The 57,671-nt window shown below is 30.9% G+C and carries 44 protein-coding genes and 1 tRNA gene (2 of these 45 only partly in view); 23 read left to right on the top strand and 22 right to left on the bottom strand.

The window, feature by feature from the left end; genetic code table 11:
* From IPK88_07570 to IPK88_07550, 5 genes are all read left to right on the top strand, one after another.
* Nucleotides 1-901: the 3' portion of a DUF3987 domain-containing protein gene (locus IPK88_07570; protein ID MBK8243267.1), read on the top strand. 587 nt of this gene lie to the left of the window's left edge; 901 of the gene's 1,488 nt are visible here — the last part of the coding sequence; its start codon lies off the left edge, out of view; it ends in the stop codon at nucleotides 899-901.
* 79 nt (nucleotides 902-980) lie between these two features.
* A complete protein-coding gene (locus IPK88_07565; GenBank protein MBK8243266.1) occupies nucleotides 981-2,384 on the top strand; it encodes a hypothetical protein in 1,404 nt (467 codons plus the stop codon).
* A 116-nt stretch (nucleotides 2,385-2,500) separates the two neighbouring features.
* A complete protein-coding gene (locus IPK88_07560) occupies nucleotides 2,501-3,193 on the top strand; it encodes a hypothetical protein (GenBank protein MBK8243265.1) in 693 nt (230 codons plus the stop codon).
* Nucleotides 3,194-3,522: 329 nt separating this feature from the next.
* Nucleotides 3,523-4,014: a DUF4065 domain-containing protein gene (locus IPK88_07555; protein MBK8243264.1), complete on the top strand. Its 492-nt coding sequence runs from the start codon at nucleotides 3,523-3,525 to the stop codon at nucleotides 4,012-4,014.
* Nucleotides 4,001-4,504 carry a hypothetical protein gene (locus IPK88_07550; GenBank protein ID MBK8243263.1) on the top strand — a complete coding sequence of 168 codons (504 nt, stop codon included), beginning with the start codon at nucleotides 4,001-4,003 and terminating at the stop codon, nucleotides 4,502-4,504. Before IPK88_07555 ends, IPK88_07550 begins: the two co-directional genes overlap by 14 nt.
* Before the next feature lie 195 nt (nucleotides 4,505-4,699).
* Here the strand turns inward: IPK88_07550 and IPK88_07545 are convergent, their stop codons facing one another.
* From IPK88_07545 to IPK88_07520, 6 genes are all read right to left on the bottom strand, one after another.
* The gene (locus IPK88_07545; protein ID MBK8243262.1) at nucleotides 4,700-5,446 is read right to left on the bottom strand and encodes an ABC transporter permease subunit; all 747 of its coding nucleotides are present in this window, start codon (nucleotides 5,444-5,446) and stop codon (nucleotides 4,700-4,702) included.
* Entirely contained in the window at nucleotides 5,433-6,248 is an 816-nt protein-coding gene (locus IPK88_07540; protein ID MBK8243261.1) for a hypothetical protein, read from the bottom strand. The genes IPK88_07545 and IPK88_07540 overlap by 14 nt, the downstream gene beginning before the upstream one ends.
* 10 nt (nucleotides 6,249-6,258) lie before the next feature.
* Nucleotides 6,259-7,410 (bottom strand): extracellular solute-binding protein, encoded by a 1,152-nt coding sequence (locus IPK88_07535; protein MBK8243260.1) that lies wholly within the window; start codon nucleotides 7,408-7,410, stop codon nucleotides 6,259-6,261.
* 10 nt (nucleotides 7,411-7,420) lie between these two features.
* Nucleotides 7,421-8,029, bottom strand: coding sequence for an amino acid ABC transporter ATP-binding protein (locus IPK88_07530; protein MBK8243259.1), 609 nt, complete (start codon nucleotides 8,027-8,029; stop codon nucleotides 7,421-7,423).
* 95 nt (nucleotides 8,030-8,124) lie between these two features.
* Entirely contained in the window at nucleotides 8,125-8,733 is a 609-nt protein-coding gene (locus tag IPK88_07525) for a hypothetical protein (protein ID MBK8243258.1), read from the bottom strand.
* Nucleotides 8,730-10,103 carry a hypothetical protein gene (locus IPK88_07520; protein MBK8243257.1) on the bottom strand — a complete coding sequence of 458 codons (1,374 nt, stop codon included), beginning with the start codon at nucleotides 10,101-10,103 and terminating at the stop codon, nucleotides 8,730-8,732. The genes IPK88_07525 and IPK88_07520 overlap by 4 nt, the downstream gene beginning before the upstream one ends.
* 252 nt (nucleotides 10,104-10,355) lie before the next feature.
* Here IPK88_07520 and IPK88_07515 point away from each other — a divergent pair, with 252 nt between their 5' ends.
* From IPK88_07515 to IPK88_07500, 4 genes are all read left to right on the top strand, one after another.
* Nucleotides 10,356-10,769, top strand: coding sequence for a hypothetical protein (locus tag IPK88_07515; protein ID MBK8243256.1), 414 nt, complete (start codon nucleotides 10,356-10,358; stop codon nucleotides 10,767-10,769).
* Nucleotides 10,770-10,821: 52 nt separating this feature from the next.
* The gene (locus IPK88_07510) at nucleotides 10,822-11,100 is read left to right on the top strand and encodes a hypothetical protein (protein ID MBK8243255.1); all 279 of its coding nucleotides are present in this window, start codon (nucleotides 10,822-10,824) and stop codon (nucleotides 11,098-11,100) included.
* A gap of 563 nt (nucleotides 11,101-11,663) precedes the next feature.
* Entirely contained in the window at nucleotides 11,664-11,960 is a 297-nt protein-coding gene (locus tag IPK88_07505) for a hypothetical protein (GenBank protein MBK8243254.1), read from the top strand.
* 267 nt (nucleotides 11,961-12,227) lie between these two features.
* Complete coding sequence (locus IPK88_07500) at nucleotides 12,228-12,527, top strand: hypothetical protein (GenBank protein MBK8243253.1); 300 nt, start codon at nucleotides 12,228-12,230, stop codon at nucleotides 12,525-12,527.
* An 856-nt stretch (nucleotides 12,528-13,383) separates the two neighbouring features.
* On the opposite strand, the gene IPK88_07495 is transcribed toward IPK88_07500, so the two are convergent.
* The 5 genes from IPK88_07495 to IPK88_07475 form a co-directional block, all read right to left on the bottom strand.
* Complete coding sequence (locus tag IPK88_07495) at nucleotides 13,384-14,739, bottom strand: hypothetical protein (protein ID MBK8243252.1); 1,356 nt, start codon at nucleotides 14,737-14,739, stop codon at nucleotides 13,384-13,386.
* A gap of 19 nt (nucleotides 14,740-14,758) precedes the next feature.
* A complete protein-coding gene (locus IPK88_07490; GenBank protein ID MBK8243251.1) occupies nucleotides 14,759-15,730 on the bottom strand; it encodes a hypothetical protein in 972 nt (323 codons plus the stop codon).
* Between the two features lie 366 nt (nucleotides 15,731-16,096).
* On the bottom strand, nucleotides 16,097-16,777 hold the full coding sequence (locus IPK88_07485; GenBank protein ID MBK8243250.1) for a hypothetical protein: 681 nt from the start codon (nucleotides 16,775-16,777) through the stop codon (nucleotides 16,097-16,099).
* Between the two features lie 7 nt (nucleotides 16,778-16,784).
* Nucleotides 16,785-18,683: a hypothetical protein gene (locus IPK88_07480; protein ID MBK8243249.1), complete on the bottom strand. Its 1,899-nt coding sequence runs from the start codon at nucleotides 18,681-18,683 to the stop codon at nucleotides 16,785-16,787.
* A gap of 24 nt (nucleotides 18,684-18,707) precedes the next feature.
* Nucleotides 18,708-24,977 (bottom strand): fibronectin type III domain-containing protein, encoded by a 6,270-nt coding sequence (locus IPK88_07475; GenBank protein ID MBK8243248.1) that lies wholly within the window; start codon nucleotides 24,975-24,977, stop codon nucleotides 18,708-18,710.
* 100 nt (nucleotides 24,978-25,077) lie between these two features.
* On the opposite strand from IPK88_07475, the gene IPK88_07470 reads away from it, so the two are divergent.
* On the top strand, nucleotides 25,078-26,193 hold the full coding sequence (locus tag IPK88_07470) for a T9SS type A sorting domain-containing protein (protein ID MBK8243247.1): 1,116 nt from the start codon (nucleotides 25,078-25,080) through the stop codon (nucleotides 26,191-26,193).
* A gap of 11 nt (nucleotides 26,194-26,204) precedes the next feature.
* Nucleotides 26,205-27,845, top strand: coding sequence for a T9SS type A sorting domain-containing protein (locus tag IPK88_07465; GenBank protein MBK8243246.1), 1,641 nt, complete (start codon nucleotides 26,205-26,207; stop codon nucleotides 27,843-27,845).
* Between the two features lie 43 nt (nucleotides 27,846-27,888).
* Here IPK88_07465 and IPK88_07460 read toward each other — a convergent pair whose 3' ends face one another.
* From IPK88_07460 to IPK88_07445, 4 genes are all read right to left on the bottom strand, one after another.
* Entirely contained in the window at nucleotides 27,889-28,212 is a 324-nt protein-coding gene (locus IPK88_07460) for a hypothetical protein (GenBank protein ID MBK8243245.1), read from the bottom strand.
* 800 nt (nucleotides 28,213-29,012) lie between these two features.
* Nucleotides 29,013-30,698: a hypothetical protein gene (locus tag IPK88_07455; protein ID MBK8243244.1), complete on the bottom strand. Its 1,686-nt coding sequence runs from the start codon at nucleotides 30,696-30,698 to the stop codon at nucleotides 29,013-29,015.
* Nucleotides 30,691-33,594: an ATP-binding protein gene (locus tag IPK88_07450; protein MBK8243243.1), complete on the bottom strand. Its 2,904-nt coding sequence runs from the start codon at nucleotides 33,592-33,594 to the stop codon at nucleotides 30,691-30,693. Before IPK88_07450 ends, IPK88_07455 begins: the two co-directional genes overlap by 8 nt.
* Complete coding sequence (locus IPK88_07445) at nucleotides 33,584-34,663, bottom strand: DNA cytosine methyltransferase (protein ID MBK8243242.1); 1,080 nt, start codon at nucleotides 34,661-34,663, stop codon at nucleotides 33,584-33,586. Before IPK88_07445 ends, IPK88_07450 begins: the two co-directional genes overlap by 11 nt.
* A 747-nt stretch (nucleotides 34,664-35,410) precedes the next feature.
* Between IPK88_07445 and IPK88_07440 the strand changes: the two genes are divergently transcribed.
* The gene (locus tag IPK88_07440; protein ID MBK8243241.1) at nucleotides 35,411-36,832 is read left to right on the top strand and encodes a tetratricopeptide repeat protein; all 1,422 of its coding nucleotides are present in this window, start codon (nucleotides 35,411-35,413) and stop codon (nucleotides 36,830-36,832) included.
* 583 nt (nucleotides 36,833-37,415) lie between these two features.
* Here IPK88_07440 and IPK88_07435 read toward each other — a convergent pair.
* Both IPK88_07435 and IPK88_07430 read right to left on the bottom strand, forming a co-directional pair.
* A tRNA-Val gene (locus tag IPK88_07435) sits at nucleotides 37,416-37,490 on the bottom strand.
* Nucleotides 37,491-37,609: 119 nt separating this feature from the next.
* Nucleotides 37,610-39,094 carry a hypothetical protein gene (locus IPK88_07430; protein ID MBK8243240.1) on the bottom strand — a complete coding sequence of 495 codons (1,485 nt, stop codon included), beginning with the start codon at nucleotides 39,092-39,094 and terminating at the stop codon, nucleotides 37,610-37,612.
* On the opposite strand from IPK88_07430, the gene ftcD reads away from it, so the two are divergent.
* The 10 genes from ftcD (at nucleotide 39,075) to IPK88_07380 (ending at nucleotide 49,870) form a co-directional block, all read left to right on the top strand.
* Complete coding sequence (gene ftcD / locus IPK88_07425; protein MBK8243239.1) at nucleotides 39,075-40,763, top strand: glutamate formimidoyltransferase; 1,689 nt, start codon at nucleotides 39,075-39,077, stop codon at nucleotides 40,761-40,763. The genes IPK88_07430 and ftcD overlap by 20 nt on opposite strands.
* 124 nt (nucleotides 40,764-40,887) lie before the next feature.
* Entirely contained in the window at nucleotides 40,888-41,829 is a 942-nt protein-coding gene (locus IPK88_07420; protein MBK8243238.1) for a glycosyltransferase family 2 protein, read from the top strand.
* A gap of 5 nt (nucleotides 41,830-41,834) precedes the next feature.
* Nucleotides 41,835-42,965 carry a glycosyltransferase gene (locus IPK88_07415; GenBank protein ID MBK8243237.1) on the top strand — a complete coding sequence of 377 codons (1,131 nt, stop codon included), beginning with the start codon at nucleotides 41,835-41,837 and terminating at the stop codon, nucleotides 42,963-42,965.
* Nucleotides 42,949-43,977: a dehydrogenase gene (locus IPK88_07410; GenBank protein MBK8243236.1), complete on the top strand. Its 1,029-nt coding sequence runs from the start codon at nucleotides 42,949-42,951 to the stop codon at nucleotides 43,975-43,977. Before IPK88_07415 ends, IPK88_07410 begins: the two co-directional genes overlap by 17 nt.
* Nucleotide 43,978: 1 nt before the next feature.
* Nucleotides 43,979-44,554: a D-sedoheptulose 7-phosphate isomerase gene (locus tag IPK88_07405; GenBank protein MBK8243235.1), complete on the top strand. Its 576-nt coding sequence runs from the start codon at nucleotides 43,979-43,981 to the stop codon at nucleotides 44,552-44,554.
* A 10-nt stretch (nucleotides 44,555-44,564) separates the two neighbouring features.
* Nucleotides 44,565-45,851: an HAD-IIIA family hydrolase gene (locus tag IPK88_07400; protein ID MBK8243234.1), complete on the top strand. Its 1,287-nt coding sequence runs from the start codon at nucleotides 44,565-44,567 to the stop codon at nucleotides 45,849-45,851.
* Nucleotides 45,852-45,916: 65 nt separating this feature from the next.
* Nucleotides 45,917-46,555: a 7-carboxy-7-deazaguanine synthase gene (gene queE / locus IPK88_07395; GenBank protein MBK8243233.1), complete on the top strand. Its 639-nt coding sequence runs from the start codon at nucleotides 45,917-45,919 to the stop codon at nucleotides 46,553-46,555.
* 96 nt (nucleotides 46,556-46,651) lie between these two features.
* Nucleotides 46,652-47,341 carry a hypothetical protein gene (locus IPK88_07390; protein MBK8243232.1) on the top strand — a complete coding sequence of 230 codons (690 nt, stop codon included), beginning with the start codon at nucleotides 46,652-46,654 and terminating at the stop codon, nucleotides 47,339-47,341.
* 111 nt (nucleotides 47,342-47,452) lie between these two features.
* Entirely contained in the window at nucleotides 47,453-48,742 is a 1,290-nt protein-coding gene (locus IPK88_07385) for a methionine adenosyltransferase (GenBank protein ID MBK8243231.1), read from the top strand.
* A gap of 120 nt (nucleotides 48,743-48,862) precedes the next feature.
* Nucleotides 48,863-49,870 carry a DUF3667 domain-containing protein gene (locus IPK88_07380; protein MBK8243230.1) on the top strand — a complete coding sequence of 336 codons (1,008 nt, stop codon included), beginning with the start codon at nucleotides 48,863-48,865 and terminating at the stop codon, nucleotides 49,868-49,870.
* Nucleotides 49,871-50,184: 314 nt separating this feature from the next.
* On the opposite strand, the gene IPK88_07375 is transcribed toward IPK88_07380, so the two are convergent.
* The 4 genes from IPK88_07375 to IPK88_07360 all read right to left on the bottom strand — a co-directional run bounded on the left by IPK88_07375 (nucleotide 50,185) and on the right by IPK88_07360 (nucleotide 55,745).
* Nucleotides 50,185-50,946: an OmpA family protein gene (locus IPK88_07375; protein ID MBK8243229.1), complete on the bottom strand. Its 762-nt coding sequence runs from the start codon at nucleotides 50,944-50,946 to the stop codon at nucleotides 50,185-50,187.
* A gap of 78 nt (nucleotides 50,947-51,024) precedes the next feature.
* Nucleotides 51,025-51,573 carry a UbiX family flavin prenyltransferase gene (locus IPK88_07370; GenBank protein MBK8243228.1) on the bottom strand — a complete coding sequence of 183 codons (549 nt, stop codon included), beginning with the start codon at nucleotides 51,571-51,573 and terminating at the stop codon, nucleotides 51,025-51,027.
* A gap of 9 nt (nucleotides 51,574-51,582) precedes the next feature.
* Complete coding sequence (locus tag IPK88_07365) at nucleotides 51,583-52,857, bottom strand: bifunctional folylpolyglutamate synthase/dihydrofolate synthase (GenBank protein ID MBK8243227.1); 1,275 nt, start codon at nucleotides 52,855-52,857, stop codon at nucleotides 51,583-51,585.
* Between the two features lie 32 nt (nucleotides 52,858-52,889).
* The gene (locus tag IPK88_07360) at nucleotides 52,890-55,745 is read right to left on the bottom strand and encodes an FAD-binding protein (protein MBK8243226.1); all 2,856 of its coding nucleotides are present in this window, start codon (nucleotides 55,743-55,745) and stop codon (nucleotides 52,890-52,892) included.
* Between the two features lie 254 nt (nucleotides 55,746-55,999).
* On the opposite strand from IPK88_07360, the gene IPK88_07355 reads away from it, so the two are divergent.
* Complete coding sequence (locus IPK88_07355; protein ID MBK8243225.1) at nucleotides 56,000-56,950, top strand: hypothetical protein; 951 nt, start codon at nucleotides 56,000-56,002, stop codon at nucleotides 56,948-56,950.
* 172 nt (nucleotides 56,951-57,122) lie between these two features.
* On the opposite strand, the gene IPK88_07350 is transcribed toward IPK88_07355, so the two are convergent.
* Nucleotides 57,123-57,671 carry the end of a T9SS type A sorting domain-containing protein gene (locus IPK88_07350; GenBank protein MBK8243224.1) on the bottom strand. 2,868 nt of this gene lie beyond the right edge of the window, so 549 of the gene's 3,417 nt are visible here — the last part of the coding sequence; the start codon falls outside the window, past its right edge; it ends in the stop codon at nucleotides 57,123-57,125.

The raw sequence follows: 57,671 nt of genomic DNA, 5'->3' as shown, positions 1-57,671 counted from the left end.
ATTGGCAGATAATGATCGTGGTTGTGTAGTTGTAAGTGATGAATTAGCAACATTTCTTGAGGGTATGAACAATTATTCCAAAGGAGACCAGACTACTATTTATCTTTCTTTTTGGAGTAGTAAGCCGACATCAATTGACCGAGTTAAAAGTCCAATACCTTTGTGGTTGCCGCAACCATTTATTAATATTATAGGAGGTTTACAACCAAGAGTTTTACCAAAACTTTTTCCAGCTGGTAAATCTGATAATGGGTTTATTCAAAGATTCCTTTTTGCTTTTCCTGAATTTTCAGACAAGCAGCCCATTAATGATATTGAATTAAATGAAACTTTGTTAAAAGATTACAGCGAATGGATATATAATTATAGGCACTCAAATCCAATAATTGTCGATGATGAATCAGGGCATTCGAAGCCGATGATTTGTTTTTGGAGTCCAGAGGCTAAGATTTTTTTTTATGATTGGCATAAAGAGCATATTAAGCTAGTAAATGATAATGCGGATAGTCTAAAAGGCGAAGTTTTGAGCAAGTTTGATATTCATTTTGTCCGATTGGCTTTGACATTACAGATAATGAATGACAATAAAACAAACCAAATTTCATTAACAGCGGTACAAGGTGCGGCAAAGCTTTGTACCTATTTTCAAAGAAATGTAATGAAGGTTTTGGACATATTGCAAAGTAGTAATCCGTCTATTATGCTAACAATTGATAAACAGAATTTATATAATGCTATACCTGATAGATTTACCACTGCCGAAGCTATAGCAATAGGTAAGGAAGTTGAAAGTCGAAACGGAAATTGTTTTGATGAAAAAGCAGTTGATAGGTTTTTATTGAATCAAAACTTGTTTAAAAAACTTGCTCACGGGAATTATGAAAAAAAATTCAAAAGCTAAATGTCCCTTTTGTCCCTTTTGTCCTCTGTTTTATATTTAGGGACATTAAGGACAAAAGGGACAATAATGAAAACAAAGTATGAAAATATCGGAACAATTAATACATGCTGCTAAAGAGGTCCCATTGTTAGAAATTGTCGAGCTTTATGTTCAATTAAAACCATATAGGAACGGATACCAGGGACTTTGTCCATTCCATAAAGAGCGAACTCCATCATTTTTTGTAACCCCAGGTCGTGGGTATAAATGTTTTGGATGTGGCGCAAAAGGTAGAAATGCAATTGATTTTATTATAATGCATAATGGAACAACATTCATTGAAGCAGTCAATGAAGTTTTAAATTTAGCAGGAATTCAAGTCTTGGAATCAGAGAACTTTTATCAGAATAAGATTCTAGGTCTTAAAAAAACTACCACGGACAAAGAGCCATTAACTTTTTCCCATATCCCAAACGAACTTGTCAATAAGTCTATTCAAATAGACCAAAATGGTTTTCAAATATCAAAGTCAAACAATTTTGTGGAATTCCTCATTCATTACTTTGGTTCAGAAGTTGCCAGTCAATTAGTAAGCAAATATTGCATCGGTAGTTCAAAACATAGATTTAAACACAAAGATTATCCAAATTATGAAAGCCAAGCAGGAGCAACAATATTTTGGCAAAAGGATATTAATGGAAAAGTTAGAACTGGGAAAATAATGCTTTACAATACCACGACAGGTAAAAGAATAAAAGAACCATTCAGTCATATTTCAATGGTTCACTCCAGTTTGAAACTTCCAGATTTTGAATTAAGGCAGTGTTTGTTTGGAGAATATTTGTTATTTGATAAATCAAAACCGGTCGCAATAGTTGAAAGTGAAAAGACCGCAATAATTGCCAGTGTTTATTTTCCGCAATTTATTTGGTTAGCGACTGGTGGTCTTGAGAATTTGACTTATGGTAGGTGTAAGGTTTTAAAGGGAAGGAAGGTGATTTTGTTTCCTGATCTTAACGGGTATGAAAATTGGACTAGGAAAGCAAAAGAATTTTCAGATATTGGAAATTTCGAGGTAAACGACTATCTTGAAAAAAAAGCCATTGAGTTTGCAAATGAACACAATATTGAATTGGCAGAATTACGAAAAGAAGGATTTGACCTTACAGATGTTTTAATGAGAATTAATTACAAAGAATTTAACCGTGAAACTTCAAAGCCACCATTGATTATAGAAACATTTCCAGAATCAGTAACATCGGAAGTCGACAACATAATACAAATTCGAACAATTCCAGCTTATGTAAGTGGGACAGGAGAGCTTTATATCGAAACACCCATCGGGACAACATATACTATTTACCCAAGTATTGATCATTACAATAATAGGCTTTGCTTACCTGAATTCATAGACAAAGACAAAATCTCAATTGATGAATTTAAAGTGGTACAAATTAATTTGGATTTGTTAAAAATAATTATTAGAGAAGATTGTAATGAATAATAAGAAATTTGGAGTAGTAGAAAAAGTATTCAAATACTTTGAATTAGTAACAATACCAACCCTAGATTAATGAAAAATCATTCATGAATTTTAGTGCAATATGTATTTAATTTTCGTTGGGCACAAGTTGGAAACTTGACCGCCAACAGAGGGATGCCAAAAAGCTAAAATGCACTATCAATAATTATTTCAAGATTTTAAACCTTATTGAATTTGTAATTGAGTTGGATACAAAGCACAGCGAAGCTTTGTTTTTAGACTTTTTGGGTAAGTACAATAATGAGAATAACAACATCTACAAACCAACCGACATAATAGACGATGTTGAAATATACTTTGATAATAAAATAGGCATTGTAGCACCATTAGAGCCTCAGGCCAAGGACAAAACCATAGGAGGTGTAAAGGGAGGAACAACCGGCACAGACGATAATAAATTCAAATACAACATCCTTAAAGTAATTGAGAAGCGAAACAAAGAGGAAGAAGTAATTGCCGAAATGATAAAAGTCTTTGAAGCAAAAATTGAAACCTTCTTTGAGTTCATAAAAACAGACGATTTAGGGAAAAGGTTAATTGCAAAAATTACAGATGATGGTACAGCATTTAGCCAAAATGAAATATACAGAGACTTCTCAACGATTTGCAGGAAATACATAATCATCAATAAAGATTTGGGCGAGTTTTTCAAACGAGAAACCAACGACAGTTTAACCCAGCTTTGCGATGATTTTGAAAGGTCAATAAAGGGCAATGATATTATAGACGGCTTAGAATTACCAATACAACCTAAACCACCTAAGAAGTAATGGCAAAGGATAAAAACACTTATTTAGAACAGCTTAATAAAGCACACTAAAAGAGTATATAAATACTTAAAAAGAAAGTTGTGTTTGTTGTTCCAGTTGCATATTCGAATTTTATTGACATTTAATAAAAGATTGAGAAATTTGATATTTATAGAGGTATTAAAGTTTTTATTGAATGTTTGCTGTTTAAATTCATAACAACTTATAAAAACTCACTTCATTGGTTTTGAATTGGTTACAAACTTTACTTTACAGATTTATATTATATTATTAAACTTTATTAAGTTTTTTACAGTTTAATTGATAATGTTTGTAATTTTGCACCCGAAATGAAAGCTTTAGAAGTATCAAATATTATTCTTACTCACTTTGATTACATAGGTGATCTGATCACAAATAAGAAGTTACAAAAACTTCTTTATTATGTGGAAGCTTGGTCATTGGTGTATCATTCTTCTTTAATTGAAGAAGATTTTGAAGCTTGGGTTCATGGTCCAGTAATTCCTGAAGTTTACCAACAGTTTAAAAGTTTTGGATATTCAGCGATAAAAAATGAATATTCTGATGGACAAACTGCATCAGATAAAATGCGTAATCTTTTAAAATCATCAAATCTCGAAAAAGAGCAAAAAGATCTTATTTTTGCAGTACTTCATAAATACAGTTCTCTTACTTCATTTCAATTAGAATCTTTGAGCCATTCTGAACAACCGTGGTTAGAAGCTAGAAAAGGGTTAATGGACTTTGATCATAGTTCTGTTCTTATTGACAAAAGATTGATGAAGTCTTACTATTCATCTTTAGTCAATGTCCAAGAATAAGAACAAAGCGAAATTTGACATACCAAATCCATTAGCAGCCGTCAATAATCTTGATATTTCTAAAAAATACGTTTTCGGGGAAGCTGCAAATCGACTGCATGATATAAAGCAACACAAACCAGTATTTGCCTTTGACTTTATTTCTTTAGACAATTCTGACTATTGTTTTAACTCCAATCTAATTAATACAAAAAAGGATTACAACAGATTATTTCATAGTTTTAAAAGCATTTCTAACAAATCATACTTGGAGTTATCAACTGAGAATTCATTTCATTTCCATGAAGTAGAATTCAAAGACACAAAAATATCTCAATCGGACTTCTTAAAATGCCTAGTATTGGATCCAAGCAAAATTAATCCTGACCATTGCCCAACAGTGTATCAATTTAAAACTTTCGAGGAAGCAAGAGTTTTTGGGTTTGTTGCTAAAATGATATTTTATTTGGTTTTCTTTGATCGTAATCATAGAGTTTACAAAAGAAAATGAACAACGTCTAAATATTTTGGGTTTCTATTAAGGCTAAATTTTCACTTCAGTCATTTATTGTAATAAATGAATTGACGATGAAATTCCTAATTCTACTAAATTTAAATGAAAATTTTATCTCTCATAATTTTTCAATAAACACTTTGTAAATTTCAAATTAAATTCTATAATAATACAATTTTTACATCATATTATTTAAATATTTCTTTTAATCAAATTATGATAAAGACCATAAAATAATATTACTAATACTGTTATTACAATGGATATAGTTGCCCCAGCATAAATTGAATTATCTGTACCAGAACTTAATTTTCCATTTAGAAATTCACTTAAATATTCCATTGAACCACTTAAGTAATATGTTCTTGTGTATTCGTTAAAAGATAGTAAAAAAGTGAAAAGCAAAACATTAATTAAAGCAAATTTTGATATTGGTATTATAACTTTAAAAATGATAGATTTCTTACTTAAACCTAAATCTTCACTAGCAACAAATATGCCTTTTTCTATAAAATAATATCTAGTCCATAATAATATTATACCAAACGGTAAGCAATAAAGTATTAATCCCAAATAAAGAAATAGGGAATTAGAACTGGTGAATCCAATTAATTGTGCTAACTTATTTATTGTTACAGAACTTATGTCTGGAGGCATTAAGCCCAAAAGTAATATAATAAATATTACTAAAATTCTTGTCTTCTCATCAAAATAAGCTAGAGAGATTAAAAAACAAATTAAAGATGAAATAATAGAAACAATTAGAGATGTAGTAAATGAATTTACAAAGGCTGTCACAAAGCTTTGGTTGTTTAATATTACATAATACCATCTCAAACTTTGTCCACCTGTGGAGTTAAAAGACAATACAAATAAAGAAAATATAGGTATTGTTAATACACCAATAATTAGTATTAAAATTATTTTAATCAACTTCAAAATTTATTGTTTTTTTTACTCTCAAATAGAAAAGCAATGACAAATAAAACAATGTAATTAGAGCTAGAATAATAAATCCAAATGCAAAGATAGCATCAAATCTATTTGCGCTCATTAAACTTAATATAAAACCTCTTGTACTAATCTTCGTTGCTCCGCCCAAAAAATTAACTTCAGATGAAAGTGCAAATGAAATAAAAAAAGTAATTATTACACTTGCCAAAATTGATGTTATCGACATTGGTAAACCTACTTTTATAAACTTACATACTTGATTTAATCGTAAGTCATTGCTAACTTTCCAATATTCATCAGGTATAATTTTAAGAGTAGCAGTGCAAATGAAAACTGCATAGGGTATGCAGGTCAAAATCATAGTTAGATAAATATTAAAACCATTAGAAGAATTAAATAGAGTTATGTTTCTATTGCAAACCAAACTTAGCAAATGATTTAACAAACCGTTTTCAGCCAAAATATTCTGCCACGAAAAAACTCTTACTGCTTCATTTGCTATAAAGGGTAAAGTAATAAGAATCAAGAAAATAATTTGAAACTTATTGCTTGTATAAATAACTAATAAATAAGAAATAAAATAAGCAATTAATGAGGCGATACAACTAACAATTATTGACCTTAAGCAAATTGTACTCACTTCTTTTAATCTTACTGGTATGGCAAGTTCCTTGAATCCAATTATTCCATTATTACTAAAAGAAAATACAATCATGGCGAAAAAAGGAATCATCAGTACTAATACTATTCCTATAATTACTTTGCTATTTATAAACGCTTTGTTCACTTATAAGTGTTTATTTAGTATTTCTCAATTTAGCCCACCATTCCTCATAAAGCTTATAGTTTTTTGGCCTTGTATTTTGCCAATATACTTTGCTATTTAAAAATTTATTCTTTACGTGTTCCACTTTTAGTACTTGTTCATTAAAATTAAAAGTAGTATCGGTTCTAGCGTACTCAAGTGATAAATTGTTTGGTACTATATAACCTCTTTCTCTTGCCATTAAACATCCATAAAATCCACTCATTTGCCAATCAGCGAATTTATGCGCATTCTCATAATTGCCATTTTTCATTGTCCCAGCATTAAGTAATAAATCATTAGTCCAACCCTCATAGCCTTCTCGAGGTACAGCATACTCACAATTTATACCATCTTTTTTTGCTTGTATTTGTATCGGCTCCCAACCTGTCATAGCATAAACTTCACCACTTTTTATTAAACTCAATCCATTTTCCCAGCCGCTCCAAAATGCTTTAAATTGACCCTCCTTTTTCTTTGTTATTAAAAATTCCATCACGCCTTTTAATTCTATTTCAGATAAATCACCAGGGTTTTCTATTGTCATTATAGAATTTTCCTTCAAATAAATAGCTGTAAATATTACACTATTAATCCAAGAATCTTCCATAGCTACCTTGCCTTTGTTTTTTGGATCAAATATTACACCATAACTTGTAACTAAACCAATTTTTTCAGGTAAGTAAATTATTGCATCAGCATTTACCACGATTGGTATACCATAAAGTTTACCATCAACATAGCAATGAGGTATGCTTTTTACCCAATCCCAAGTTTTATTCCAATTATCAAGTTTAGTAGTATCCCATGGCAATATTTTATTTGCTTTAGCTAATTCAGCTTCAGCCCCACCTTGTACACCTGAGACATCATAATCAAAAGCTGCAGCACCATTTATCATATTGCTAATTATAGGGCCAACATCGTTTTTATTATCTTCAAAAATTAGTTTAATACCTAAATCCTTATAAAGTGTATCCCAACCTTGTCCTATATCTAATGTCCCAGTACCATAAAATTTCAAGTCCCTAGATTTGTCATTGCATCCTATCATGCTGACTGTAACAATACTTATATAAAGTAATTTCATCCAGCAATTTTTCATATTAATATTTCTTTTTTTAGAATTACTTATTGCATTCATTTTTTTTTTTTTAAGTTATAAAATATTTAGAATTTTTAAATGCTTGATTATTTCCTTCAAACACAAGTCTGCCATTATCAATATATTTGATTTCATCAGCAATGCTCAATACAAAATGTAAATCGTGGCTAACTATTATACATATTGGCACTGTTTTTTTTGCCTTCAGTTCAAGTAATAAAGATTTTAAATACTTAATACTTTCAAAATCTAAAGCTGATGTAGGCTCATCCAATAAAAGTACAGAAGGATTTGTTGCAATGGCCCTAGCAATGGCAACCCTTTGTTGTTGCCCAATACTTAATTGATTAGGATATCTGTAAGCAAGCTCATTCAACTTAAAATCAATTAATATTTTTCGTCCTAATTCAAGTGTTGATTTTTTTTTACCAAATAACGCATTAGGCTCAATTGCCAATTCAATATTTTCTTTAATAGTTAAATGAGGAAACAAAGAAATTGTTTGAAATACTGTCGCTGTACTTCTATTAATTGCTGAAGTATCAGTTATATCTTTGTTAAAAAGAATTATTTCTCCTCTTTCACAATCAATATGGCCACCTATAATTTGCAATAAAGTTGATTTTCCACTACCATTCTTACCTAAAACAGCATTCAATATACCCTCCCTAAATTCTAGAGTAGGTATATTCAATTCAAATATACTTAGTCTATTTCTATAATTGTATTGTATGTTTCTTAATTGTAACATAGTTAATCAATCAATACTTTTGTAAATTCAATATTATAATTTAGATATTTATTAAATGTTGGATATTTTTTTGTTTTGATACTTTCTATTATACCCATTTCAGATTCCAAGCCAAATATTTTTAAATAATGTCCTTTATCATAAATATATAGATACAATGCAATTTCAACAACTAAAAATGGTAGAAGAAGTTCGATTAAATTAGATTTATTATTTTCAATGTTAATATTATTTAATTTTGGTTGTAAATTTTGGTAAATTTGATTTCGACATTGACTTTCAAAAACAATATTAGTATAATATTCGTTATATACTAATGCAATATATCTTTTAAGCTTGCTTTTTATCTTAGTGAATCTTATTAAATTTCTTTTATAAATACAAGCCATAACAAAATTATTTTCCAAATTACTAATTATGTTCTCAATAAATGCATTTTGAGCATTAGCATTTTCATTTTTGAAAAATATACCATTGAGAACTTCAAAAGTATCAAACACAAATACATCTACAACATCTATTTCATTATTAAAATGGAACTTTTTCCCATTCAGTATTGCCTCATTTAAACGCTTAGAATTTAAGCTCGCTATAAATATTCCATTTCTCATCTCAAAAATATTTTAATCATATTATTTTTTGTTTCTTCAACTATTTTTTTCAAATAATCCTCGGTAATTAAATCTCCGTCAAATTTTAATTTGGCAATTCCCACATAATTATTAATCAAAAGATCGTTATTTAAAATATTATTATAAAATACATCAAAGCCTTCTTGAGCGTTTTTAAAAAACAAATTTTTGTGCTCATATAAAATAGGTAGATCTTCTAAAGTAATATTTGTTTTTGTTCCATTTACAAGCTCCCTAACCAAATTCTGGATAGTAAAACTAGGTTCAAAATCTGGATCCCGATAATGCTTACTCTTATTTAACTCACTTATTTCTTTAACAAAAATTTGAATATCATAATACCAATTTTTAATTAACCTGTGGATCACAGCTTGATTCTCTTTATAATAACTCTCTTTACAAAGTAGCCCATTTACATTTCTATGCGAAATACCAATATCAACATTTTCATATTTGTCATCAATAATTATATCTGTCACATTCAGTGGATTGGTACAATAAATTGTATTTTCCTCTATTTTTATAAAATCAATTTTGCCCATATTAGTATCAATATCTACTATATTTCCATTTATATTAGATTCATTGCAATCATATAGCTTACAGAATTTTTTTATAACCCATTCAAAGTCAGTTTTCCTTTCAACAACAATTTTTTGAGTTTCTAAAAATTCTCTTTTCTGAACTTTAGTTAAACCTCTAAAATCAGATAATCTAATATTACTAATTTTACAAAATCTTGCAAGCGCGGCTTTCTTAATTAAAATATACCATCCAGTAAAATCAAAAAAAGGCCAAAATATGATTGGACCATCATCAACAAGTTGAGCTCTGATTGCAATTGCTGTTGCAAAATCAATTAATGTTGTATTAATATTATTTTCATTAAGTGCAAATAATCCATTACTCCAATTTTGTAATGTTCTAAACTTAATATTTGGTAAAACTTGTTTATAAGTAGCTTCAAAAACTTTAGGTATATAACTATCTTGATTTGCAAATATACCATAGTTTATTTTCTTTTCAATTATCCTTCTAGATCCTTCTAATTCTAAAAATATATTTGTAATCTCTTTTTTATCTTTTTGCAAATCGTTCAAAATGCTATCCACGATTATTTCAAACTCTTGCCACCAGGGGTAATCTAACCTTTTGTCTGTCACTCCATTATGTATTTTATTCCATTGAGTATGATGTGTTTTTTCCTTTACCTTAATACACTTAAGTTCATGGATTTTAGAATGAATAAGTTTCGAAAGAGTTGGCCATTTAATGTTAAGTCCATCTTTTTCAGTCAATTGATCTAACTTGTACCTAACCCTTGCATTTATATCGTATATATTTTCCATTCTATAAAAATATTTATACAAAGATCAACGATTTATTTAATATATAGAACCTTTTTTAAGTCACAGCTTGCTTCATAATTGCTTTGTTTAGCAATTCTAGAGCAAAAATATTCAATATTAGAATATTTGACTTATTATGCTTTTTATTCCAATAATTTCAAATCACTGCTCTAATAGAGCAATGCAAAGCCTTTAATATGGTTGCAGATCAATAAACATAGTTGGAAATTTGTGCAAATAAATTAATTATTTATGAAACATAAAATACAACAATTATTTAGTAAACTTAAAATTTACGGCAGCACAAGTTATTCCTTTTATGACCTATCTGAACTTTTACACCATCCATGGCATAAGCACGACTTATATCTTTTACTAGCAATAATTATTTGGTTTGTATTAATAAAAATTGCAGTTATTGTTTTTGTTCAATTCGAGAAAGTACTTCCTTATGTTTTTAGTAAATCCAGGTGTGTTTTTATCTTATGGCTCTTATTCATTTCTTTAACCATCATTACATTTAGTAACTTGATTTGTAATTTTTTGAACGGTATGTCACTACAGCTTTTATATATTAAATCAATTATAACTATTGTTGCAATGTTGATTGATTGGTATGAAACGAAAAATGCTATCAATAAATATAAAAAAATGGTCGAAAAGTAACTCTTTGATAATTTCGGACTTACAGAAAGACTTACGTTCAAAAAATATAAATTTGAAATTTATATTTAGTTTTTTTAGTCTAATCCAGCTTTTTCAAATTGCGCATTCAATTAAGCTTAACCCTATTTCTACTGGACCGTCAAAAATAAAGGATGCTATGCTTATTAAGCATTTACTTTCGATAAGTACATTCACTTCGTCTCCATTTCGTTTAGGCATTCCGTTCCTCTCTACTCAATCCTTCAATAAATTCTGCATACCTTCATACTATGCACCTGAAAATTTTTTAGCAACCTCAAAACCCAATCTGCATTTTGATAAGCCATCATAGAAGATTTCAGTTTTATGTCATTAACCTATCACAATATACTTTAGTTTTTGCTTTGAAAAATTATACGAACTGCGAACGATTCTAACCCAAATGCTATTACCAATCCAAGGTCAAAGCCAGATTTGTAAAAATTTACCAATGATTTACAATTAATATATACATTTTTCAAAGTATCACTAAAGGCAAGCCCTACCTCAGCAACCCCCAGCCACTCCTAAAGTGTTTTTTTTCATACCACCCAGTCTTTGAATTTATAATTGATGTTTGAGTTTAAGATGGATTATACGGTTTTTCCAAGAGGTAAACTCGTTAGGTTTATTTTGGCTCTTCTAAGAACATAAATATATTATTGGATTGACAACTAAATCCAATGCAGAATAAAAAAATTATTATTCAAACAAATTAGGCTTAGACTCAGCTTTAGCCTTTCAACTATTTAACATTAATAGTCCAATTAATTTCATAAACAAAATTTAATTATTCATCTAACCGAATGAAAATTATAGGCTTAGACAGGACTAGGTAGGGATAAAATAATTTTAATCCACCTAAAACTTTTTTTTATGAATTATTTTGATTTGTGTCAATCCATTGAGAACTTAAAGCATCTGCATAAGCAATTGGCTAAGCAAGATCATCCTGATATGGGTGGCAGAACTGAAACTTTGCAGGAAATTAATTCAGAGTATAGTTATGTTATTGCTAAACTTCTGAAAGGATGTAATCTCACCGAAGAAGAAATGGAAACTGCTATACTTAGTTCTCAGAATTACCGAAATGCCATTGATTCCATAATAGGCTTTGTAAACATTACCATTGAATTAGTCGGTACATGGATCTGGGTCACTGGAAATACCTAGCCTTTTAGAAATTATCTTAAGGAAAATGGGTTTTGTTATTCAAATCCTAAAAAGGCGTGATACTATAGATCTGAAGAGTTTATAGCCAAGTTTAGCTCTAAGATGGAGTTGAGTGCATTAAAAGAATCTATGGTTCTACAACCATAGTAAATTCCCCTCTTAATGAAAGACTTTCAATGTCTTGGTAATACTGACGTACTCTGGAATAACAAACACTTCATTAGATCCTTTCATTCTAATCACTTATTCATCTTCAAATTATCAATTATGACTCAATTAAGCTTTATTAGCGGTCCATTTTATATGACTGCAGGTGTTTCATCAGTAATGGAACAAGATCGCCGTTTTGCTGAATTCATACACCATTCTATCAAAAGACATATCAACAGTGTTTTTGGTGATATTGATCCTGAAGACGGCAGCAATGAACAAGCCATTATTGATGGGGGTAGCATTTTCTCTGTCTATAAGTCCAATACTAGTATTGAAGAAGATCCGACCAAGATATGGGTCATTACAGAGGTTGATCGGTCCTCAACAACAATATTATTTCCAAGAGAGTATTAATAGAATTCAAATGAGACACTGGATCACGGTCCAGGCTCATTTTTTTTAGCTATTAGGTAAAATTCATTTTCAGGCCTAAAACTTGTCAACATAAGAATCTCTAAGTGTCAATAAAAGCTTGACCCTAGGTGAATTAAGTGATTTTGCTAGAACTTAGTAAAACCAGACAATAGAGTATAGTTTGCGTATCAAGTATTTGTAAATAAATACTCATCATTCACTTTCAATGAAATACCATTTGTTGCCTATTACTTTAGTCTACTGAACCACCAATAGCTGGACAGTATTATGATATTTACTATTTGTTTTAGATGGTCCAAGGATATTTTCTGTATATGTATTTAATACTTGTACGGGTTTTGATCCAAATGAGATATGGATTATTACAGAGGCAGACTGTCTACAACTGCCGTTCTGTTTCCAAATGATTACTAATATGAGGTAAATGAGCCTTGGAGCAATTTTCTGGCTTATTTTTTTAATTTCATTTTATTTCAATAAAATTAAAAGTCAGGTCTTAACTATTATTAAATAATAATCTTTAAATCAATGTAAAAGCTTATACCTAGGTTAGTTTAAGTGATTTGGCTAAAACTTTATAAATTTCTTTCTAATAGTAAGTGCTGCGTATCATTGTTCGTAATTTTATAAATGATTGTTGGAGAGTAAAGTCATGCCTCATTTTTGCTTTCCCTAAAACATGAGGAATCCCATATTCTGTGATAGATCTTGTTCTAAATGTTTGTCAAGAACCTCTCATTTATTTCAAATTTGTCTACTTATTGTCGATCAATTTAACTTGACTTTCACAGCTTTACTGTCTTTATTAATATAATTTAGGGTATTAAATATTCGACTATAAATTTATAGTATACAATTGAGATGGATTACTCATCGATCCATCTTTATGTTTGCATTTTATTTGATAAATATATGTATCATTTCCGTAATTAGTTGAAGCTGCACCTCCATTACCTGATCCTCCTCCATTTGATCCACCTCCATTTCCTGATCCTCCTCCATTTGAACCTCCATTTCCACCCGATCCTCCATTATTTGAAAGAGAATTTAGATAACTCCTCTTTGTCAACAATTCATCGTCAATGAAGAAAAATTTACCAGAAGTTACACCTGGGTAATTAGCCATTCGTTGCCAATAATCATAGGAAATTGTCCTTAAAGTTATCATTGGTCCATTTCCCACCTTTCTATATATTACAAACTCTTCAACGTCCTCAATATCTGTATAATTCCATAGTAAAAGTATATCTTTATAATGGAATTGATTGGTTGTTGCATAATACTGTCCATTTATTACTAATCCTGGTGGGGTTGTTATAATATGTGAAATGTCGTAGACATGACCTCTAACTGGTGGAGGTAGTGGTGTAATTTTAAATGTTTTAGAATAAGTGATCAATCCTCCATCATCATATACAGCAACTCGATAAGTATAGGATTTTTTATAACTGGCTGTAGTGTCTAGGAATTCTATTTCATTTACATCAGTTCTTATTCCATCATATTGCTTTAACATACTCCAGAAATTCTTCCCAAATTCTTTTCTTTGAATTCGATGAAATTCAACATCATTACTTGGACTCATGATAAATCGAATTCTTGCACCCTTATATATTGGATCAACAATAAAAAGGTTTGCTGCTGAAGGTGGAATTATATCTGGCCTTTTTACTAGAATCCAAGGAGAATAGGCGCTTTCATTATATTTTTGATCTAATGCCATTATTTTAAAATAAAGATTTTTGCTAAGATTATCTAAATCTACCTCATAAGAAAATGTAGTGTCAGTTATGATATCATTAGAAATTTCTGCATATTCGTCATCTGGAAAATTAGAAAAGAAAATACGATAGCCTATTAAATCAGGCTCGGTATTTCTGTTCCATTTTAAATCTATATAACCAGTTTTAAAGCCAATGCCGCTAAACCCTGATGGTACAGCTGGAGCTGTTGTGTCAGTTTGTTGTCCCACTTGCATAACCGTTGGGTGCTCAAAGCCATTTACATCTACTGCAACTATTCTATAGAAATTATACTGAGAAGGTGACTGGTCTGTAAATTCTAGTTGAGATGGAGGAAGTATAGAATTATTTAATTGAATAAAAGGGCTATCAGGATTGACAGCTTTCAAAATTTTATATCCTATTATGTCAGATACGTTTCCCTGTTCATGTTTCCATTTTATCTTCATGGAGCCATCAGATTGTTCTTTAACTTCTTCTATATTGTTTATTGTATATTTTTTTTCCTCTAGAAGCTTTGACTTTTATGGAATTAGATGGTGGTCCTTCAAAACCGAAGGGAGAATACCCTATAGTTCTATAGTAAAACTCATTTATTGTGTCTGGCAACATTGTTTGATAAATAACATTAAAAGGATTTATTTCGTTGTTGAGACTCATATGTGGAATAGCATTAAGTCTTGTAAAATTCATATTATCTGAAGATCTTTCAATGAAATAACCAGTGTAATTATTTCCTGGTACATTTGTTGGCCAGAATAAAGTAACTTCTTTATTGACAACCAATTGATCTAAATCTTGAGGAGGATCAAATGTTGTCACATTTGCTGGAGATATTACAATACTAGTTTTTTCATAATAATCGGTATTATTTTTCTTGGCAGGCTCTATTTCATAAAAATACTCTTTACCACTTTGAATTGTAGTATCTGTAAACGCCAAGGCCATCATATTGGCAACTAAAAAAGATTGATCTGCAGCATAGAGACCAAAACTATATCTGTTCTCTTTTTCCAATGCAGCTCTATTTTTCTCCTTAAGATTTGCTGTGTCAAGGTCAAATGTATTAAATCTTTCACCGTATAGGGCTCCAGCAGCAATTTGGGAAAAGTTAGAACTGTCAATTGACTCCCAAATGGAATCTGAAATTGGTCCAACAGAATCTAGAAGGTAAACTTCAGAAGCTATCATATCTTGATAACTGAGAGATTGACCATTATTCTTAATTGTATATCTTTTTAAATTATAACCATATTTATTACACCAATCAAATGAATTTTCATTTAATGGAGCCCAGCGTAACAATACTTTATCGCTTTGAATATGGGCTTTAATACCAATTACGATACTATCTTGAGCAGTAACATCACATAAAAAACTTAGACTGAAATAAGCTATTAATATTAAGGGTGTTAATTTCATATTAATTTTTTGTTTCATATCTCAAATATTGTGCCAAATCTTATAACTTTTTTAAATTTATAAATCCTACATCTTGATATTTACAATATTTCATATTATCATTACTACAGTATGCTTATTAACATAATTTAATTTATCTTATTTTGGTTGAATCAATAAAGAATCCACTCAAAAACCAATTTCAGAATAATAAATATTAGGTTTTATTCAAAAAGTAATGAAAATTAACTATAGTAATAATAAACTCAACTGATTATTGAAATACTATTTTCTTTAGTTAAATCAATTATTTTAATCTAATTTGAATCGATTAAATTAATCAAAACTATACTACTATCTAAATACAAATACTTTCATTGTCACAATGCTAATTAAATTTACTTGCTACAAATTATGTTTATTAATAAAATAATTCAATTCTTCCATAGACAAATATGAATCTCTGCATAAGTTTTCTAAAAGCAATTTGGGAAGATAATTATCTTTAATAAAACCTGTATCTTGTGAAATATTAAATAATCTCTGATCAATTATTTTAACTTTTTCATTATTTTGTACTAAAGCACTTGTGAGAATTCCATAAATTTCACGTGATGGATATTCAGTATTTATGCTGGTATTAACTTGTAAATTAAAATATTTATCCAGTAAATTTAATGAAGAAAGATTATTTGCCCATTCTAATACATTACTGTCTATTAAATTTGCTAATAAATTTATGTGATATTCTTCTGAAACTTTGTCAGTAATAGGTAATTTTAATTTATTAGAGTATGATTCTGGAATTGAATAAATACATATGCCATATTCTATTAGATTATTATTGAGAAATCTTGCCGCACTTAGATATTTATTCATAGTATCATTGCTTATAGCAATCCAAGTTGAGATTGTATAGATCCCTGGATCTGGCTTGTCAAACCAATTCTTTAAAATTAATTTATTCTCACCAAATTTAATTTCAAAGTCATTTTTATTGACAACATACTCCAAATTCCTAACATTTAGAAGTGCTTGGATTTTTTCTAAAACATCTTTAGTAATACTTCTTATTGATAAAGTCATTTTATTTTTATTTGTAATAACCGAAAACTAAATCTTGCTTAAGAATATCCTGATGAGCTTTATTAGAAATAATCTCAACTTTTCTGTGAAATTGAGAAGCATAATTCACACCTTGTTGTGCCTCCGGAATTAGTCCTCTTATCTTTGTTATATCACCCGTAAAGTAAATTTGAAGAATATATGGACTCGTTGCAGGCGTATACATGATATCAAAACCTACTTTTTGTTCTTTAGTGTAGCTAATTTTTTTTGTAAAAACATCTCCATCTAAATGAATATCGCCTCCAGCTTGAACATGTTTAGCATCAGATATTAGCAATTTTCCTTCAGTTTTTGAAATAATATCAAGAACTTGATTCGATTCTCCTATTAAATTTCCATTATGGTCCCATTTTTTAATATTAACATGGACTTGCTCTGCAACTACTCCGCGAGTTCTCTTGAGTTCCTCAGCTACGCGTATTTCGTGCATGCGCCAAAATTTTTTGTAACTTCTAATTTTATCAATTATTGATTGAGAGTATCCTCCACTTGTTATATTTGGTTCATAAGATCCTACGTCAAAATGTATCTTTCCTCCATTAATATCACTTGATATTCTTTTAGTCATATCAATTGTTGGACTCCCAATTTCCTTAATTACCTGAAGAAACTCCGTACTCACTTTGGTAAGGCTAAATCCCACTTTGCCGACACTTTTTATTATTTTTACAGCTTTACCAATTGGCATAATTGAAACTGTACCAAGGCCTATCAAAATACCTCCTTTAATATATTTACCTATTTTAATTTGTTCAAATCCATTTTTAATATCAAGTACATCTCCTATTGGTGTAAGTTCATACCAATTAGTTGTAAGCCAAGCAGCAAAACTTAAACCTGTCGTTAGCCACAAATCAGGTGTCATAACAATTATTGCCAATCCTTCAAATGCCAATTTTACTTCATCTACAATTTCCTGAATTTGGTGGGCTGCATCCAATAAAGCTGCATAGGTTATTGGACCAATTGTGCTAAAATCTTTCGATGAATTAATAAGTGCAATTTGACCTCTCGCTAGTATTTTGTCAAATGAATTATTGTAACTTGAACTTAATTCACCGAATTCAGGCCAATATCCTTTGTCTAAGCCTGAATTAACAACTATATTTGTAAAATTTATCGAAATATTATTTGAATAGTCATAAAAATAGTTAAATGCAAATTTTGCTAATGCGAGATTTTTTTCAGTGTACCCACCTTTCGCCATTAGTAAAGTATGAATTTCACATTTCAATGTTGTATTATTCCTTAACCATGCTTCTCGTGTTGCATCTAAATTTAAGGACTTTATTAATTTATCTATGTCAACATTGCAATTTGAACCGCTTTTTTTGGGGTCCTTATCAGAATAGCAACTTTCATACTTTAGAAACCTAAAGTATGCATTTAAATGTTGTAATGCATTTGGCAAATTTGAAGAAAAAGCTTCAGGCCCAAAATTGTCTTTATTTAATATAGACTCTATCTCCGTTTCCTTTACATCAAGGTCTGCCTCAGTCAAACAGTTGGGCTCAAGTGGTAAATTTAAAACAACTTCAAATCTTGCATTTATTTCATTTCCAGCATTAATTCTAACAATTAATAGATACGCACTTTGGCCTTCAGATGCAGCTTTAGCTAAGGCAATTGCTTCATCCACATTACCCATTGCATCATTGTGCAAATAATTATTAAATTCAAACACTTTGAATTGAGGAACTTTTTCAACCGGCAGATTTGCACGAAGAGAATCTGCCCAACCTCTATCTGCATTTGGGTTTGTTGGATAGCCTGCTAAACTGCCTAGATTAATATAATTCTGACCCAATAATATATTACATACTATTGTAAGGAATATAATATTTAATAAGCGTAATTTTTTCATAATTGATATATTTAGGGTGGTTGCTTATTGAACGTTTATTTCTATTGATTTTTGAACAGTAGCCATGCCAGGCAACTTATATACTGAATGAATGTATAGTTTCCAATTAGCAAAATTAAATGTTCCAATTTCATTATAGACCAGAGCTTTTAAATCAGGACATTCAGTAGTTAAATATTCTTTTGCTTCATCAAATGAAAGTTGATTTGCCTTAGCATAATTACATACCAATTCAGGAATTTTCCAATTACTATATTGAAGAGCATCCATTAAAATAGTTCCTTTAAGTAGTATTCTAAATTTGCCATTGATTGAATCATTAACATAACTTAATTGAGGTAGTCTTATGTTCTTGAAAGCATCAAATGAATAAGTATATGAACAAATATTTAATGGATTATAAATTAATTTCATCGCCTTATCATAAGGATGAATACTCTCTATCATATAATCTGTTTGATTATCCCCCTTAACATTTGAACTTCCTGGCTTTGTCCTCAAGTAAAAATCAATTAGTCTATCATTAGATGCCGATCCACTAATTTCTAATTCATCAAAACCCTCACCTATATCATATGTTGTTGAAATAGAATTTGCACCTTCAATTGTATTTTCAGTGTTTTGAATCATATTCATTTTGTCTTCGAAAGTATTGAATTTACTAGTTCTAAATGGTATACTGCAAAGTACTTTTAATTCAGTTATTTGTTTTTTACTATTTTCTACTGGTTGTAGAAGCTCAAGAACAAAATCTTTATTATTTGGCAAGTTAGGGATTGGGAAAAAGAATTTATTTTCTTCCACTTTTACATCTGCGATTACTAAAAAGTCCTTTCCTTTAAATCTTGCTTGAAATATACCTTTTGATTTAGCATTTATATTTGTTTGGGTTTTATTCAGAATTATATATCCGTTACCATTTATATTATTGTTTTGGTAGAAGTTACTCATGTTAGCTATCGGATAACTGTATCTTATGTTTTCATCGGGAAATATGTCAACTTCACCTGATGTATAAAATACTAAATCTCTATATTCTGATGATTCAAATTGGCCATCTGAATAAATATCTACTTGAATGTGAAAATGAATAGTATCATTATATGGCAAAAAATCTACAGGTCTAAATATTATATTGTTGCCACCATTTATGATTTCTATATCGAATGGTAAGTTTTCGACATTATCTAATTTTATAAAACAACTATCTTTTCTTAACTTGACTTCGATTATTTCACCTTTGCCAGTATCATCAATGAGTTCCAATTTAGTATTTAATTGAACGATCATTTCTACTCCAATATTTGTTCCTGGATTTACTTCCTTAGTATCTTCAGATGGAGTAATTTGGCCAATCGCTGTAAATTCCTCTTCTTGATAGTCTTCATTTGATGGTTCACATTTATTACCTAATTCAAATTTGAAATTGCATTTACCTTTGATCAAACCAAGGACAGTATAACTTCCTCCTACTGCACCTCTAGCATAGAATGGATTTGGAAATCCTCCCTCCATAACAGCTGCCATTGATAGATCAATTATATCATAACTTCTAGTCTTTCCTCTCCTTTTAATCTGAATCCCGATATTACCATCAAAATAACCCCATATCCGTCCTTGTGCGTACCAACCATTAATTCCTATTTCACCATTGGAATTTGCACAAATTAAATTCCTATATTTCAACATAGCCAAATCAAAACCTACTCCTGCTTCTAAACTGGCATAGAATATTGAAAAATTTCCTGAAAAACTTGATGTGAAACTTGCTCCCAACATTACACCACCTGCGCCACCTGTTGACAATGTACTTTGAAATCCTCCAAGCATTTGACTAACTTTAGAAGGCAAAGGAGCTAAAGGTGGAAGTGTATTACCAATATCAAAATAGAAACTTGCTTTTGCACCAGCTATATTCACACTAAATGGACGAGAAGGTGTACCACTCCAAATATACCAAGCTCCTGCAGAATTTAATAGCATTTCAGATCTACCTAATAAATTTCCTGGTCCACCTCCAGTTAGATTCCCATCTGCTGCATTTAAATATATATCTAGATTTCCAACAAATTTACCAGGAACCCATGTTAATGATAAGTTTGCCACAATTTGACCTGACCCTGGTGGGGGTGGTCCAGCATAATAAGCTAAACTTGCATTCTTGTTTATTGGTGTAAAGAATCTAGCATTTCCAAAAATATCTATTCTTGCAATACTACCTGATTCATTAAAACTCATTTCAAAATTTGCATTTCCATTGAAAAGTTCTTCCTTAGCAGCACATAATATAACCCCTATCTTAAATCCAAATAATGTTTTTTTTGAAGGTCTATAAACAATGCCCGATAAAGATTGACCATGTGGAGGCTCATCTCCAGGCTCTTCAAAAGTTACATCTACAGCCGTATCTCGCTGCATATGGTAATAAAGCCCTCCAGCTAATCCCTTTAATTTTAAGGCTCCTAATGGAATTCCTGGAAATTCTCCTACTGCATCAACCAGAAAATATTTATATGTTGAATCCGTACCTTCATGCATTTTTCCAAAAACACCTAAAGCAGTAACTGAAACCCCTAAACTCTTAAAATTAGCTCCTACTAATCCTCGCCATCCGGTTCCATATCCTTGGCTTACATCTTCATTGAAAAAAGTTACTTCACCTTTAATTTTATTACCTTTTATATCCATTTCGATTTTCAATAAACTGATCTCAATACCTTTATATCCATATTTCATTTTAGGTGCAATTGAGGTTAATTCTCCTACAATAGCAATATCGGCTCGACCAGAAATAATGAAACTTCCATCTCCTAATTTAACATAAGTTGAAAACTTAATGGATGGATTTCCATTAATAGAAACAATTTTAGGATTCTTTATGGTTAGTTCAAATCCACTAAATTTTACTCCAATACTGTCATTTACTCCAAAATATCCAATTGTAATATATTCAGGTTCATTTTTCAAAGTTATTTTTTCGAATTTAATATATGGAGTGGCCAATTTACAATCTGACTCTCCTATTTTAATAGATCCAGAAAGCACTGCGGCATTTTTCCATTTGCCATCAGTATATATAATCGAAACAATACTTCCAGGATCAACAACTGCTGTAGCTTTCCATAACTTAGCTTTGAGTTGGGTTGCTGCAGTTACCTTAAAATCAAAATTGTAGTTGCCTTTCCATCCTGCAATATAATTGAAGCAATCATTTGTACTAGTTGTATCGCATGAAAATAAAGGAATATCCAAGTTTCCTGCAAACTCGGCACCAGCAAGTTTATTTGTGATAACATTAATACCAATTCTATTTATAGAAAATCCCCATCCATCTAAATTACCTTCGTCAAATGAAACAATAGTCCCTTGATATGATGCTTTACCCGTAAAACCCATATCATCTATAATGACATTTTGGACAGATATTTGAGGTGGAGTATTTGTTGATGAAAATTGTTTTGGAAGGTAAGCAGTTAACTGACCTAAGTAAAAACCTTTCCATGAATTGGTTACACTGCCATCTGGGGCCTCACCATTCTTATAACCTGTTGGAAATACGACGCCATCAGATCGCCCATCACTATAGTCTAGAATTGCATCAGTAACTTTAAACCTTACATCAGGAAAACTTGTAATTGCAAAGGGATCTATATCAAGTTTGGTGAAAAGATCAGTCCATGATTTCATTTCTACTTTCAATGTGCATTTGACAGTTTTAGTTGGATCAGTTTCCAATTCTAAAGTTTGTGTTAATGGAGTTAAATATTCTCGACAAAATTCAATTTCTGCCTCTAATCCAATTCCCGCAAAACCATCACAATCAAATTCAATAAAAGTAGATGGACTTGTCCCTTTTATGTTCAAAGTAGCTGATTTGAAAAGCTTTACTTTATAATCTTTCAATAAATGTAATCGGGATACTCCAATTACACCTCCTGGACCAAATATTATTCCAGTTGCTTCAAATACTATTGAATCATTATTAGTTGTCAATGGAAAAATATAATATAGATCAAAGCTACCACCCGTTGAAGGCGAAATCGATAAATTCTCCAAATATAAAGTTTGGTCTTTACCCAAAACTTCTCTATTCCATTTGAGAGGCAATTGATATTCTTCATTAACAACTAAATTTGTCAATGTATTTCTGTTCTCAATATTTTCTTTAAGATAAAATGCTCGATGTATACCATTGATAAATCTATCCCGTTGACTTAATTTGAATTTTAAATTATAGTCAACATTATAATGTGGCGAATCAGCATTTATATCAGCAAAAGAAATAAAATTTTCTTCGTCCTGTAACAAATCTTGAATATTTTGATTATTCAGGATTTTATTAATGTCTTTTTTAATATTTCCATTCAAGCTTATTCCATCAACTCTATTTTTTATTATTTCCATTAACTCTCTTCGAATCCATTCTTCAAATTCACTTTGATCTTTGTATTTTTCAACACTATCCTTATTAAAGTATTTTAGGTATTGTGATATTATTTGCTTGATTGAATCTTCTTTTCCTAACAAGGTTTTCACTTTGTCTATATATTGATCCTTTTTTGTTGCATCAATATCGCATTCAAATAAATCAACATGATCAGATTCCAATTTAGAAAATTTTGGGTCACTTCTTGAAATTCCAGAAGTAAGTTTTTGAGGGGTTTGATAGAATTCTTTACTTAGACCTGGCTGAATATACTCCTCAGTAGTTCCAACAATTGTTGGTCGATAATCAACGAAAGGACTAGTAAATGAAATTGAATCGATAGAATTTTTTAATTGTGTACATTTGGAAATTATCTCAGTTAAATTATTTTCTTCATTTTCTATAATTTCATTAAGAACATTTGCGATATCTAGTGATAAGCTATCCTCCTTATCTTTAAAAAAATTTTCGCCGTCAATATTTGTTCCAAGACCATCTCTTTTCCATTCATAGCGTCCATTATTTGAAGGCGTGCAAGGATTACCTTCTTTATCTATACTATCTCGGGAACATCCAGAGTCATCATATTTACCCCCTTTGTAAAAATTTCCATTTGAATCAAAACCATTCGGATCATATATAGTATCAGTAGGATCTCCTTCTTCCCACCCTTCATATGGTGGAACTCTTTTGTATTTTCCATTTTTGTCAAATCCAAAACGATCTAATGGAGTTCCTGTATAGATATTATTGCCATTTTCGTCCCATTCACTTTCTTCTTTTATACATGAAGTTTGCCCTGTTTTGGGATTTCCAACATTTTGATAATGTTTAAAAAATGCATTATTGTTTACCCCATTTACAATACCACTAAACACTTCATGATTATCATTTATTGAAATATTTTGAAATGAAACTTTTGCTTTTAAATTCGGAAAAGGCAAAATAGCAACACCATTTCCTGAAAATCTACCACTCCCATTTGCTTGAACATTGTCGACAATAATTGGGATACCTGCACATTTAAATCTGTCTCCCACTAATAATGTTTGTAAAGGGGTGGTTCCATTTGGTGGTGGAATACTTTGACTTCCATCGCAGGTAAGATCAGGATCAGGATTATAGTCTAGTAGCATAGTCCCGTTAAGATCATTCCACGGACAGAAATATTGATAGATTTCATTACAGCCACCCCAAATTTTCCTAATCTGTGCTTTACATGCATTTGAATTAGGAGGTAAAGTTATAATTATAGAATCTGAATCAAAAATATAACCTTCAATCCATTCAGCATTATTTGTACATAATTTGTATCTATACTTATATCTATCTCCACATGGACTAGCCTGAAAGTAATGAGTTCTTATAACTGCAGTATCATTACCTAAGTTAATAAATTCACCTGTAAAAGCATCACAAGGATTGTCACCTTGTTCTTTAGTAGTAATTAAAATTGATCTGGTAATTTCAACCCAATCACTAGTTAATGAATAATCAGTATCAAGACCATCACATAATTTTCTTATTTGGAATTCATACACAAAATCAGGAACAATATTTGGTACAACAACATAATTCTCATTAAACGCGTCAATGTAATTCCAATTGTTATCGTTTACTCCAGTTCGAAATCTAACTTGATATCTTATACCATTATTTGTCGCCTTTGGCCCTTTCCACTTTAGTAAAAGTTTACTCTTGTCAATAATACTCACTTGAATATTTTGTGGTTCAGTACAATCTGGATGAGATTTTCTATCATCATTGAATAGCAATGAATTATCTCTAAAAGCTACTTGAGAATGTGCAGTAGTAAAATAAACTAATAAAAACCCTAAGGAGATTAAAATAACACGTAGGTGATTCATCGAATTCATAGTTTAATTAAAGAATAGTAAAATTTATGGAAAAAATCGTGCCAATTTTAATTTGGCATAAAAATTGTTTATAATTGATATAAAAATTATTATGAGAAAAATAATATACCTTTTATTATTAGTAAATTACCATTTGAGCTTTGCCCAAACAGGGGATTGTGAACATGCAAAGTTTATTTGTTCAAAAGATATTGTCTATATTGATAAATTTCCACTTGATGGAAATATTAATATTGACAATAATTGTTGTTTTCCAAATAAAACAATAAATGGTAATATACAATGGTTAAAATTTAAAATATTTACTCAAGGTGAGTTAAATTTTAAGATTATACCTAATAATATAGAAGATGATCTAGATTTTGTTTTATTTAAATCAAATGAAAAGTTTAGTTGCTCAAATCTTTCAACAATTCGTTGTATGGCATCTGGAAGAAACCTTGGTAATGAAATAAACGACGATAGTAAATGTAGGGGGATTACTGGACTAAAATCTGAATCACTTGATATATCAGAATCTAATGGATGTTTTGGAAATTCCGACAGTTATCTAAAATCGGTAAATGTTAATAAAGGAGATAGTTACTTTCTTGCAGTTTCAAATTATACAAGTCAAAACGGTTTCAATATTTCTTTTACTGGTGAATTTGAATTTGATCAAAATATTAATTTTGAGGATAATATTACAATGACAAAAGTACCTGGAACAGAAAGTATATATCAATTTGAAATGAAAGAAACTAACAATGACGAATTCAAAGAATATTATTGGGATTTTGGAAGGTCAGCTTATCCCAATTCAGCCTTTGGACCTGGAGTACATACCGTATTATTTAGTGAACCTGGGAAACATGAAATTAAAATATTAAACAAACTTGCTTATAATTGTACAAACATTAATTCATTATTTGTAAATGTTAAGAAAGCTGACAAAAAAGATAATTCATACTATTTTGGTCAAGTATTTCCAAATCCAGCAAAAACAGACATTTCAATTCCATATCTATCTTCAAATGCAAAAACTGTAGTTATTGAATTACTAAATTCACAAGGGAAAGTCATTAATACTTTTCAAAATATTAATCTGTTATCAAGTGGATTTATAAATCTAAATGTTAGTGAATTGCCAGCAGGGGTTTATTTTGCTGTAATCAAAGAGACTGATTTTATTAAAATATTGCACACTGTTAATTTTGTTGTTATCTAATTAATTAAAATATGTATAATCTATTGTTAAAAACAATATTATGGATTTCTGTATTCTTTTGCGTTAGTCACTGTATTGCGCAGGTACAACCTTTAAAAGAACTATATCCTGGTCCAGAAAGTAGTTTAGATTTCAAAACCACTATTATTTCAGCCAACGGTAAATTATTTTTTACTGGCAATGATTATATCTCTGGAAAAGAACCATTTGTTTATGATCCACAATCGGACAAATATACTTTACTTATGGACATTAATACTGGCAATTCAAGTTCGGGAATATTCTCATCTAAACTTTTTAATGACTTTATTATTTTTCCAGCAAAAGATTCTAAAGAAGATTATGAACTTTATGCTACAAATACCAAGTTAAATAGCGTGATATTACTTAAAAATATTAATGCCAATAGTAGTGGTATTAGTGATTACTATTCGAGTATTTCTACACCTCTAGGCTTATTTTTTACCGCAGATGATGGTAAAAATGGAGAGGAATTATGGATTACTGATGGAACTTCGATAAATACAATGCTATTAAAAGACATAGAAGTCGGTAAAATGAGTTCATTTCCCGAATTGTACTCCTACAACCCTATCTTGAAAAAAGTGCTATTTGCAGCCACAACACAATCAAAAGGGCGAGAATATTATATTTCTGATGGGACTCCTCTTGGAACGTATTTGCTCAAAGATATAAACCCTGGAGACTTTATAGGAGATACTAGATCGGCATGTTCTGTTGATAGTCTATTTTATTTTATTGCAGAAGATGACAAAGATGGAAAGCAAATATGGAAATCAGATGGGACACAATCTGGTACAACTCAAGTGACTAATAATTCAAGTCAATTCAATAATCCCTTCTCACTAATACCATTTGGAAATAAATGCCTATTTTTTGCCAATGGCCAACAATTTTATATAACCGATGGATCATTAACTGGCACAATTCTTCTTTCAAATTCACTTATCCCATATCCTCCTGGATTCATTAATTTTAATACCCAGTCATGGGTTAATCTAAATAATAAAATCTATTTCGCTGCAGATCAAACATCAACTGGCGAAAATATGGAGTTATTTGTAACTGATGGAACAAAAGATGGGACTAAACTACTTAAGGAAATTTTTCCAGGAGGAAATGCATATGTTACAAATCTATTTAAATTTAATAATAAAATTTACTTCTCTGGTTATGGGGCTCATAAGGAAAGAGAAGAGCTTTGGTCATCTGATGGTTCCAATGAAAATACAAAATTATTAGCTGATATAAATCCAGGAAATGAGCCATCATATCCTAATAATTTTGTTATTCTCGATAGTTGCCTTTATTTTACAGCCGATGTGTACCTTAAGGGAAATGAATTATTTCGTTTTTGTGAACCAATTACAACCAGCGTTAATGAGAAGTTTAATACTAGTAGTAAAAGAGCTACCATTTATCCTAATCCTACATCAAATAACCTTTATATTTTAACAAATAATGAAATATTAAAAATTCGACTTTTTAATTATTTGGGAGTGCAGGTAAGCAGCCACGAAGGAAATATTAAGCAGCTTAACTTTGATAATTTAAATAAGGGTATTTACTATTTGGTTATTAGTTATAAAGATAAATCAAATGAAATTGAAAAATTAATTCTTAATAAATAATTTACAATGTTTGGAATAAATTATTAACTTGAAAATTATTTATCTAGTTTGTGGGTAGGTTTTTCCAAAAATTTTCTAAATAATTCTTTAATAATCTTATCGTGTCCTCTTTTGGAAATGGAATAGTAAAAAATTCCCTATCTTCCCAAATAACTTCCACATCGAGTACCTTTGATAATTCAATATCAAAATCATCAAATAGATCAATATCCAGGTTCTCTTCATAAGCACCATTATCTGGAGGCATAAAGCAGAATGTTAATAAAAGTGAACCATCATTTTCTCTTGTAATTGTTGGTTCACCTAAAGAATCAAAACCTGATAAGCTTAAGGTTTCACCAGGTGCTAAATTCAAATGAGTCTCCATAAATCTTTAATTATTGTAACTTTATTTAACAGACAATATTACAAATTAATTGACAATCTAAAAGGCTAAACTATTTTAAAATAAAGTTTATACAATTTAATATTATTTTATAATTATTTAATATTTTAGTATAATATTTTAAATTTAATAATATTGTGATATTTAAATTCTAATTTTTTATATTTGTGAAATTCTGTATTATTTTAAAATAATCCTATCGCAAATTTAAACCAAACGCTTTAAAATCTCCAAGGTCTACCGTACACCTACCTTTGCAAGCATTATTATATACATTGAGACTAGCTCTTAGCCTGCATCCTGAAGTGTCATTTGTTTTTTAGGTAACTTTACTCTTTATATATAATAACGGATCCACTTTGGATATTTTGCCTCCCATGGTATTGTTGCTTAAGGATTATTTTAATGGATCTTTTCATTTTATATGATATATTTCAAAATGCTCAAGACCGATTGATGATGTAGGTATTATTTAATAAATACAATCTTCTAAACTATTACTATTAAAAGATTAAAAATAAAATAATTTAAAATAAAAGATCATTAATGAACCAAATCTAAAATTGCTTCTCTATTTGGTTCTTATGACTTAATAAATTTATAATTCTCAAGAATGCTGCTTCCTGTAAAACTGCTGTTATACCTTTGCACTTCTTTTTCTGACGTGTTTTGTCTTAGCATTTTGTACCCGTCTTGGTTTGTATGTTTGATAGTTCTTTTTCATTCTTCTATTTGGCTTTGTGTTATTGAGAAAATGCAAAGGTGCTACCATATGTGTCGCATTAAATTTTTGCAAAATTAACTCCAACTCTTGTTGGATGTCCAAATGAGTGGTTAGCTATTCTTTGAGCGTAATCACTTCTTAGAGTAGTTATATATTCGACATCAAAGCAATTCAGGTTTTGATCAAACTCTTCATCCCTGAATTTATTTGTTATCTCCCAAATTCTAATTCTATTATCAATCAACTTATTGTTTTCAACATTATAGACTTTAGGCTTTATATAGAAAGGTTTATATTGAAATTTTTTATATGCATCTAATTCGTTTTTCAGTTTTCTAATTTGGTAATTTTCATGTGTTTCATTTGTGTTTTGAGATATATTATCTGGATTAGCATTTTCTAAATCTCCCCAATAAACTGCAATATTGTTAGGTAAAAAACTTAAGAAAGCGGTGTCCCCTAGTTTTAGAGCTAACTTATAATCACGAAATATTTTTCCTTTGACGAAATAGAAATTTCCTTGAATTTTACTTGGATTATAACAATCACATAGAGCTGTTATACACAAATAATAGTTATCATTTCTGTCTTTAAAAGTATCGCCAAAATTTAAGTTTGGAATGCTGTCAATATCTAAACCTTTAACTGAAACGGAGTTGTAAAAAACATTTAACTGAAACAAATCCTCTTCACTTGGTGGTTTGGTTTTTAGTTCATTACTCTTGAAGTCTAGAAACTCGGTTTCCAACAATTTTAATTTTGCTGTTCTCAATTTAAGAGTTGCTTGTTCTAATAATAGTTTTTTAATGATTGTGCCAAAAACTTTATCATCTTTAAGATGATTTCTGAATTGGAAAAGAGCTTCTGTTGATGATTTTAGAATAGTTTCATCAATGAATTGTTCGTTTAAATTAAAAATTGATTGCATTTCTAAACCCAACAATTGGAAAAAACCACTATCATTCTTTATTACAGCATCTGAAATTCTCTTTAAAAGTTTCTTGTAATCGTTGTCTTCATTTACATCTTTTTTTAATGTAAATACAAAAGTGTTGTTAATAATAAACGAATCGTTACCCGTATTCAAAACTTGATATTCTATTGGTTGTTGAGGGATTGTGAATTTTTCAATTGCTAGAGATATATAAATACAACGAAGTAAAATTTCAACAGATTCATTTCTTAATCGTTGAATAGGAAAACTAACAACTTCAATTTCGTTAGCAATAAAGAATGAATTTATCTCATCTTTATTTTTGCCTAAAACAATTTTGGTTTCTTCCACTTGAAGGTGGCTATACATTTCTTTAATTGAAGTAAATTCCACTTTGCTCAATCCCAAAAAATATGCATCTAAGGTTAACGGAATGTTATTGAAATTGACTGAGCTTGAGTAGATACAACAAAAGTTGATGTAAGGTACACTTACCGCCATATTTAACAGTTTCAATGAATGTTCTTGTCCTGCTACTGTTGCTAATTCCCAATCCAAAAGAATTAAATCTCTTCCATTAAAGAGATAATCTAAAATTTGAGGATCTTCAAGATTTGAAGCTTCAAATTTATGTACCGCTAAACTTTTCCCGTTTTCTTTAAAAGTCTTGAACAAATCCACTGATAATTTTTCTTCGATTACAGACATATCAGGAGGGGTTCCAGAAAAGAAATCTTTTGCTTTCTCATCTATAAATATAGCTGAATTGATTGACGAGTATAATATTTCAAATGCTTTTTGACTATACATCTGCTTCTTTTATTTGATTAATCACGAAACAAGCTCCATTCAAGGAATTAAAATTTTTATCGTTGGTTGCATAAATATTTAAACCTGCTTCGTTTAAACTTTGCTTTGATAAATACAACCCAATACCTCTTCCATTTGGTCGTTGTGAATAAAACAATTCAAATATTTTGTCTAATCTGTAATCAGGTATTTTTTCTCCAGAATTTGCAATGATTATTTCTTGAGATTCTTCTCGGTAATCAAGTTTTATTGTACGTATTTCGCTATTGCGAATCCAATAAATAGCATTATTGATAATGTTTATAAAAACCGTATGAATTACGGGTTCTTTAATTTTAACAATATGTTTTTTAAACGAATCTGACACATCAAAGTTGATATAGTATTCTTTAATTTGAGTTTCAAAAAATTCCAACAAATACTTGTAAATTGCATTACAAGAAACTTCTTTGCTCATAGCACCAGATATCCTATATAATGGCGATAGTAAAGCGTATTTGTCTTCCAGTTGTTTAAAGTTTTTTTCAAGAAAACTAAACTCATTAATTGATTTTACCGTATTATTACTACCAAGTATACCTATTTGATTATTTATTTTTGCATACAACTGATTAAATTCGTGGTCTATAATTTCTACAGCGATCCCCAATTGTGCTGTATCACGAGTTTGTTCCCATTGATATTTCATTTGGTCGTATTGGGCTTTATAAGCACCTTGTACTTGTTCCTCGTCAATGTCAAATGAAAGGCGTTTGATATGTTCAACTAATGGAATAAGTGTTCTTTCTGTTTCCTCCGAAAGTTTGTTGTATTTTCTTTCAATCTCATCTTTAATTTGATTTACTTGTTCTTTAGAAACAATACTGCTGACAATTTTTTCTTTGTTTTCAAGTAGTGTATCAATTATTCGTTTGGATCTTTCGTTATATTCTTTTGAAAGCGCACCGAACTTATTATTGAGTTGTACTTTATGTTCGTTAACTGATTTTTCTAAAGAAGAAATATAGCCATTGTACTTTTTAGTAAAATCAATTTTTAAGTCTCTAATCTCCAGTTTGTCCAAAGCTTTCTTGTTTAATAACTCTCTTTTAGGATTAACCAGTTCAATAAAGCTGTTTAGTTTGTTTTCAAATTTAAACAGACGTTCAAATTGTGTTTCAGTTGGTTTATAGCGTTTAGGAACTTTTGGTATTAAATCTTTACGCTCCAAATCCATTTTTTGAAGTTCATCTAAAATAAATTCAACTTCGGAATAGGTAACGTTAATGTCATTTAGTTTTTCATCTAATAGATTCAAAAAATTTTCGTATTTATTTTGGTGAATATCCAATTTTTCTGGATAACTATTCAAAGATTTTGTGAAAGCAATTTTTTCAGTTTTCTCACGGGCTTTATCAGCCTGTAAGGCTTCGCTTTGTTCCCGCACATCTTTTAATTTATCTCTGAATACAGATTGTTTAGATTCTGTCGAAAAAAAGTCTTGTGCCAATGTAATAAAGAAGTTAATGGCATCACTTGTGAAAGCGCGGTATTGCGCATTATTTATGAGTCCTTCTCTACTTGATTTATCTCTTAAATCGAGGTTTCTTTCACGAGTTAAATCTAAATATCCAAACATTCTTCGGTAGGAAAAATAATAGGTTCCAGCTCTTTTAGACCTTCTAAGTTCAAAGTTCAAAAAATCGGCGTTTTCTCTACCATAAGGTAGAACTCTAAAATTATCTCTGAACACATATAAACCACCATATTCTTTAATTTTAATAGAAATTTTATTAAATTGTAATTCTGACAACATAGAAGACTTTTGTACCCCTTGAGAATAACCTAATTCAATCGGAATTTCTCCATAAATTGAACGCTTATCTTTTTTTCTTGGGTTAGTAAATGTATAGTCAATCGTCTTATCAAATATCCTAATAGTTCCATCAAAACTACCAGTGCCGTTAAACTTACCTTTGATATAAACATCTGCTAAATCAAAATCAGAATGACTAAAAAACTCCCCCCTTGATTGCAGCAAATCATATGTTCCCGTATTACTATGAATCTCAAATGTCGTTCTAATATTAATCGAAGTTTGTTTAAAAGGATTAGTAAATCCTGTTAAACTTGACGTAACGAAGTTGCCTTCATCAATTTTGTCTTCATCCTTTTCAGATAATTCTATTATTTGTGAAATTGGATCGAATACTAAAAAGAGGGTGCCGTGCGAATCATCAGAATTGAAAAAAGAATGAATGCTTTGTAAAATTGGTTTTTCTAACGTGGCGTTGCTTGTTTCTGAAATTATTTCAGATTTTAATTCTACTTGTTTTCCATCCCATATAGGTTTCTTTTCAAAATCTTTTTCTTTTTCAAAATTTGTTAAGAATTCATTTTTCAGGTCTAGAAAAACGGAATTCAATTTATCTAGCTTATCAATCGATTTTAAAGGAATTGTAATATCATCCAGAAATAAATTGTAATTCTCTAATAATCGCCAATCAAAGAAAACTGCTTGCAATGGAAAACCGATCTTTTTCGTCAACATTAAAATCGGATTTCCTAAATAAGCAACAGATAAACGACCAATTCCTTTTTCTCCAGATTTTATACGAGGTGCCTTCCATAAAGTATCTTCAGATTCTTTGTCTAATTCAGCTCTTGACTTAGAATCTGTGCCTAAAACTAACCATTTATCTAAAATATCAGAACTCGACATACCTTTTCCATCATCTGAAATAGTAAAATAAGATCTATTAAGTCCGTTATAACCAGATTTATACAAATTAGCTTTTAAATTATCTGCATATGCATCATAGCCATTTTTCCACAACTCCGTAATGGCAGTTGGCAAATCGGCAATTTGCCCTTTACCTAATAAATCTACGGCTCTGGCTTTAGTTCTAAATTGCATTTTTATGGTTTTGTATTAATGCTTTGCCAATGGCTTTAGCATATTTAGGCGGTACAGCATTGCCAATCATTCGAGCTGTGTTTGCTATGCTTTTTGTTTTGAAAACATAATTTTTTGGGAAAGATTGCAATACCGCACCTTCACGCAATGAAATTGCTCGGGTTTCTTCTGGATGTGCGAAACGTCCGTTTGATATACTGAAAAACTTTGTTGTGATTGTAGGTGAAGGTTTGTCCCACCACATTCTACCGTAGGTATCTTTAAAATTTACTTTATCGTTTTTATGGCAGTTTGGTACTAATTTAACATTGTCCGCATATGCTAATCTGTTTCCGCCATTTTTCTTGGTCAAAGCAAGTCTTTTAATGTTGATTTCTTTCAAACCAGCCACAGTATGTATAAAATCGGAATTGTCTTTGTGTCCAGCTTTTACTTTCTGGAATCCATTTTCTACGCCCAAAACATCTCTAACAGTCAGTTTTTTGCCATTGGATTTTACAGGTTCTAATTCTGTCTTGGTTACTCTGTTTGCTATAAGAGTAAATCGCCTTCTATGTTGTGGAACTTCATAATTGCTCACTTCGTGAACGTCAAAATGAAGCTTGTAACCGTTACATTTTAACCAATCAATAAATTCTTCCAAACCGCTTTCGGTTTTTCTTTTCAATACGCCTGGTACATTTTCTACAACTACATAACCTGGTTCAAAGTATTCTACAAAACGTCTGAATTCTTTTAGTAAGTCTTTAGATTTTGAAGATTTATTTCTATCTGTGTTTATTATACTCCAAAATTGACAAGGACTACAGCCGATAAGAACCAAGTTCTTGTCTCTCTTCTTTAAAGAAAGTTCTATTTCTAATTCACTTTCTGTCAAATTAAAAACGTCTGCATGTATAAATTTAGCACCTTTAATGTTTGATGTATATGTTTCTTCGCAAGTCTTATCAAAATCAATTCCAGCCAAAATTTGTATTCCAGCTTGTTGCATTCCGCAGCTCATACCGCCTCCAGAACAGAAAAAATCAACTGCTTTTAGATTGTTTTTTTTTACTATTTGTTTTCTCATTTTATATTAGCTCAAATTAATAAACCTTTCTTATAATCCCTACTCAAAAATGTAAAATATCCAACAACTTTGAAATTATATTTCATGAAGCAAAAACAAATGTATTGCATAGGGTCGGCTTTGAGCTTTGGGACGAAGCTCTTTTGATTTTGCTGAAACGACGGCATTTTGTCTATCATTTTCTCTTTGATTACTGTCTGTTGCATCGTCTTTCAGGATGAGGCAAAACTAAAAGGGCTAACCGCAATGCTATCATGTGTAAATTGTACCAAAAGTAACAATATTTTAATTAACTTAATATTTTTTTTTAGTTCCTTTATTGGTATTGTAATTACGCATTGTTGCAATAAACTTTCGGTAGTTTTTATTACATTCTTAATCCAGAGTATTTAAATAAATGGCTTGATTCATCAATTGAATTGACTTTAAACAATTTGATACATTAATTAAACAAACTTATGCTAAGGTAAGAGATGAGTTAAAGGATTTGATGACAGCTAGTATTAATAAATAAATTTAATTAAATGAATAAATACATACCAGAAACACATCAGGTATGAGAACCAAAAGATAGACTGATTATATTTCTTATATTAATGACTTTTGTTTTTCCTAATGTGGAAACGATACATTCCCACGAAGGTGTACCAATAAAATGGTAATAAATGAAGTTCCTAAGTTATCTAAGTTATCTAAGTTACATTAATTAAATAAATCTTAGTTTTGAAACATAAACCATTATTTTTTATGTTAAAATTTACTATTCGATTTATTTGTGCTTTCGTAAGCATCACTAGCTACGGGCAAACCATTACAATGGAAAAAATTGGTAGAACATATCAAGTTCCTTGTACAGTTAACGGTTTGAATATGAAATTCATATTAGATACTGGTGCGGATAATGTTTCAATATCCCTTTCTGAAGCCCAATTTATGTTAAAAAACGGGTATTTAAAAGAAGGAGAATTGTTAAATACAGAATACTACAAAATGGCAAACGGGGAGATCGTTAAAGGAACAAAGCTAATTATAAGAAGTATGGTAATTGGAGGACTGACTTTAAGAAACATTGAAGCTTCTGTAGCGCACACCTTAGATGCCCCTTTGTTGCTTGGGCAAAGCGCTTTGGAAAGACTTGGAAGAGTTACTGTTGATTATCAAAAAAATAGGCTAATCATTGGCGAAACCAAAGAAGTTTTTGTAACCCCACAAGGGAGTGTCGTTGATTTTTTTATTAACGGTAATTATAAATTAGATAAAGGCGACCTCAGAGGGGCAATAGCCGACTATAACAAAGCCATTGAACTCAATCCCAATTATACTTATGCGTATAATAACAGAGGGAACTCAAAGTCTCGTCTTGGTGATGATAAAGGAGCAATATTAGACTTTAACAAAGCCATTGAACTTAATCCCGATTATAGTAAAGCGTATTATAACAGAGGGTGCTCAAAGTCTAGTCTAGGTGACAAAAAAGGAGCACTAGCCGACTATAACAAAGCCATTGAACTTAATCCCGATGATAGTGATACCTATTTTAACAGAGGACATTCGAAAGCCGATCTTGGTGACCACATAGGGGCAATAGCCGACTTTAACAAAGCCATTGAACTTAATCCCGATGATATTAAAGCGTATAATAGCAGAGGGATTTCGAAGTATAGTCTAGGTGATGATAAAGGAGCAATTTTAGACTATAACAAAGCAATTAAATTCGATCCCAAAAATAGTTATGCGTATAATAACAGAGGGAACTCAAAGTCTCGTCTTGGTGATGATATAGGAGCAATATTAGACTATAACAAAGTCATTGAACTAATGCCCGATTATAGTGGTGCGTATGTTAACAGAGGGGTGTCGAAGGGTCGTCTTGGTGAACATATTGGGGCAATACAAGATTATAACAAAGCCATTAAACTTAATCCCAGATATGAAGAGGCATACTGTTGCAGGGGACTTTCGAAAGCCAAACTTGGTGACAAAAGAGGAGCAGTATTAGACTATAACAAAGCTATTGAGCTCAATCCCGGTTTTAGCTGGGCATACTATGAAAGGGGGCTATTAAAAGGGACCCAAGGCGACAAGCTTGCTGCTTGTTTGGATTGGAGTAAAGCAGGAGAATTAGGTTATGAAAGTGCTTACAATGCGATAAGACTATTTTGTAAGTAATGGTAATGCCTTAGAATTTCCTGCCCAAGAAAGCTGATATCTTTCTGAATCGGTGTTGATTGCATTCCCAAAAAGTTGTTTAAGGTATTCTATATTTATTTTATTCTCACTTAATGCACCTGGAATACTTCAACAAAGTGATTTATAGGGACTTTATCGTTTCAGAATGGATAACAACAAGTACCTATTTATATTGTATTTAGGATTCAGCTGATTATTCAAAATCAATTAAAAAAAATAATGAAAGGATTCAAAAAAAATGGGCAAAATTGAATTGTCAAATTTATGATGTGTTTTTTTTGGATTTATGCTTGACATACTGAACAATTGTTCCATAGTTGTACGACACTATACCTAAATATCTGATATACAATTGTTATTCCTTTCTGTATCGAAAAGGCAAATCTCAAAAACTATTAATATTACAAGAAATGAATTCTATAAAATTGATTTCAAAAAAAAACTCATATAAATCAATTATTTGTGTACTTCAAATTACAATGAGTAAAATCATTGTATGCAAATCATATGCAAATAAAAAAAGGAGCTATGAAAATGAATTCATAACTCCTTGATTATCATGTGGGAAATACTGGGTTCGAACCAGTGACCCTCTGCTTGTAAGGCAGATGCTCTGAACCAGCTGAGCTAATCTCCCTGTTGTTACATTTCCTTTTCGTCTAAAAGGAGTGCAAATATAGTTATCCTATTTAGTTTATTAAAAATATGGGATTAAATTTTATTAATTATATATATAAGTAATTGAAATTGAATGCTTTAATCTAAAATAATTTGTACTAAATTCATTTTTCCATTGGACTCACTGGGTATAATCAGGGTACTTGCATCTTTTTGGAAGGCATCTGGGATTCTTAAGTTTAGGTTTTTATAACTCGTATTCAGGACACTCTTACGGATAAATCTTCCATCTGATCTCAGGATGTACTCCGATACCGTCGATTCGTTTTTGATTTCATCATTAAAGATAATCCTTAGAAAAGAAGTATTCGCCATGACAAAAAAAGATGAAAACAAACCTTCGTCATCCTGAGAGTACTGTTTTTTAGGTAATACCTGCTCCCAGATCAGGGAATTATTGGAGTCAATACAAGACACCAAAATATCATCATAATAATAATCTACCCACTTCATAGGGCCAAATCCAGTATTATCCTGAGTACTATTGAAATAGGGTTTTCTGGATAATTCTCTGGAATTCTCTAAAAACATAAGCCATGAACCATCTACCTTCATTTGAATATTTTTAATTTTCAAATTGATTTCCGACATGCCAGATTTTTTAGTTTTTCCTGTTAAACTCTTAATTAGATTTTCATTAAATTCTATAAAAACGATTTGGTCTTCATCCAATACATTTTGCACTAAATAACCTTTTGGTCCACCATTCATTTTTTCTTTATAGATACCCACTAAAAGCAGTTTTGAAAAAGAATCCTGATACATCAATACGCAATCATAAATATCTTTTTCAGCCAACTGAAGCTTTTTATCTAAAATAAGCTGACCAAAATGGTTTATGCCATAAATATGAAAATCTTTACTTTTTACTTGTCTTTCTTGTTCAACATTTGGCCCTAAAATATAAAAATCACCAATATTATTTAATAATACATCCTGTACGGAATGAGCATCAAAATGAAATAACGAATCAGCTTTTACAGTGTAATATAATGAGTCTTGACTTCGATTATATAAACACATCCATTTTTCCTGATTTCGATCCTTGAAGATGAGTGATACCCAATTCAAATCATCAGAAGATTTTAAATTAACATCAAGCGGAAGTTCAAAGTCATATGAATTAAGCAGTTGTTTCTCAGTAATAAAAATTCCATTGTGGTCATAAATAGCATAAAGAATAACAGTCTCTGACTTCAATTTGGTAGCATACAAAACACCAATGTTATTGTGATGTGAGTAAACTTCAATAATTCGCCATTTTTTCCCTTTAAGCTCAATATTTTTTTCAATGGACCAATTAAAATCCTGGTCCAAATTCTGGATGATTAGTTTGTAGGCTCTGTCTCTTACTACTGAGATTCCATTATCTAATTTTAATACATAATAGGCAAAATCATTTTTAAGAGAAATTTCAGGACTTATCATTACGGATTGAGCCTCCAAAAAAGCAGACAACAAAACACCAAAAGCAAAAAGTATGAATCGATTTCCTTTTTTAAATGATGCTTTATATACTTTTGCAGACTCAAATCTATAAGTTATGCAAGCTGATTCCATCATTGAATGTGTACCAAATTTTAGCGAAGGTCGTAATATTGATATAATTAATCAAATATCTCAAGCTATTGAAGGTGTTCCAAATGTTAAATTATTAAATGTTGATCCCGGAAAATCAACCAATAGAACGGTTATCACCTTTGCGGGACACCCTGATGATGTTATTGAAGCTGCATTCCAGGCAATAAAAAGAGCCAGTGAACTAATAGATATGCGTCATCATACCGGGGAGCATCCCAGAATGGGAGCTACCGATGTATGCCCACTTATTCCGGTTTCGGGTATTAGCATGGCGGAAACTGTAGTTTATGCTCGGAAATTATCTGAAAGAGTAGGCCGAGAACTTCAGATACCCGTGTATCTCTATGAATCTGCAGCATCGGCGCCACACCGGGTCAATTTAGCAGATATTCGTTCTGGCGAATATGAAGGACTTGAGGACAAAATGAAATTGCCGAAATGGGCGCCAGATTTTGGACCAGGCACCATGAATATCAAATCGGGAGCAACAGTAATCGGTGCACGAGATTTTCTGATCGCATATAATGTTAATTTGAATACTAACTCCGTAAAATTAGCCAATGAGGTGGCTTTTGATATTCGAGAAAATGGAAGGCCGAAAAGGGATATCGAGACCGGTAAGATATTAAAAAATGAATTGGGTGAAGTAGAACGTATCAATGGAATCTGTCCTTCCGTGAAAGCCATAGGTTGGTACATAGAAGAATACGGATTCACCCAAGTTTCAATGAACCTTACCAATTTAGATAAAACAAATCTTCATGAAGCCTTTGAGGCTTGCAGAAAATCAAGTGAACAGCATGGCCTGTTAGTGACTGGCTCTGAATTAGTAGGATTAATACCAAAAAAAGCAATTTTAAATGCTGGAACATATTACTTAAAAAAACAAGGCAGATCACTTGGTGTTTCTGAACAAGAATTAATAAAAATAGCCATTCAATCGTTAGGTTTAAATTCAATAAGTATTTTCGACCCCAAACAAAGAATCATAGAATATATGTTAGATAATAAAACAAACCAATTAATTGATCTTTCATTACACCAATTTGCTGAATTGACATCATCCGAAAATCCAGCTCCAGGTGGTGGTTCGGTATCTGCTTATGTAGGTGCTTTGGGTGCTGCACTTGGGACCATGGTGGCTAACTTAAGTGCACATAAAAAAGGATATGAAAGTCAATTTGATTTTTTTTCAAATTATGCAGCAACGGGCCAAAAAATGAGTTCTAGTTTACTACAACTTGTAGATGCAGATACGGATGCATTCAATGGTATAATAAGCGCTTTTCGATTACCAAAAACATCCATTGAAGATAAAAAAATTCGAAAAAAAGCTATATTCAATGCAACTATAAAGGCAATAGAAGTTCCCATGCGAACTATTGAAATAGCTGCAAGTACTTTAGATTTAGTAAAAGCAATGGTAGAACATGGAAATCCAAATTCAATTTCTGATGCTGCTGTTGGAGCTCTTTGTGTTAGAGCAGCAGTGGAAGGTGCAGCATTAAATGTAAAAATTAATGCACTTGGGATCGATGATGAGGTATTAAAAAATGAATACATAGAAAAAGCAAATCTAAGCGTGCAAAGTGTCCAAAATCAAGTCAATGAAATACTTAACATAGTGAATCAGAAAATGAAACTTGATTAAATATGGATTTTTCATAAATCATTTAACTTTATAAAATAATCATTAAATATATCCCAATATTTACCATATTATTAAAATATATAATATTATACCTACCTTTGCTAAGCGTTATTTAAATTAATCAATGGATTTATCCCTAATTATTCCTGCTTACAATGAAGAAGAGTCTATTCCAGAATTAGTGGCGTGGATCAAGCGAGTCATGGCCAATAATAATTTACAATATGACATTTGGTTTGTCGATGATGGGAGTACTGATAAAACATGGCAAGTATTGGATCAATTACATTCAGAAGACCCAATACATGTAAAAGCTATAAAATTTCGGAGAAACTATGGTAAATCAGCAGCATTAAACACTGCCTTTCATTCTTGTCAGGGGTCAGTAGTCATAACCATGGACGCAGATTTACAAGATAGTCCAGAAGAAATTCCTGAATTATACCGAATGATCGTAGAAGATGATTTCGATATCGTGTCGGGTTGGAAAAAAATACGTCACGACAATGCAATTACTAAAAACCTGCCTTCAAAATTATATAACAGTGTTACGGGCTGGATGAGTGGAGTTAAACTTCACGACATGAACTGCGGGTTGAAAGCCTACAAAAAAGATGTCGTCAAAAGTATAGAAGTGTTTGGAGAAATGCATAGGTACATTCCGGTTATTGCAAAATGGGCAGGCTTTAGAAAAATTACAGAGAAAATAGTTCAACATTATCCTAGAAAATATGGATATTCCAAATTTGGAATTAGTCGATTTATCAATGGTTTTTTAGACCTTGCTACTATACTTTTTATTGGCAAATTTGGTAAACGACCAATGCATTTTTTTGGATCTCTTGGTATCAGTTTTTTCTTTGTTGGCTTTTGTTTTGTTATATATTTAGGGTTCACTAAATACGTATATCAAGTTTATGGTATGACTGAACGCCCTGCGTTTTTTATTGCTTTAGTCGCCATGATCATAGGATCACAATTATTTCTTACCGGATTTATAGCTGAACTCATTTCTAGAAATGCAAGTGAACGCAATCACTATTTAGTGGATAAAACACTGTCCTAAAGCTTATGGCAAAAGTGATCATTATCGGTCCGGCTCATCCTCTTAGAGGAGGTTTGGCTTCTTTTGATGAAAGACTTGCCAGAGCTTTTCAAGCCAATAATGATGAAGTTACCATTTACACCTTTTCATTACAATACCCTTCATTTTTATTTCCCGGTACTACACAATATTCAGACGAAGCTAAGCCGGAAGATTTAAATATTAAAGTTTGTATTAATTCCATCAACCCAATTAACTGGTGGATCATTGGAAAAGAACTCAAAAAGATAAAACCAGAAATAATCATTGTACGATTTTGGTTGCCTTTTATGGGTCCTTGTTTGGGTACTATTTTAAGGTTGATTCGATCGAATCACTACACTAAATTTATTTGTATAGCTGATAATGTAATACCTCATGAAAAACGAATTGGGGATAGTTGGTTTACAAAATATTTTCTAAAGGCACCAGATGCTTTTATTACTATGAGCGAAAAAGTAAATCAAGATCTAAAACTATTTCAACCAACAAAACCTTCTATCGTAGTTGATCATCCTTTATATGATAACTTTGGAATAGCACTAGATAAAATTACTGCTCGTGGAATATTAAACATACCTAAAGAAGATCCAATCGTTTTATTTTTTGGATTTATCAGAAAATATAAAGGTTTGGATTTATTATTGGAAGCCATTCCCATGTTAGAAAATAAGAATATAAAAATACTAGTAGCAGGAGAATTTTATGAAGATGAAAAACCTTACCTGGATATTATAGAACGATTAAATATCAAGAATAAAATATATTGGCATACTCATTTCATTTCAGATGGTGAAGTAAAATATTATTTATCAGCTGCAGATGTAGTCATTCAACCTTATAAAAATGCAACCCAAAGTGGTGTTACACCTTTGGCCTATCATTTTGAAATTCCTATGATCGTAACCAATGTTGGAGCTCTTCCAAGATTAGTTCCTCATGAAAAAGTAGGATTGGTTTGTGAACCCAATCCTTCATCTTTAGCCTATACGATGGATCGATTTTTTACCTTAGATCAAAATAAATTTATCCAACACATTCAGATTGAAAAGAAAAAATTAAGTTGGGAATTTCTAATTGAAAGTATTAAAAATTTGTATCATGATTTGGAGAAGTAAGGCACCTTTTAGATTAGGACTTGCAGGTGGAGGAACGGACGTCAGTCCATACAGTGATTTATATGGTGGTGCCATTTTAAATGCAACCATATCATTATATGCCCATGCCAGCATCGAAAGTATACCACAACCTAAAATTATTTTAAAATCCATAGATCAAGGCATTGAATTAGCCTTTTCATCGGAAGAATTATTACCATCTGAAGGATTATTAAAGTTACAAAAAGGATTAATCAATCGATTAAAAAAAGACCAAATATTAGGAAATCAAGGATTTTGTTTAACCACCAATATGGATGTGCCTGCAGGTAGTGGTTTGGGAACTTCATCAACATTAATGGTTACTATGCTTAAAGCCTTTTCAGAAATGTTAAATATACCATTTGGTGATTATGATTTAGCACATTTAGCATTCATTATTGAGCGCGTTGATTTAAATCTTGCAGGAGGAAAACAAGATCAATATGCTGCTACTTTTGGTGGTGTTAATTATATGGAATTTTATAAAGATGATCAGGTACTTGTAAATCCATTAAGAATAAAACAAGATTATTTATCTGAATTAGAACACAACATCATACTTTATTTTACATCTACTAGTAGAAGTTCATCTGAAATAATAAGCACACAACAACACAATGTTACCTCTCAAAAAATAGAATCAATAGAAGCTATGCATCAGCTTAAAGAACAAAGTAAACGGATGAAAGATGCTTTGTTGCGTGGCAAACTAGATGAAATTGGAGAGATTCTAGACTTTGGGTTTGAACAAAAGAAAAAAATGGCAGTTAATATATCCAATCAACAATTAGATGACATCTATTCTGCTGCAAAATTAGCCGGTGCTAGTGGTGGTAAAATATCAGGCGCCGGTGGAGGTGGATTTATGTTTTTCTATTGCCCTGGAACTACCCGATATCAAGTCATAGAACAATTAAATAAATTTGGAGGTTATTTTCTAAATCACCAATTTACACAACAAGGTGTTCAAAGTTGGAAAACAAAATTATAACATGGATAAAATAATTAATATCATTAGGTCTTCAATTCAGGTCAAAGAAACCATCATTGAAGATGAAAACATGCTTAAAAAAATAGAAGATATTTCAACTATAATCGTAAATGCATTGCGCAATAATGGAAGAATTTATTTTTGTGGAAATGGGGGAAGTGCAGCTGATGCTCAACATCTTGCTGCCGAATTATCTGGTAGATTTTATACAGATAGACCGGCTCTAGCGGCAGAAGCACTTCATGCCAATACATCCTATTTGACAGCAGTGGCTAATGATTACAGTTTCGATGTTGTTTATTCAAGAATGATTGATGGTATTGCAACTGCAAATGATATATTAATAGGAATAAGCACCTCTGGAAATTCAAAAAACATAGTCAAAGCTTTTGAATCGGCTACAAAAAAAGGAATTCCAACAATAAGTTTAACAGGTTCTTCTGGAGGTCAATTGAAAAACTTGTCTAGCTACTGGCTTGGTATGCCTTCTGATGATACACCAAGAATACAAGAGTCCCATATATTAATTGGACATATCATATGTCAATTGGTAGAGGAAAAATATTTTTCACTTTAGACCAGATGATTTGAAAACTTGCATCATATTAGCTGGTGGTTTTGGCACTAGATTATCTCACTTAATACCAGATTTACCAAAATGTCTAGCACCTGTTGCTGATAAACCATTTTTGCATTATATTATTGAATATCTTATTTCCCAACAAGTAAATCTTTTTGTATTTGCATTGGGTTATAAGCATGAATTGATAGTTCAATATATACAAGATTTTTATCCCAGTCTGAAGACTAGATTTATTATAGAAGACGAGCCTTTGGGTACTGGTGGTGCTATTCTAAAATCTTTGGAAATATGTAATGACGAACATGTTTTTGTGGTCAATGGAGACACCTATTTTCCAATTAACTTAAATCAATTATTAAATCAACATAAAAGCTTAAACTCATTTATTACTATTGGCGTTAAAGCTATGAACCATCCAAGGAGATATGGTACACTTCAATTGGAAAAGGATCAATGTATTCGTTCATTTTTCGAGAAAAAAGAGCTTCAATATGGACTTATCAATGGAGGTATTTATTTAATTCATCGCACAACATTTATTGAAAAACATTTTCCAAAAAAATTCTCATTTGAACAGGATGTTTTAGAAAAAGAAACTTCAAACGGTCAAATTTTTGGGCAAGTTCAGGATCATTTTTTTATAGACATTGGAGTTCCGGAAGATTACAATCTTGCACAATTGATCTTTAAAAACACTAATCCGGAATCTAAAATTCCTTGGACTTTATATTTAGATCGTGATGGTGTTATTAATGAGTTAATTCCGGGTAATTATGTCAAGCGATGGAATGAATTTAAATTTGAAAATAATTTTCTAACTACGTTTTCAAGAATATCAAAATATTTTGAACATATCTTTGTTGTAACAAATCAACAAGGTGTAGCCAAGCAATACATGACTGAACAAGCTTTAAAGCAAATTCATGATCAAATGCTTACAGAGATTAATAGCGCTGGTGGTCATATTTCAAAGATTTATTATTGCCCTCATTTAAAAGCTTCAAATTGTACATGCAGAAAACCTAATTCAGGCATGTTAGATCAATCAAAAATAGAATATCCAAATTTACTTTTTTCCAAATCAATATTGATAGGTGATACCATTAATGATATTAAAATGGCAAAAAGCAGAGGAATTATCACAATAGCTATGCTCCATAAATTCAATTCTAAAACTGATTTTGAATTGTGTGAACCTGATTATTTTATTAGTGATTTAGATCAATTTTACTCAGATATTTTGCCAAAAATTATTCCAAATGATAATCATACAAAGTCATTAGACAATTGATTTCTTTAACTATTTTATGAATTATGAAATCCTAAACAAATTACAATATTGAATCCATAATAGACATGTCCAAATACGCAATTAAAGAAATTTTTTATACCTTACAAGGTGAAGGGAATCAAGCTGGTAGAGCTGCGATTTTTGTGAGATTTGCTGGATGTAATTTGTGGTCAGGTCGTGAAGAAGATCGGGCAAAAGCGATTTGTAATTTTTGTGATACAGATTTTGTTGGTACCGATGGAACATTCGGAGGTAAGTTTCAATCTGCTGAGATACTTGCTAATCACATTTTACAATTATGGCCTTCAACACTAGATGTTAAAAAATATATCGTTTTTACTGGCGGAGAACCCTTATTACAACTTGATGAACCATTAATAACTGCTTTAAAAAAATACGATGTTGAAATAGCTATAGAAACTAATGGAACCATTGAAGTACCCATTGGTATAGATTGGATTTGTATGAGCCCTAAGCCTAACACAACTATTCTCGTTACCGAAGGAAATGAATTGAAATTTGTATTCCCACAAAAAGATCTTAATCCTGAATCATTTAAAAAATTAAATTTTGATCACTATTATATCCAACCCATGGATGGTCCAGATTTACAGAGCAACATTGAAAAAGCGACTCAATACTGTCTGGAAAACCCACAGTGGAGGCTTAGTTTACAGAAACACAAAATTTTAGGGTTAAGATAATTGTTTTTATAAATACAATTGAAGTTGTTAATATCACAAATTGAAGTATTGTTAAATTATATACATTTTTAATCCATGAAAGCTTAATTTTGTATCATGAAGAAAATACTATTGTTTCAATTATTTTTTTTAGGAATCTCTGGCGCTATCTTTGCCCAAGCAACTGGTTTTGGAGTAAAAGCTGGTCCCGGTCTGGGATTTCAAAGGTGGAATGGCGGTTCAAAAAGAGATTTATTAAGCATTTATCATGTAGATGCATTTTTAGATTCAGAATCGGCAAGTGGCAATATCATTTATGGGCAATTAGGATTTCATACCAGGGGTTCATCCTCTCGAATTGGACCTTTTGAAGATGTAAATGGCATTTACTACCCAGCTCGAAGACTAAAGACAGTCTTTTCGAATGTAGTACTTGAAATTGGCGCAAAAAAATTGATTCAAACCAAACGTTTTGAGACATTTTATGCTTTAGGTGTCCGAGGTGAGTATACTTCCAAATCCAAATTTGAATTTTATGATGAATTACAAGATTGGGTTCGAAAATTTAATTACGGAATTTCTATACGAATGGGAGCTGAATGGAAATGGAATAAATTAACTAAATATGGCATTGATTTAAACATTGCACCTGACATTTCTAAACAAATCTATGTTCCAGCAGGAATCAGATATTATAATCCAATCACTAAAACAACGTCTCCTGGTTATGAACAGTCAGTAAGAAATATTGCTATCGAGCTCAGTTTTTATATTAGATTTCTTCAAATTATCGAATATGATGAATAATGGAGTTTCAATTAAGTGATATGAATTAGACAAAATTAATCCTAATTATAAAGAGTTTACAAACATTATAAAATTATTTTATATTTGCACCTTCATTAAAAATAACGAAATATGGCATATTTATTTACTTCAGAATCTGTTTCAGAAGGTCATCCTGATAAAGTAGCAGATCAAATATCAGATGCATTAATTGATCATTTTTTGGCTTTCGATAAGAATTCTAAAGTGGCTTGTGAGACCTTAGTAACTACAGGCCAGGTTGTAGTTGCCGGTGAGGTTAAAACAAATACTTATTTAGATGTCCAGAAAATAGTTAGAGATGTAATTACAAATATAGGTTATACTAAGAGTGAGTATATGTTTGAAGCTAATAGTTGTGGTATACTATCAGCCATACATGAGCAATCAGCGGACATTAATCGTGGTGTTGAACGCAAGAATAAGATGGATCAAGGTGCAGGAGATCAAGGAATGATGTTTGGATATGCTTCAAATGAAACGGATTCCTATATGCCTTTAGCATTAAAATTAGCTCATTTATTGTTGGAAGAATTGGCTAAAATTAGAAAAGAGGGCAAAGTCATGACCTACCTTAGACCGGATGCAAAAAGTCAAGTAACCATTGAATATGGTGATGATAATAAACCTCAAAGAATCGATACCATTGTACTTTCTACTCAACATGATGATTTTGTACAAGCAGGAAAAGGTGTTAATGCACTAGATCGCGCGGAAAAAACGATGTTAAATCAAATCGCTGAAGATATTAAAACCATTTTGGTTCCTAGAGTAAAACGAAAGCTTCCAGCACATATTCAAAAGCTATTTTCAACCAATATTACCTACCATATCAATCCTACAGGAAAATTTGTAATCGGTGGTCCACATGGCGATACTGGATTAACTGGAAGAAAAATTATAGTTGATACCTATGGTGGCAAAGGAGCACATGGTGGTGGTGCTTTCTCTGGAAAAGACCCTTCAAAAGTGGATCGTTCAGCAGCTTATGCTACAAGGCATATGGCTAAAAATTTAGTTGCAGCAGGAATCTGTGATGAAATATTAGTCCAAGTATCCTATGCAATTGGTGTGGCTAAACCTTGCGGATTATATATCAATACTTATGGCACTTCTAAAGTTAACTTAACGGATGGACAAATAGCCAAAAAAATACAACAGTTGTTTGATATGAGACCTTATGCTATCGAACAAAGACTTAAACTTAGAAATCCAATCTATCTTGAGACTGCAACTTATGGTCATATGGGAAGAGAGCATAAAATCGTAGAAAAAATATTCACTGCTCCAGATGGCAAACAAAAAAAATTAAAGGTTGAATTATTTACTTGGGAAAAACTGGATATGGTAAAACCTATAAAAAAACTATTTAAAATCAAATAAAATTTTACAAATCGCTATTTGTTGACCGACTTTGACTATTAGTTAAAGTCGGTTTTTTTTTATCATAAAACATTCTTTATCTTTACATATAACAACATGAACCATTGAGACTTATTCATCATGGCCAGAAAAAGAATAAAGGATACTATTTGTAAAAATTGCGACACCAAAATAAATATAGGTGATCATTTCTGCCATGAATGTGGTCAGGAAAATCATGCACCCAACCAACCCATTAGACATTTATTCTTTGAATTGATTGAATCCATTTTTCATTTTGACACTAAAATTTTATTTACTTACAAAACATTTTTCAGTACCCCTGGTAAGATAACAAAGGAATATAATGAAAACAAAAGAATGCGGTATGTACCTCCTTTGCGAATGTATATATTCACGAGTGCTATCTTTTTCTTTTTTCTTCAAATGAACACAGAAAGCCATACTCCAACAATAAAAACGGATGCCATTCAACAGGAAAGATTTGATTCAATTTTAGAAAATAATACTATTATTAACAAAAATGATACAAGTTCTGTAAAACCTGATTCAACAATAAATATAAACTTTAGTATATTTGATCAACACTTTTCATTAACACCTTCTATACTAGACGATATTAGTAGAAATCCTGAACATGTAATTGATTCATTAATCATTTCGAAAGGATTAACACCAAACTTTTTTTATAGAAAGTTTTTCAAACAAATGATTAAAACTATTAAGGCTGATGACCAGTATACAAAAAACATCTTACGACTATTTATCAAAAATACATCTATATCCATTTTTGTGTTAATGCCTATATTTGGGTTATTGCTATTTATAATATATTATAAGTTTAAAAAAAATTATTATGAATATCTCATTTTATCTATTCATTATCATACTATTTTTTTTACCGTTTTAGGGGTTATTCTAGCCATTGACTATTGGTTTAAATGGAATTCAATAATTCAGTATGGAGTTCTCATTATGTGGATATATTTATTATTCACATTAAAATATTTATTCCAACAAGGATGGATAAAAACCATTGTAAAAACTATTCTTTGTAGTATAATGTATATTATAATAGTATTTATTGGTCTTTCCATTAGTTTACTTTTGGGTTGGATTTACATTTAAGAATCAATTTATTTTCTGTATCAAGTAGGAAAACTGAATGAATGAAATACATTAAATAAAAAATTTACTTTTTTATGTTTTATAGATCGAAGGATTTATTTGATTATTCCACAATATTAATATAAAACTGCACAACCCGGCATTTCAGTTTATAGTTGGTATTTTGATATGGAATTAGATGCTCAATAATAATATTTAATAATAAGATATTGGTGAAAATGAGTGGATCTTATTATCAAGTTGTAAATGAGGTAAATTAAAAAGTCCATTTATTTTACGATAAATGGACTTTTTAAAAAAAAGACTTTTATTAATTACTTTTTCTTAGACAATTCGTAAAGTTTAGAAACGTCTGGGCTAATAATAAATTCAATTCTTCTATCCATAGCAGTTTTATCCCTTCCTTCAGCAACAACACCTGTAGGTTCAAAACTACTTCTACCAGATGCCGTTAATTGTTCTGGTGCAACTTTTTGCTTCAATAAATATCGAACCACATTATTTGCTCTTAAAGTAGATAAATCTAAGTTGTCTTTAAATGGTGCGTCTGACTTAACAGGAGTTTTATCAGCATGACCTTCCACAACAACTTTCATTCCACTGTTTTTAGTGAATACCGTAGATAAACTCTTTAAAATGGTTTCTCCATTCTTGTTTAATATCCCTGAACCCTTTTTATATAATATACGGTTCGGTAGAGAAACATATAACTTATCACCCATTTGTTTAACGGATAGGTCTGCTCCATCGACCATTGAGAAAGCTTTGTGGATTTCATCTTTAATTCTTTGAATTTCAGCTTCCTTTTGCTTATTCATTTTTTCTAATTCAGACACTTGATTTTGAAATTTTGTCAATTCGCCTTTTGAATTTCCTACTTCACTATTCAATTTAGCGATTGATTTTTCCAAGTCCATTTTGCTTGATTCACAGTCTGTCAACTTACCCTTTTGAGCGTCTAACATTTTTTGTAAATTGGCATTATCTTCTTGTAATGATTTAAATTTCTTTGAAGATACACAGGAAGTAACGGAAATAATTCCTAATAGTAATAATGATAACAATTTGATTTTCATGGTTTTATAAATTTTAAATTTTAAATATGATGATTTTTTTATATATTTAATTTATGTAACAAACTCTATTCCAACTTTTTATGAATTCCACCTAAAAGTATCAATATTCAGTCCAACCAAATCTAACACCCTATCTGATACTGTTGCTACAAGTTCTTCTATTGAACTTGGATTTGAATAAAAGGAAGGAATGGCTGGACATACAATACCTCCAGCTAATGTAATCATTTTCATGTTTTCTAAATGAATTAAACTGAAAGGTGTCTCTCTAAACAGGAAAACGATTTTTCTTCTTTCTTTCAACATCACATCAGCCGCTCTACTCATCAGATCTGAAGAAATTCCATGTGCTACCCTAGCTAAAAATCCTGCAGAACAGGGGCAGATTATCATTGCATCAAATTTAGTTGATCCAGAAGCAAATGGTGCGTTAAAGTCGTCATTGGAATACAATTGGAAGCCAAAATTTTCAATGTTAAAATTTGGATTCTCAAGTTTCCAATTCACTAAAGCATTTTTACTTAATACTATCGATACATGGCAATCCGATATTGTTTTAAGCTTTTGCAAAAGTACTCTTGCATAAACTGAACCACTAGATCCTGAAATACCTACTACGATTTTCATCTTACTGTACTAAATCACCTCTGCCACCACAAAGATACTTCCAGTGACAACAATAATATCATTTTTACCAGCCTTTTTCTTTGCAGCTAAGAAACCATTCTTAACCGATTTATAGGCTTTGCCTCTTAAATTATAAAACGCTGCTTTTTCTTTCAATTCTGATGCTTTTAACGCTCTTGGAAGTTGAGCATTGACAAAATAATAATGGGCATTTCTGGGTAATAAATTCAGCACTTGATCTAATGGTTTGTCATTGACAAATCCAATAACAATATGTTGTTCATCATAATTCTGTTGCATTAACCAATTCATCAAAAATTGAATACCATCTTGATTGTGTGCAGACTCTAGTAATATTTTTGAAATTCCTTCCTTCCATTGCCATCGACCCATTATTTTAGAATAATCAGTGGTATTCTGAAAGGCACTTTTAATTTTGTCAATTTTTAATTCAATTCGTTTTACCTGATTTAAAATTTTGCAGGCAGCAAAAACTGTTCGGTAATTTTCCAATTGAAACGGTCCTTTTAAATCAGGACTAAATTCAATTTCATCATTAAAACGTATTCTTGAAATACCTTCATTATTTGTATTGAATTCACTGACTATATTATCTTCAGCATAATATAAATTCGCATGTTCCAATAGTGCCTTTTCTTTAAATACAATTTCCGTTTCATTTTGCCTTCTTCCTATAACAACTGGTATATGTGATTTTATGATTCCTGCTTTTTCTGCAGCAATTTTCTCTAAGGTATCACCTAAAATTTCAGCATGATCTAAGCTTATGTTAGTTATAATACTCATTATTGGGGAAATGATATTCGTTGCATCCAAGCGTCCACCTAGTCCAGTTTCAATAATTGAGTAATCAACTTTTTGATCTTTAAAATAACAAAAAGCCAAGGCAACGGTCATTTCAAAAAAAGACGGTTTAATTTGATCAAACAATGTCCTATTTTCTTCAAGAAAGCGAACAACAAATTTCTTACTGATATATTCGCCATTTACTTTTATACGTTCTCTATAGTCCTTGTAATGAGGAGATATATAAAGTCCTGTTTTATATCCATGCGCTTGTAATACTGCTGATAAAAGATGTGATACTGATCCTTTTCCATTGGTACCTGCGATATGAATGCATTTCAAATGGTTTTGTGGATTCCCAAGAGATTCACATAATGTTAAAACATTGGTAAGATCAATTCGATATGCACTTTTACCTACTCTTTGAAACATTGGAAGTTGGCTATACATGTATTCGATTGCTTCTTTGTATTTCATTATGTCCTATTAATAAATTAGAAAAGAATACATCAAATTTGTTCTATAGCTTCAACCCAATGAATGGATTTCTTTTGTGAAAAATGTTCAATTTGATGTCTGCAACTAAAACCAGTTGCAATAATTATTGTATCTTCCGAAGCACTTTTAATCGCAGGAATTAATGTAGTATTTGCTATTACTTCAGATATATCATAATGTTTTTTTTCATATCCAAAAGACCCTGCCATTCCACAACACCCAGAAGGTATTTCATTTAACATAACTTCAGTATCCAGGTTAAATAATTTATGCAATGAAGACGTCGTAAAAATTGCTTTTTGATGACAATGTCCATGCAATAAATAATTTCCTTTTTTTATTTTTAATTTTACTTTAATATCCTCTTCAGATATGTTTTTTACAATAAAATCTTCTAATTGATAAATTAGATTTCCATAATGCTTCCATTTAATATCATCTAACAAATCAGGTATATCGTCTTTTAACGAGGTCGCACATGATGGTTCACACATTATAATTGGAATGTTTTTTTTCAAATACGGTTCCAATAATTCAAAAGTTTTTTTTCCTTCCACTCTGGCTTGATCCAACAAGCCATGAGATAATGATGGTCTCTGACAACAACCTTCTGAAAAAACCTTCACCTCATATCCAAATCGTTCCAAAATAAGTTTAGCTGATAAACCGATATTTGAATCATGGAATTTCATATAGGTATCAGCAAATAAAACAACTTGGTTTTTTGTATCTGATATTCGTTTAATTTTATGACTAAAAGGTTTTTTAGTATAAAGTGGTAGTATCCGTCTTCGGTCTAATCCAGTCATTAATTCAATAAAATATCTAACAATGGAATTACTTAAAATGGTATTAACCATTGGGGCAAAAAATCCTGATGAAATTCTTGAAATAGTTGTTTGATTAATAATTAATCTATCTGCAAATGAAAGTCCATGTTTTTGATGATGATTATGCAATACTTCTGCTTTGAATTTTGACATATCCACATTACTTGGACATTCTGATTTACATGCTTTACATGATAAGCATAAATCCATAACTTCCTTTAAAAAAGGGCTATTCATGTTATAGTCGTCTAATTGGCCGCTCAAAGCTAGTCTGAGGGCATTTGCACGACCCCGGGTGCTATCTTTTTCATCCCTAGTTGCTCTAAAACTTGGACACATGGTACCTCCTTCCAATTTTCGACATTCGCCGACACCATTGCACAAATGTACAGCATCATTAAATCCTCCTTCATCCCGAAAATGAAACATTGATTTGTAGGCTAGGTCTTTGTATTGTGGTCCATATCTTAAATTATTATTTACTGGTGGGGCATCGACAATTTTACCTGGATTTAATATATGATTTGGGTCGAACAAATATTTAACTTGTTTAAATATCTGATACAATTTATTGCCAAAAAAAGATTCATTGTATGGACTTCTAGCTAATCCATCACCATGTTCCCCACTCCATGATCCTTTATATTTTTTAACCAGTTCAAGCGTTTCCAAAGATATTTGTTCCATACGCCTGATATCCATTTCATCCCTTAAGTCCAATAAAGGTTTAACATGCAAGAGTCCAACACTTGCATGAGCATAGGCCACAACATGGGTATCATATTTTTTACAAACTTGAAATACTTCTTTAATATAATCAGCAAGGTGCTCCAGTGGAACTGCCGAATCTTCAATGAAAGCAATGGGTTTACGATTGCCTTTAACACCTAATAGTAATCCTAATCCCTTTTTTCTAACTGTAAAAATATCATTTATACGTTTTCTATCACTAAAAATTGGATGTGCATACCCGATTTTTAGATTTGACAGAAATAGGACGAGTTGCTCGGCCTTATTTATTGCATTATTTAGTGAATCTCCGTAAAATTCTACAACTAATGCGCCTTTAGGATTTCCCTCTATAAAATCACAATAACGTTTCGTTTCAATATTCTCACGACTCAATTGAATTAACATTTCGTCAAGTAATTCCACAGATGCTGGTCCGAATTGAGTTATTTCTGAAATATGAGATATGGATTCGTAAAAATCATCAAAATGAACAATACAAAGACATTGAAATTTTGGCGTCGGTTCTAACTTAATTTTGGCATCCAAAATAATACCCAAAGTCCCTTCACTACCTACTATTAAATTACAAAGATTCCATTTTGTATTCAAAAATTCATCCAAATTATATCCTCCAACTCGCCGCATGACTTTTGGAAAACGATCTATTATTTCTGTTCTGTTATTTTGAACTAGAGCAAATAATTCACGATATAAATGTCCTTCTCGTGTCTTTAATTCTAATTTTTCTTCCAATTCCAGACTGGATAATTCCTTACAATGAATGATCTGACCATCATCTAACAAAACTTTCAATTCCAAAACATGATCCAGAGTCTTTCCATATAAAATGCTTCTGGTTCCCGAAGAATTATTGGCTATCATTCCACCAATGGTTGCTCTGCTTGAAGTAGCTGGATCCGGAGCAAAATGCAAGTGGTACTTTGCCAATTGATTATTTAAATAATCTCTAACTATACCAGGCTGAACAATTGCCCATTTATCTTCTACATTAATGTCAATAATACCATCCAAATATTTAGTAAAATCTATAATTATAGCTTCAGCGACCGTCTGACCCACTAAACTTGTGCCGCCTCCACGAGCCATTATGGGTATTTTATGCTCCTTTGCGAATGTTACTATTTTAATAATATCCTGCTCATTTCTGGGAGCCGCAATGGCCAAGGGTTTAATTTGGTAATTACTAGCATCCGTTGCATAAATCCCCAAATACAGGTCATCGATGTAGAAATCACCCGATATAGATGTGGCTAACTGATCAAAATTTAGCTTATTTTTGGCTATTAAACTATTCACGTGGCAAAATTAAAACATTCCCGAATGATTTCATTAAAGATATTCACTCATAAGATCTATTATATATATAAATTATAAATTAATATGAATCCTTCTCGGCTTAACTTTATCATAATTTCAATTCTTAAATAAATTTACATTTTAATTATTTTGCATCCAAACTCATCAAAATGATTTCAAATTCATTAAGCATACGGATTTTTAAATTTTTGGAAAATGCCTATTTTTCTGAACACAAAAAAATGATAGAATCCCTAGGCACCATTTTAAATTTACAAAAATCCACCATTTATAAAAAAGTTCAGGGTGAAAGTTCATTAACATTAGAAGAAGTTTATAAAATTTGTTTGCATTTCGTCATTAGTTTAGATGAAATATTAGGTTTAAATGATAATAAAATTTATTTTGATTTTCCGGCATTAAAAGGAATTGGAACAAATGCCGTAGATTACTTAAAACCAATTGCCGTAGATTTAGAAAAGGTACACAGCTTAAAGCCACATATATTTTATGCTACTAGGGAACTACCCATTTTTTATTACTTCTCATCTGTGTATTTGGCTTCGTTTAAATTCTTTGTATTCCACAATATCATTTGGCGAGAAGATAAATATGCAATAATAAAATTTGACATTAATCAATACCAACATGATACCGAATATACAAAATTGCTGAGTCAAATAACGGATTCCTATATGAATTTAAAGAGCACAGAAATCTGGAATGTACAATTAATCGATAATACGTTGAACCAAATAAAGTATTTTCTTGAAAGTGGATTATTTCAAACCCCTCAAGATGCAATTAAATTATGTCATGAAATTCATCATCTGGTAGACCGAATCGCAAAAATGATGTCCACAGGTAATAAATCAGTATTTAAACAGAATCAAAGCCAAGCAGGACAAGTTAATATCGTTAACAATGAAATCACTCATACAAATAATGTCATCTTCGTCAATAGTGAAACACTTCGTGCCGTATACAATACCTATGACAATCCCAATTTCATGAAAAGTTACAATTCAAAACTATGTGATTATACTGAGCAATGGATTAATCGATTAATAATAAATGCAGCTCCTTTAACCCATGGGAGTATAAAAGATCAAAACAATTTTATAAATAAATTTAAAGAACGAATTGATAAAACAATCATTTTTATTGAAGCCTACATTCAAAATAATTCATGAGTACTATAAACCATCAACCTGCATTATTTTGAAAATTAGAAGTACCATTTTTGATTCCTAAGAAAGTAAATTATCAACTATCTATTTGCTTTTTCTATAACTCGCATTTCAGGAATTAATTTCTACTATTTCTATACCAGAATTAAAATATTTTAAAAAATCAAAGATTGAATTATTCCTTAATAATTTGGCGATATTCTATTGCATTCCCCAAATTAACCTTCATCAAATATATACCTGATTTAAGTTCTTTCAACTGGCAACGATATTTGTTTTGATCGCCAACCATTCTAGTTTGTTGTCTAAAACAACGCTTACCTGTAATATCCATTAATTCCATTTCTATAATATGATTCTTATAACCATGAAACTCCATAGTCAATTCATCAATGACTGGATTAGGATACACACTAAATAATTTATAAGTCTCAGAAGGTGCTACATCTGTAATTTTGCCATAAATAAAATCAAATTGAACTCCACCACCCATATCCGCATTAAAACCCTGAAATGCAACTTGAGTATTTGGATTCAAAACTCGTTCTAATCTTAAAGATCCACTGCCATTATTTGGAAAAAACCAAAAATTTAAACCATCATTACTATTGTCTTCAAACTTCAGTGTGTAACAACCAGGCGTGATTTCAAGACGATCGACATAGGTGGTATTAATATCCAAATTGTCTCTTGACAAAACTACATTCCCAAGTTGATCTGTAAT

Source organism: Candidatus Defluviibacterium haderslevense, assembly GCA_016712225.1.
GTDB lineage: Bacteria > Bacteroidota > Bacteroidia > Chitinophagales > Saprospiraceae > Vicinibacter > Vicinibacter haderslevensis.
Note: the sequence above shows the minus strand (reverse complement) of the source record. Positions and strands in the feature narration are given on the sequence as shown.

What these genes read in the sequence shown, in the direction of transcription:
- IPK88_07550 (MBK8243263.1), top strand. Translation starts at nt 4,001, where the DNA reads ATGTCCAAGAATAAGAACAAAGCGAAATTTGACATACCAAATCCATTA.
- IPK88_07470 (MBK8243247.1), top strand. Translation starts at nt 25,078, where the DNA reads ATGAGAAAAATAATATACCTTTTATTATTAGTAAATTACCATTTGAGC.
- IPK88_07480 (MBK8243249.1), bottom strand. Translation starts at nt 18,683, where the DNA reads ATGAAAAAATTACGCTTATTAAATATTATATTCCTTACAATAGTATGT.
- IPK88_07405 (MBK8243235.1), top strand. Translation starts at nt 43,979, where the DNA reads ATGGATAAAATAATTAATATCATTAGGTCTTCAATTCAGGTCAAAGAA.
- IPK88_07370 (MBK8243228.1), bottom strand. Translation starts at nt 51,573, where the DNA reads ATGAAAATCGTAGTAGGTATTTCAGGATCTAGTGGTTCAGTTTATGCA.
- IPK88_07420 (MBK8243238.1), top strand. Translation starts at nt 40,888, where the DNA reads ATGGATTTATCCCTAATTATTCCTGCTTACAATGAAGAAGAGTCTATT.
- IPK88_07505 (MBK8243254.1), top strand. Translation starts at nt 11,664, where the DNA reads ATGAATTATTTTGATTTGTGTCAATCCATTGAGAACTTAAAGCATCTG.
- IPK88_07445 (MBK8243242.1), bottom strand. Translation starts at nt 34,663, where the DNA reads ATGAGAAAACAAATAGTAAAAAAAAACAATCTAAAAGCAGTTGATTTT.
- IPK88_07535 (MBK8243260.1), bottom strand. Translation starts at nt 7,410, where the DNA reads ATGAATGCAATAAGTAATTCTAAAAAAAGAAATATTAATATGAAAAAT.
- IPK88_07365 (MBK8243227.1), bottom strand. Translation starts at nt 52,857, where the DNA reads ATGAAATACAAAGAAGCAATCGAATACATGTATAGCCAACTTCCAATG.
- IPK88_07555 (MBK8243264.1), top strand. Translation starts at nt 3,523, where the DNA reads ATGAAAGCTTTAGAAGTATCAAATATTATTCTTACTCACTTTGATTAC.
- IPK88_07440 (MBK8243241.1), top strand. Translation starts at nt 35,411, where the DNA reads ATGTTAAAATTTACTATTCGATTTATTTGTGCTTTCGTAAGCATCACT.
- IPK88_07485 (MBK8243250.1), bottom strand. Translation starts at nt 16,777, where the DNA reads ATGACTTTATCAATAAGAAGTATTACTAAAGATGTTTTAGAAAAAATC.
- IPK88_07520 (MBK8243257.1), bottom strand. Translation starts at nt 10,103, where the DNA reads ATGGAAAATATATACGATATAAATGCAAGGGTTAGGTACAAGTTAGAT.
- IPK88_07500 (MBK8243253.1), top strand. Translation starts at nt 12,228, where the DNA reads ATGACTCAATTAAGCTTTATTAGCGGTCCATTTTATATGACTGCAGGT.
- IPK88_07450 (MBK8243243.1), bottom strand. Translation starts at nt 33,594, where the DNA reads ATGCAATTTAGAACTAAAGCCAGAGCCGTAGATTTATTAGGTAAAGGG.
- IPK88_07415 (MBK8243237.1), top strand. Translation starts at nt 41,835, where the DNA reads ATGGCAAAAGTGATCATTATCGGTCCGGCTCATCCTCTTAGAGGAGGT.
- IPK88_07490 (MBK8243251.1), bottom strand. Translation starts at nt 15,730, where the DNA reads ATGAAACAAAAAATTAATATGAAATTAACACCCTTAATATTAATAGCT.
- IPK88_07410 (MBK8243236.1), top strand. Translation starts at nt 42,949, where the DNA reads ATGATTTGGAGAAGTAAGGCACCTTTTAGATTAGGACTTGCAGGTGGA.
- IPK88_07355 (MBK8243225.1), top strand. Translation starts at nt 56,000, where the DNA reads ATGATAGAATCCCTAGGCACCATTTTAAATTTACAAAAATCCACCATT.
- IPK88_07455 (MBK8243244.1), bottom strand. Translation starts at nt 30,698, where the DNA reads ATGTATAGTCAAAAAGCATTTGAAATATTATACTCGTCAATCAATTCA.
- IPK88_07465 (MBK8243246.1), top strand. Translation starts at nt 26,205, where the DNA reads ATGTATAATCTATTGTTAAAAACAATATTATGGATTTCTGTATTCTTT.
- IPK88_07380 (MBK8243230.1), top strand. Translation starts at nt 48,863, where the DNA reads ATGGCCAGAAAAAGAATAAAGGATACTATTTGTAAAAATTGCGACACC.
- IPK88_07385 (MBK8243231.1), top strand. Translation starts at nt 47,453, where the DNA reads ATGGCATATTTATTTACTTCAGAATCTGTTTCAGAAGGTCATCCTGAT.
- IPK88_07515 (MBK8243256.1), top strand. Translation starts at nt 10,356, where the DNA reads ATGAAACATAAAATACAACAATTATTTAGTAAACTTAAAATTTACGGC.
- IPK88_07375 (MBK8243229.1), bottom strand. Translation starts at nt 50,946, where the DNA reads ATGAAAATCAAATTGTTATCATTATTACTATTAGGAATTATTTCCGTT.
- IPK88_07525 (MBK8243258.1), bottom strand. Translation starts at nt 8,733, where the DNA reads ATGAGAAATGGAATATTTATAGCGAGCTTAAATTCTAAGCGTTTAAAT.
- IPK88_07565 (MBK8243266.1), top strand. Translation starts at nt 981, where the DNA reads ATGAAAATATCGGAACAATTAATACATGCTGCTAAAGAGGTCCCATTG.
- queE (MBK8243233.1), top strand. Translation starts at nt 45,917, where the DNA reads ATGTCCAAATACGCAATTAAAGAAATTTTTTATACCTTACAAGGTGAA.
- IPK88_07495 (MBK8243252.1), bottom strand. Translation starts at nt 14,739, where the DNA reads ATGAAGATAAAATGGAAACATGAACAGGGAAACGTATCTGACATAATA.
- IPK88_07390 (MBK8243232.1), top strand. Translation starts at nt 46,652, where the DNA reads ATGAAGAAAATACTATTGTTTCAATTATTTTTTTTAGGAATCTCTGGC.
- IPK88_07475 (MBK8243248.1), bottom strand. Translation starts at nt 24,977, where the DNA reads ATGAATCACCTACGTGTTATTTTAATCTCCTTAGGGTTTTTATTAGTT.
- IPK88_07430 (MBK8243240.1), bottom strand. Translation starts at nt 39,094, where the DNA reads ATGATGGAATCAGCTTGCATAACTTATAGATTTGAGTCTGCAAAAGTA.
- ftcD (MBK8243239.1), top strand. Translation starts at nt 39,075, where the DNA reads ATGCAAGCTGATTCCATCATTGAATGTGTACCAAATTTTAGCGAAGGT.
- IPK88_07460 (MBK8243245.1), bottom strand. Translation starts at nt 28,212, where the DNA reads ATGGAGACTCATTTGAATTTAGCACCTGGTGAAACCTTAAGCTTATCA.